The organism is Streptomyces mauvecolor (genome assembly GCF_039532965.1).
In the GTDB taxonomy this organism is placed as follows: Bacteria; Actinomycetota; Actinomycetes; order Streptomycetales; family Streptomycetaceae; genus Streptomyces; species Streptomyces violascens.
The window spans coordinates 1-51,367 of record NZ_BAAASQ010000055.1 but is presented as its reverse complement, the minus strand read 5'-3'; the positions used below and the strand labels follow the sequence as shown (position 1 = coordinate 51,367).

The window sequence follows — 51,367 nt, the reverse complement described above, 5'->3', positions numbered from 1 at the left end:
CCCCCTCACCCCGGCTCAGCCACCCCCACCACCGGCAACAGCCGCGAAGGCGTCCCCCGGTGCAGAAGCAGCAGCGGGTTCAGATAGAGGTCGCCCCTCAGCAGACCCCAGTGCAGGCAGCCCTCCGGGCAGTGCGAGGGGGTGTCCGCGGCGGTGGCGACCACCTGGCCGGCCGCCACCTCCGCGCCCTCACCCACCAGAGCCCGTACCGGCTCGTACGTCGTTCTGAGGGGTGGGGACGTCGTGCCCGGCAGGGTGATGGTCAGGACTCCCTGGCCTGCCACCTGGCCGGCGAAGGTGACCCGGCCCGCGGCGGCCGCGCGCACCGGGGTGCCCGGGGGTGCGGCCAGGTCGACGCCCCGGTGGCCGGGGCCGTAGGGCGTGGCGGGCGGGGCCCACGGATGGATGACAGCCGGCGGGATCACCGGCCAGGTTGCGGCGACGGTCAGGGCGGCCAGCAGGAATGCGCGGTACATGCGGATCAGGGTCCCGGGAGCGGTCGGTCCGGGGGGATCTTGACCGGTTGCTGTGGAGTACTCGCTGGTTGTGGACAGCGCCGTCACCCGGCACTGTGCGGGTCCCGTACACTTCTTGTGGCGATCCGGGTGACCGGATCGACTTCGCACGCCCCGCCGGCGGTCTCACCACCATCGCCGGCCGCGCCTCTCGGTCCTTACCCACGCAGGGTTCAGGGCACGGCGCACCGGGGCGTCAGGCGCGGCAGCCGACCGGCAGCCGCGGTAACCGAGTACCTCAAGGAGTACGGCCATGGCCGTCGTCACGATGCGGGAGCTGCTGGAGAGCGGCGTCCACTTCGGTCACCAGACCCGTCGTTGGAACCCGAAGATGAAGCGCTTCATCTTCACGGAGCGCAACGGCATCTACATCATCGACCTGCTCCAGTCGCTGTCGTACATCGACCGCGCCTACGAGTTCGTCAAGGAGACCGTCGCGCACGGCGGCTCCATCATGTTCGTCGGCACCAAGAAGCAGGCGCAGGAAGCGATCGCCGAGCAGGCGACGCGCGTGGGCATGCCCTACGTCAACCAGCGCTGGCTCGGCGGCATGCTGACCAACTTCTCCACCGTCTACAAGCGTCTGCAGCGCCTCAAGGAGCTCGAGCAGATCGACTTCGAGGACGTCGCGGCCTCGGGTCTCACCAAGAAGGAGCTCCTGGTCCTCTCGCGCGAGAAGGCCAAGCTGGAGAAGACCCTCGGTGGTATCCGCGAGATGTCGAAGGTTCCCAGCGCCGTCTGGATCGTCGACACCAAGAAGGAGCACATCGCCGTCGGTGAGGCGCGCAAGCTCCACATCCCGGTCGTCGCGATCCTCGACACGAACTGTGACCCCGACGAGGTCGACTACAAGATCCCGGGCAACGACGACGCGATCCGTTCCGTCACCCTGCTCACCCGCGTGATCGCCGACGCCGTCGCCGAGGGCCTCATCGCCCGCTCCGGCGCTGCGACCGGCGACTCGAAGCCGGGCGACAAGGCGGCCGGCGAGCCGCTCGCCGAGTGGGAGCGCGACCTGCTCGAGGGTGAGAAGAAGGCCGACGACGCCGAGGCCGAGAAGCCGGCCGAGGCTGCTGCCGAGACCGCTGAGGCCCCGGCCGCCGAGGCCACCGAGGCTCCGGCCGCGGACGCCGAGCAGGCCTGACCCTTTTCAGGGACCCACAGGTTCGGTAGTTGACGGGGGGGGCCACAAGCCCCCGCCGTCGACCCGTAGCCCCGCAGATCTTCGTAGATCTTTCTAGACTCCGAGAGAGAAACACAGACTCATGGCGAACTACACCGCCGCTGACGTCAAGAAGCTCCGTGAGCTCACCGGCGCCGGCATGATGGACTGCAAGAAGGCCCTCGACGAGGCCGACGGCAACGTCGACAAGGCCGTCGAGGCCCTGCGCATCAAGGGTCAGAAGGGCGTCGCCAAGCGCGAGGGCCGTTCTGCCGAGAACGGCGCCGTCGTCTCCCTCATCTCCGAGGACAAGACCTCCGGCGTCCTCGTCGAGCTGAAGTGCGAGACGGACTTCGTCGCCAAGGGTGACAAGTTCCAGGCCGTCGCCGCCAAGCTGGCCGAGCACGTCGCCGCCACCTCCCCGGCCGACATCGCCGCGCTGCTCGCCTCCGAGATCGAGGCCGGCAAGACCGTCCAGGCGTTCGTCGACGAGGCCAACGCCAACCTCGGCGAGAAGATCGTCCTGGACCGCTTCGCGCAGTTCACGGGCGGTTACGTGGCCGCGTACATGCACCGCACGATGCCCGACCTGCCGCCGCAGATCGGTGTCCTCGTCGAGTTCGACCAGGAGAACGCCGAGGTCGCCAAGGGCGTCGCTCAGCACATCGCCGCCTTCGCGCCGAAGTACCTCACCCGTGAGGACGTTCCGGCCGAGGTCGTCGAGACCGAGCGTCGTGTCGCCGAGGAGACCACCCGCGCCGAGGGCAAGCCCGAGGCCGCGCTCCCGAAGATCGTCGAGGGTCGCGTCAACGGCTTCTTCAAGGACGCCACGCTGCTGGGCCAGCCGTACGCGCTGGACAACAAGAAGTCCGTCGAGCAGGTTCTGAAGGAGGCCGGTGTCACCCTGAAGCGCTTCTCGCGCATCAAGGTCGGCATCTGAGTCTGTTCAGCGTTCGACACTAGACCCCGCTAGGGTCTGAGGCAGTCGTCGGCCGCACACGCGACGGACGACCGCAGATCTGACGAGGAGGCCATTGCCGCTAGGGACCACGAGTACCCACCGGCAATGGCCTTCTTCGTATGTGCACGAGGAGATCCCCATGAATCAGGGCGCGGACGCCGCCAAGGCCGATCACTCGGCCGACCACAAGCGCGATGACGGCAAGGTGGCCGGGCGCTTCATGCTGAAGCTTTCCGGTGAGGCGTTCGCCGGCGGTGGGGGGCTCGGTGTCGACCCCGACGTCGTGCACAACATCGCCCGCGAGATCGCCGCAGTCGTCAGGGACGGCGCACAGATCGCCGTCGTCATCGGCGGAGGCAACTTCTTCCGGGGCGCCGAGCTCCAGCAGCGCGGCATGGACCGGGCCCGCTCCGACTACATGGGCATGCTCGGTACGGTCATGAACTGCCTCGCCCTCCAGGACTTCCTGGAGAAGGAGGGCATCGACTCGCGCGTCCAGACCGCCATCACGATGGGCCAGGTCGCCGAGCCGTACATCCCGCTGCGAGCCGTACGCCACCTGGAGAAGGGCCGCGTCGTCATCTTCGGCGCGGGCATGGGCATGCCGTACTTCTCCACCGACACCACCGCCGCCCAGCGCGCCCTGGAGATCGACGCCGAGGCCATGCTGATGGGCAAGAACGGGGTGGACGGCGTCTACGACTCCGACCCCCGCATCAACCCCGACGCGGTGAAGTTCGACGCGCTGGAGTACGGCGAGGTCATCACCCGGGACCTGAAGGTCGCCGACATGACCGCGATCACCCTGTGCCGCGACAACAACCTCCCGATCCTCGTCTTCGAGCTCCTGACGGCGGGCAACATCGCGCGCGCCGTCAAGGGTGAGAAGATCGGCACTCTCGTGAGCGACCAGGGCACCCGGGCCTGACCGGGGGATGGACAATCCCCTGCCGGTCGGACACCGTGCAGGGAAAGACGCTGGTTATCCAGGGCCCGAGGCTCAGGTCGCACTGAGAACTCCCGGCCCACCCAAGACATGCAGGAGCAAGTGGTGATCGAAGAAACCCTCCTCGAGGCCGAGGAGAAGATGGAGAAGGCCGTCGTGGTCGCCAAGGAGGACTTCGCCGCGATTCGCACCGGGCGTGCGCACCCGGCGATGTTCAACAAGATCGTGGCCGACTACTACGGTGCGCTGACGCCGATCAACCAGCTCGCCTCGTTCTCCGTCCCGGAGCCGCGCATGGCGGTCGTGACCCCGTTCGACAAGAGCGCGCTGCGCAACATCGAGCAGGCCATCCGCGACTCGGACCTCGGCGTCAACCCGAGCAACGACGGCAGCATCATCCGCGTGAACTTCCCGGAGCTGACCGAGGAGCGCCGCAAGGACTACATCAAGGTCGCGCGCACCAAGGCCGAGGACTCCAAGGTGTCGATCCGCGCCGTGCGCCGCAAGGCCAAGGACGCCCTCGACAAGCTCGTCAAGGACAAGGAGTCCGGCGAGGACGAGGTCCGCCGCGCGGAGAAGGAGCTCGACGACACCACCGCCAAGTACGTGGCGCAGGTCGACGAGCTGCTCAAGCACAAGGAAGCCGAGCTCCTCGAGGTCTGATGAACGACTCTTCCTGGGGGGCTCCGCCGAGCCCCGAATACTGGGGAACCCCCGAGGGGCCTTCCCAGGGGGCGTTCCCGGCGGGGCCTGCATACGATGCGTATGACGCCCCGCCCGTGTCGAGGACGCAGCAGATGCCCGTCCTGCCCGACGCGGGCAGCGGCGCCGAAGACCGCGAACGTGACCTGGGGGCCGCTCTGCCGGGCGGCCCTGACTTCCGCGACGAGACGCCGCAGGAGCCCATGGCAAGCCCTCCGCCCGTGCCCCCCGTGCCTGCCCAGCCGGAGAAGAAGAAGGCGGGCCGCGATCTGCGGGCCGCGATAGGGGTCGGCGTGGGGCTCGGCGTGGTCATCCTCGCGTCGCTCTTCATCGTGAAGGCCGTCTTCGTGGGGGTCATCGCGGTCGCGGTGGTCGTCGGGCTGTGGGAGCTGACCAGCCGCCTCGAGGAACGCAAGCAGATCAAGGCGCCGCTGGTGCCGCTCGCGGTCGGCGGCGCGGCGATGGTCGTCGCCGGGTACGTCAGCGGTGCCGAGGGCGCCTGGGTCGCGATGGCCCTGACCTCGCTCGCGGTGCTCGTGTGGCGGATGACGGAGCCGCCCGAGAACTATCTGCGGGACGTCACGGCGGGTGTCTTCGCGGCGTTCTACGTGCCGTTCCTCGCCACGTTCGTCGCGATGCTGCTCACCGCGGACGACGGGCCGTGGCGGGTCTTCGTCTTCCTGCTGCTGACCGTGGTCAGCGACACGGGCGCGTACGCCGTCGGCTGGCGCTTCGGCAAGCACAAGCTGGCGCCGCGCATCAGCCCCGGAAAGACCCGCGAGGGCCTGTTCGGCGCGGTGTCGTTCGCGATGGTGGCGGGCGCGCTGTGCATGCAGTTCCTCATCGACGACGGCACGTGGTGGCAGGGCCTGCTGCTCGGCCTCGCCGTCGCGTGCAGCGCCACGCTCGGCGACCTCGGCGAGTCGATGATCAAGCGGGACCTCGGCATCAAGGACATGGGAACGCTGCTCCCGGGCCATGGCGGCATCATGGACCGGCTGGACTCCCTGCTGCCCACCGCGCCGGTGGTGTGGTTGCTGCTGGTGTTGTTCGTGGGCTCCGGCTGACAGAGGCCACGGCGCCACGCGGCGTCAGCCGCACATCGTCACGGCATGGACCGGCTGGACTCCCTGCTGCCGACGGCTCCGGTGGTGTGGTTGCTGCTCGCGGTGTTCGTCGGCACGGGCTGACCGGGCGCCGGTTACCCTTGAAGGGCGCGTCGCTCGCGAGCGACGCGCCCTTTTCGGCCCCCGGTCTTCGGGGGTGATCCTGTGAGGTCTCCTGGCTTCGGCTCCGTATCGTCGCCTGCTCCGCGTCAGCGGAGGTCGCCCGGCCTCGTCGTACTGAGGAGATACCGCTCATGGCACGCCCCGTCCCGGGAGAACTCACCTTCGTCGCCCCCCGCGGAGCCAAGAAGCCCCCGCGGCACCTCGCCGACCTCTCGCCCGCCGAGCGCAAGGAAGCCGTCGCCGCCATCGGCGAGAAGCCGTTCCGCGCCAAGCAGCTCTCGCAGCACTACTTCGCGCGGTACGCCCACGACCCGGCGGAGTGGACCGACATCCCGCTCGCCGCGCGCGGCCGGCTCCAGGAGGAGCTGCTTCCCGACCTGATGTCGGTCGTCCGCCACATCTCCTGCGACGACGACACGACCCGCAAGACGCTGTGGAAGCTGCACGACGGGACGCTCGTCGAGTCCGTCCTGATGCGCTACCCGGACCGGGTGACGATGTGCATCTCCTCGCAGGCCGGCTGCGGCATGAACTGCCCGTTCTGCGCCACCGGCCAGGCGGGCCTGGACCGCAACCTGTCGACCGCCGAGATCGTGCACCAGATCGTCGACGGCATGCGGGCGCTGCGCGACGGCGAGGTCCCGGGGGGACCTGCCCGGCTGTCCAACATCGTCTTCATGGGCATGGGCGAGCCGCTCGCCAACTACAAGCGCGTGGTCGGCGCGATCCGCCGGCTCACCGACCCCGAGCCGGACGGCCTGGGCCTGTCCCAGCGCGGCATCACCGTCTCCACCGTGGGCCTGGTGCCCGCCATGCACCGCTTCGCCGACGAGGGCTTCAAGTGCCGTCTCGCGGTGAGCCTGCACGCCCCCGACGACGAGCTCCGCGACACCCTCGTCCCGGTCAACACCCGGTGGAAGGTCCGCGAGGTCCTCGACGCCGCGTGGGAGTACGCCGAGAAGTCCGGGCGCCGCATCTCCATCGAGTACGCCCTGATCCGCGACATCAACGACCAGGCGTGGCGTGGCGACCTGCTCGGCCGGCTCCTCAAGGGCAAGCGGGTGCACGTCAACCTCATCCCGCTGAACCCCACGCCGGGATCCAAGTGGACGGCCTCGCGGCCCGAGGACGAGAAGGCGTTCGTCGAGGCCATCGCGGCCCACGGCGTGCCCGTGACCGTCCGCGACACCCGCGGCCAGGAGATCGACGGAGCCTGCGGCCAGCTCGCCGCGTCCGAGCGGTAGTCCACAGGGCAAAACGGCCGGGGCCCTGTCAGAGGCCCCGTGTAACCTGGCTGGAAACATCTGCATATTCCGACAGGGGAGCGCCACAGCGCTGAGAGTGCGGTACCCGCAAGGGACACGGACCGCAGACCCTCTGAACCTTGCCCCGGTCATTCGGGGTAGGAAGTTCGGCGATTACTCAAGCTGTTGCGCCCTGCCCGCACGACCTGGCGTCGTGCGGGCAGGGCCGCGTCTCTTCCTGGTCATCTCCAGGAGGAATGAAGAAATGCCCAGTACCAAGAGGCTCGCGGCCGGCGCGATCGCCGCCGCCCTCGGCGTCACCACCCTCGCGGCCTGCGGCGGTTCGGACGGCAAGAAGGCGTCCGGCGAGGTCGGCGGATCCGGCAGCAAGACCGTGACGCTGGTCAGCCACGACTCGTTCAACGCCTCCGACCCGGTGCTCAAGGCGTTCACCGCGCAGACCGGCTACACCGTCAAGGTCCTCAAGAGCGGGGACGCCGGGGCCGCGCTCAACCAGGAGATCCTCACCAAGGGCTCCCCGCGCGGCGACGTGTTCTTCGGCGTCGACAACACGCTGCTCTCGCGCGCCCTCGACAACGGCATCTTCACCCCGTACGAGGCCAAGGGCCTGGACCGGGTGCCCGCCGACGTCCAGCTCGACAAGGACAAGCACCGGGTCACGCCCGTCGACACCGGCGACATCTGCGTCAACTACGACAAGAAGTACTTCGCGGACAAGAAGCTCGCCCCGCCGCAGAGCTTCGACGACCTGATCAAGCCCGAGTACAAGGACCTCCTCGTCACCGAGAACGTGGCGACGTCCTCGCCCGGGCTCGGCTTCCTGCTCGGCTCGGTCGCCACGTACGGGGACACGGGCTGGCAGGACTACTGGAAGAAGCTGAAGGCCAACGGCGTCAAGGTCGTCGACGGCTGGGAGCAGGCCTACAACACGGACTTCTCCGGCTCGGCCGGCGGCAAGAAGGCCAAGGGCGACCGTCCGCTCGTCGTCTCCTACGCCTCCAGCCCGCCCGCCGAGGTGATCTACGCCGACCCGAAGCCCACCGAGGCGCCCACCGGCGTCGCCACCGGCACCTGCTTCCGCCAGACCGAGTTCGCGGGCCTGCTCAAGGGCGCCAAGAACGAGGCCGGCGGCAAGGCGCTCCTGGACTTCCTGATCTCCAAGAAGTTCCAGGAGGACATGCCGCTCCAGATGTTCGTGGACCCGGTCGCCAAGGACGCGGCGGTCCCGCCGGAGTTCACCAAGTTCGGCGCGAAGATCACGAACTCGGCGACCGTCGCCCCCGACAAGATCGCCAAGAACCGTGACCAGTGGGTCAAGACGTGGTCCTCGCTCGTCCTGAAGTAGGCCCGAAACTGCGGCGGAACGCGGTGCGGCTGGGCCTGATGGCCCTGCCCGCCGTGTTCTTCGCCGTGTTCTTCGCCTGGCCCGTGGCCGCCATCGTCGGCCGCGGGCTCAAGACGGACGGCGCCTGGCAGTTCGGCCGGATCGGCGAGGTCCTCAGGGACCCGGACATCGGGCACGTCCTGTGGTTCACGACCTGGCAGGCGCTCGCCTCCACCGCGCTCACCCTGCTGATCGCGCTGCCCGGCGCGTACGTCTTCGCGCGCCTCGACTTCCCCGGCAAACAGCTCCTGCGGGCCGTCGTCACCGTGCCCTTCGTGCTGCCGACCGTCGTCGTGGGCACCGCGTTCCTGGCGCTGCTCGGCCGCGGCGGGCTGCTCGACCAGCTGTGGGGGGTGCGCCTGGACACCACCGTGTGGGCGATCCTGCTCGCGCACGTCTTCTTCAACTACGCGGTGGTCGTACGCACCGTCGGCGGCCTGTGGTCGCAGCTCGACCCCCGCCAGGAGGAGGCCGCCCGGGTCCTCGGCGCCTCCCGGTTCGCGGCCTGGCGCAAGGTGACGCTGCCCGCGCTCGGCCCCGCGGTCGCCGCTGCGGCCCTCATGGTCTTCCTCTTCACCTTCACCTCGTTCGGCGTCGTCCAGATCCTCGGCGGCCCCACCTTCTCCACTCTCGAAGTGGAGATCTACCGGCAGACCGCCGAACTCCTCGACCTGCCGACCGCGGCCGTCCTGACGATGGTGCAGTTCGTGGCGGTCGGCGCGATCCTCGCCGTGCACGCCCGTACGGTGCGCCGCCGCGAGACCGCGCTCAAACTGGTCGACCCCGCCCAGACCGCACGGCGCCCGCGCGGCGCCGGCCAGTGGACGCTGCTCGCATCCGTCCTCGCCGTCGTAGCACTGCTGATCCTCCTCCCCGTCGGCGTGCTGATCGAGCGCTCCCTGGACACACCCGACGGCTACGGCCTCGGCTACTACCGGGCGCTCCAGGCCGCCGGGGACAACGGCAGCTTCCTCGTGCCGCCCATCGAGGCGATCGGGAACTCGCTCCAGTACGCCCTCGCCGCAACCGCCATCGCGCTCCTCGTCGGCGGGCTCGCGGCCGCTGCCCTGACCCGGCGCGGCAGCGGCCGCCTGGTCCGGAGCTTCGACGCCCTCCTGATGCTGCCGCTCGGAGTGTCCGCCGTGACCGTCGGCTTCGGGTTCCTGATCACCCTCGACGAGCCGCCGCTCGACCTCAGGACCTCCTGGATCCTGGTCCCGCTCGCGCAGGCGCTGGTGGGCACCCCCTTCGTCGTACGGATCATGCTGCCGGTGCTGCGTGCGGTGGACGGGCGGCTGCGCGAGGCGGCGGCCGTGCTCGGGGCGTCCCCGCTGCGGGCCTGGCGCGAGGTGGATCTGCCGCTGGTGCGGCGGGCGCTCCTGGTCGCGGCGGGCTTCGCGTTCGCGGTCTCGCTCGGAGAGTTCGGGGCGACCGTGTTCATCGCCCGGCCCGACCATCCGACGCTGCCCGTCGCCGTGGCCCGCCTCCTCGGCCGGGCCGGCGACCTCAACTACGGCCAGGCGATGGCCCTCAGCACGATTCTGATGGTGGTGTGCGCGGTGTCGCTGCTCGTCCTGGAACGCATCCGGACCGACCGGAGCGGGGAGTTCTGATGCTGAAGCTCGACGGTGTGACCGTACGGTTCGGACAGCGGGCCGCGCTCGACGCGGTCGACCTGGAGGTCGCCGACCACGAGACGGTGTGCGTGCTCGGGCCGAGCGGCAGCGGAAAATCGACGCTGCTGCGGGTGGTGGCCGGGCTCCAACCCCTCGACAGCGGGCGGGTGCTGCTGGGCGGCGCCGACCAGGCCGGGGTGCCCGTGCACAAGCGCGGCCTCGGCCTGATGTTCCAGGACCACCAGCTCTTCCCGCAGCGCGATGTCGCCGGGAACGTGGCGTTCGGGCTGCGCATGCGGGGGGCCTCGCGGGCCGAACAGGCAGGCAGGGTGACCGAGTTGCTCGACCTGGTCGGGCTGCCGGGCGCGGGCAGGCGGGCCGTCGCGGCCCTGTCCGGCGGCGAACAGCAGCGCGTCGCGCTCGCGAGAGCGCTGGCGCCGTCCCCCCGCCTCCTGATGCTGGACGAGCCGCTGGGCCAGCTGGACCGTACGCTGCGCGAGCGCCTGGTGCTGGAACTCCGTTCCTTGTTCGCCCAGTTGGGCACGACCGTCCTGGCCGTCACGCACGACCAGGGCGAGGCGTTCGCGCTGGCCGACCGGGTCGTGGTGATGCGGGACGGCCGCATCGCGCAGACCGGCACGCCGCTGGAGGTCTGGCAGCACCCGGCCTCCGAATTCGTGGCCCGCTTCCTGGGCTTCGAGAACGTGGTCCCGGCGACGGTGTCGGGGGAGGTCGCGGACACGGCCTGGGGAAAGGTCCCGGTCCCGGCCGGCTCGCCCCAGGGCCCGGTACGGGTCCTGGTCCGCCCGGCCGGCGTCCGGCTCGTGGGGGAGCGGGACGGGGTGCCGTGCGAGGTGGTGGGGCGGACGTTCCGGGGCAACCATGTGGCGCTCCGGCTGCGGCCGGGCGGGGGGCCGTTGCTGGAGGCGGAGTGCGGGTTGGAGGGGGCGCCGGCGGTGGGGGCGGCGGTGGGGGTCGCCTTCGGGGCGGGGGGAGTGGTGGTGCTGGGGGAGGAGTAGGGGGTTTCTTCCCCGCCCCGCCCCGCTGTGCAGCGGCACTGTCAGGGGCGCGGGGAACTGCGCGGGCAAGCACGCACAGCGCGAGGTCGAAGGCGGGGTTGAGGGGCGCGGCGAACCGCGTGCACAGCCGCGCGCGGGCCGCGGTTGAAGGGGGCGTGCGGGCAGCGCCTAGCATGGGCGGCGTGGCCGACCAAGAAGCCGGGTTTCCCGCAGGGAGCGACACCGAGATCGAATCGCTCGCCGAGTTCGACGCGGCGGCGGCGCACGCCACGCTGGCCGGGTTCAGGGTGCAGTCGGTGGACCTGACGACCCGCACGCCCGTGCTGCTGCGCACCGACACCGCCGGCGCCGTATTCCTCGGCTGCGCCATGGAGCCGGACGCGGCCGCCAAGGTCAGGGCCGACGGCGCCCTCGTCTTCCCGCCCGTCCCGCACCTGCCCTTCGACCCTTACCGAGGCACGCTCTACTCCCCCGCCGAGCTCTTCGAAGGGCTCGGCGCGGGCTACGAGCGGACCCCGGACGCGCTCTCGTACGCCTGGTTCCAGCGGACCAAGGCGGACGGCGACATCTTCTCCTCGATGCTGCGCTCCATCCACGACGACGCGATCTCCGACGCCCTGGACGAGCTGCTCGTCGGGGCACGGGTGGTGGGCGTGATGGGCGGCCATGCGATGGGCCGCGGCACGGCCGAGTACGAGGGTGCGGCGGTGCTCGGGCGCACGCTGGCCCGCGCCGGGTTCACCGTGGCGACGGGCGGCGGCCCGGGCGCGATGGAGGCCGCGAACCTGGGCGCGTACGCGGCGCCCTTCGAGGACGCGATGCTGGGCTCGGCCCTCGAACTCCTCGCCGAGGAGCCGTCGTTCAGGCCGTCCGTGTCGGCATGGGCGCGCGCCGCCTTCGAGGTCCGTGCGAAGTGGCCGCGCGGCGGCGCCTCCGTGGGCATCCCGACCTGGTTCTACGGCCACGAGCCGCCGAACGCCTTCGCGGGCGCGATCGCCAAGTACTTCGCCAACGCCACCCGCGAGGACGGCCTGCTCGCCCGCTCCAACGCTGGGGTCGTCTTCCTGCCGGGCGCGGCCGGCACCGTACAGGAGATCTTCGACAACGCGACGCCGAACTACTACGAGTCGCGGGGCACCCCGACGCCGATGGTCCTGGTCGACCGTGCGCACTGGACCGAGCGCCTGCCCACCTGGCCGCTGCTCGAAGCGCTGGCCGAGGACCGGCCGATGGCGGGCCGGATCGCCCTGGTCGACTCGGTGTCCGAGGCCCCCGAGGCGCTGGCCCGCATGTCCCGCTAGCGCTCGGCGAGGTGGCCGGCGAGGGTGTCGAAGAAGTGTGCCCAGCCGCCCTTGGCCTGCTCGTACTGCTCGGCCGTGAGGTTGCCGCCGCGCTGGGTGAAGACCATCTCGGTCTTGTCGCCGTGGTCGGCGAAGGTGACGGTGACGATCTCGCCCTCGATACCGGCGGGCGCGGACGCGTCCTTGAGCGTGAAGACGAGCCGCTCCGGTTCGACGACCTCCTTGTAGACGCCGCCGAACGGCATCTCGCCGTGGCCGGGGACGAGCATGACGAGACTCCAGGCACCGCCGGGGCGCACGTCCAGGGAGATCCGGTCGAGCGGGATCTCGGCCGCGCCGCCGTACCAGGCGGCGAAGTGCTCGGGGGTGGTCCAGGCCCGGAAGACCAGGGCGCGGGGCGCGTCGAAGACGCGGGTGATCTCGATGCCGTCGCTCACGTTCTCACTCATCGTTCCTCTGTCCTTTCTGGAGCTCCCGCAGGTGTTCCGCGAGAGCGTCGAAGCTGCCTTCCCAGAACCGCCGGTAGCGCTCCAGCCAGTCGGTGGCGTCCGCGAGGGGCGCCGCATCGAGTCGGCAGGGCCGCCACTGGGCGGAGCGGCCGCGGGTGATCAGACCGGCCTTTTCCAGCACCTTCAGGTGCCGGGAGACGGCCGGGAGGCTCATCTCGAACGGCTCGGCGAGCTCGCCGACCGTGGCCTCCCCCTCCGCGAGCCGGGCGAGGATCGCGCGGCGCGTGGGGTCGGCCAGGGCGGCGAAGACGACGCTGAGCCGGTCGGTCGCATCCGCCATGCTGCTTAACCACCTCGTTAATTAACCAGTGCGTTAAATATAGCACCGGAGGTGGGCGGTGCAAGAGGTTCGCCTCCCCAGGCAACTCTCAAGGGGCGGTAAACGTCTGGTAAAGCGGAGTGGGGCGAACGGGTTGCCCCCGCCAGGAACGGAGTCACTCGTGCTGCTCGGTCTGCTGACCGCCATCGCCGCCTCGGTCTGTTACGGCACGGGCTCGGTCCTGCAAGCCGTCGGGTCCCGCAAGTCCGCCCGCCGCGACGCTGCCGCGAGCGACCGGACGCAGCACGGCGGACCCAGCCTCTCCTCCACCGCGAAGGCGGCGACGACCTGGGAGTTCATAGTCGGGACCATTCTCGACTTCGTCGGGTTCGGCCTCGGCGCGCTGGCGGCCCGTCTGCTCCCCCTCTTCCTCTCCCAGACGGTGATCAGCGCGAACCTGGTCATCACGGCGGTCCTCAGCGTGAAGCTCCTGGGCATCCGCCTGAGCCGCGCGGAGTGGACGTCGATCGGCGTGGTCTGCTCGGCCCTGGTCCTGCTCGCGACGGCGGCGGGCCACGAGGGCAGCGGGCACACGGAGATGTCGACACACTGGTGGCTCCTGGCAGTTGCCCTGGTGCTGATGGCCGGAGGCACGGTGGTGGTACGTCTTCTGGGCGCCCGGGCCGCGATCCTGGCGGGCCTCCTGTCCGGCCTGGGCTTCGGTGCGCTCGGCGTCGGCGTCCGCGTCCTGAACGGCATCGACCCCTTCGACGCCGGCGCCCTCCTCGGCGACCCGGCGCTGTACGCGATCCTCGTGGCCGGTGTCGGCGGCATGTACCTGCACACGGTGGCCCTGCAGATCGGCTCGGTGAACGGGGCGACGGCGGCGCTGGTGGTCGGCGAGACGGTGCTGCCGGGGGCGATCGGGGTGCTGTGGCTGGGGGACGCGTCCCGGGCGGGCCTGGCGTGGATGGCCGTCCTGGGGTTTGTCCTGGCGGTGGCCGGGGCGGTGGCGGTGGCGTGGTTCGGCTCGCCGGACGCGCACGGGGTGGAGGGCCCCGCCCCGGCGAAGGAGCTCACGCCGGTGGGGTGAGGGGGCGTCGGGGGTGCGGGCCCCGGGGGCCGTGAGGCTCTGGGTGTGTGAGGTTCGGCGGAGCCCCGGCGGTGTCCGTCCCGCTACCGCAGCGGCAGGGCCGCCAGCTCGGCGATGGCCACCGTCAGCGGGGTGAAGACCACCAGCAGGGCCAGGGCCCGCAACGACGCGGCGGCCCGGAGCAGCGCCGCAGGGGTGCCGAGCTCCACGAGCGCCTGGGTCGTCTCGGCGCGGGCGTGGCGGGATTCCAGCGCCGCGGTCAGCAGCGTGGCCACCGGGCAGCTGATCACCAGGGCCGCGCCGAGCCCGGTCAGCGGGCCGAAGGGGTGCGGCCCGGCCCGGTACCCGTACAGCGTGGCCGCCGCGATCCCCCCGGAGGCCACCGCGCACACCACCCCCAGCGGCCGCCCGATGCGACGGGCCTCCGCCATCAGGACCCGGCCCGCGAGGAGGCGGGCCGCACCCGGGCGGGCCAGCTGGAGCAGCCGCCCGCTGAAGTGGGCCAGCGCCGGACCCGCCAGCGCGAGGCCGATCGCGGTCAGCGCCCAGCCGCCGAGCACCCCGGCCGGGCTGCCCTCCGGGTGACCCGGCATCGGGAGCGCGGAACCCGGCCGGCCCCGGTTCACGTACGTCTGGAACGCGAGGCCCGCCGCGACGAGCGCGAAGCCCCACGGCAGCCCGCTCGGCGCCGGCACGGGCTCCTCGGGGTGCACCGGGTCGCTCACGTCGCCGGGGCGCAGGGTGCGCGGGCGCAGTGCGAGGCCGGCCGCCACCGACGCGGTGACCGGCAGGATGGCGAGCAGGGTCAGGGCGCCCGCCAGCGGCATCGGCTGGTCCGCGGCGAGCAGCCCGGCGGCCTCCCCGTCGAAGGGGAGCCCGGTGATGTCGCCGCGCAGGTGGAGGTAGACCAGGAGCGCCACCGCCGAGCCCAGCGTGCACGACACCGCCGTGGACACCGCCGCGATCGCGGCGAGCCGGGCCGGGCCCAGGCCCACCGCCGAGAGCCCCGCGCGCGGCCGGGTGCTCGGGTCGGTGCGGGCGACCGCGACCGCGAAGTGCGCCGTGGCCGCCAGCGGAACCGCGCACCACAGCAGCCGCAGCACCGAGGCGCCGGGATGGCCGACCGCGTACCCGAGCGTGCACAGCAGGAGGAAGCCGACCCCGGCGGACGCGGCGGACACCAGCAGACGGCGCAGCAGGACCAGGGGATGGGTGCCGCGGGCTAGACGGAGAGCGAGCACGCCGCGACACCCTCCGCATCCGAAGTGCCTTTGTTTCCAATGGAGTTGACCCGGCAGCCGTCGATGAGGACCACCGTGCGGTCGGCGAGCCCCGCGACGTCGGTGTCGTGGGTGGCGAGGACCGTGGTGATCCGGTGTGAGCGGGCCGCGGTGAGCAGGGTGCGCAACACCTGCGCCCGGTCGGTGCGGTGCAGGGTCGCGGTCGGCTCGTCGGCGAACAGCACGGCGGGCTCGGTGACCAGGGCGCGGGCGATCACCACGCGCTGGCGCTGTGCCTGGAGCAGGGCGTGCGGGCGTTTCTTGGCGCACATGTCGATGTCGAGCCGCTCCAGCCACTCCAGGGCGGCCTTCTTCGCGGCGCGGTGCCCGATGCCGCGCAACAGCAGGGGCAGGGCCGCGTTCTCCCACGCGTTCAGCTCGGGCACCAGGGCGGGCTCCGGGTCGATCCAGCCGAACCGGTCGCGCCGCAGCTGCTCGCGGGCGACGGCGCCCAGGGTGTGCACCGGCCCGCTGTTGAACCACACCTCGCCCTCGTTCGGCACGAGGGAGCCCGACAGACAGCGCAGCAGGGTCGTCTTGCCGCTGCCGCGCGGGCCGCCGATGGCCAGGATCTCGCCCTCGCGGACCCCGACGCTGACGCCGGTCAGGGCGGGCGAGCCGCCGTGGGAATGGTGCAGGGAACGCGCCCACAACACGTCGTTGTCCGGCGGAGCCACCATGGTGCATACCTCGGTTCAGATCAGAATTCCTGCTCCCCGTACGGGGGAACGAAGGCAGGGCCGATCGGTCACTGGGCACGCTAGGGAGTGGGGCGTGGCTGTCCGGACAGCACGCGGCCCGGTCCCGCCCATCTCACTCGATGGGCGCAACCGGGCCGGTGCGGACGGCGTACGGACCTACAGCTTGGTCCAGGCCTCCGTCAGGACCTCGCGCAGGACGCCCTCGATCTCGTCGAAGGTGCCCTGGTCGGAGATCAGCGGCGGGGCGAGCTGGACGACCGGGTCGCCGCGGTCGTCGGCCCGGCAGTACAGGCCGTTGTCGTAGAGCGCCTTCGACAGGAAGCCGTACAGGACGCGCTCGGTCTCCTCGTCGTTGAAGGTCTCCTTGGTGGCCTTGTCCTTCACGAGCTCGATGCCGTAGAAGAAGCCGTTGCCGCGGACGTCGCCGACGATCGGCAGGTCGTGCAGCTTCTTGAGGGTGTCGAAGAAGGCGCCCTCGTTGTCGAGCACGTGCTGGTTGAGACCCTCCTTCTCGAAGATGTCGAGGTTGGCCAGGCCCACCGCGGCGGAGACCGGGTGGCCGCCGAAGGTGTATCCGTGCAGGAAGGTGTTGTCGCCCTTGTAGAACGGCTCGGCGATCTTGTCGGAGACGATGCAGGCGCCGATCGGGGAGTAGCCCGAGGTCATGCCCTTGGCGCAGGTGATCATGTCCGGGACGTAGCCGAACTTGTCGCAGGCGAACATCGTGCCCAGGCGGCCGAAGGCGCAGATGACCTCGTCGGAGACGAGCAGCACGTCGTACTTGTCGCAGATCTCGCGCACGCGCTGGAAGTAGCCGGGCGGCGGCGGGAAGCAGCCGCCCGCGTTCTGCACCGGCTCCAGGAAGACGGCGGCCACGGTGTCGGGGCCCTCGAAGAGGATCTCCTGCTCGATCTGGTCGGCGGCCCAGCGGCCGAAGGCCTCGGGGTCGTCGCCGTGGATCGGGGCGCGGTAGATGTTGGTGTTGGGCACCTTGTGCGCGCCGGGGACCAGCGGCTCGAAGGGCGCCTTCAGGGCGGGCAGACCGGTGATGGACAGGGCGCCCTGCGGGGTGCCGTGGTAGGCGACCGCACGCGAGATGACCTTGTACTTCGTGTGGTTGCCGGTGAGCTTGTGGTACTGCTTCGCCAGCTTCCACGCGGTCTCGACGGCCTCGCCGCCACCGGTGGTGAAGAAGACCTTGTTGAGGTCGCCCGGCGCGTAGTTCGCGAGGCGCTCGGCGAGCTCGACGGCCTTGGGGTGGGCGTAGGACCAGACCGGGAAGAAGGCCAGTTCCTGCGCCTGCTTGTAGGCGGTCTCGGCGAGCTCGTGACGGCCGTGGCCGGCGTTGACGACGAACAGGCCCGACAGGCCGTCCAGGTACTTCTTGCCCTTGTCGTCGTAGATGTAGGTGCCCTCGCCACGGACGATGGTGGGAACGGGCGCGTTCTCGTACGACGACATGCGGGTGAAGTGCATCCACAGGTGGTCGTAGGCGGTCTGGCTGAGGTCCTTGCTCACGGCTATCGGGTTCCCCACATATAGGTCTGCTTCTTCAGCTTGAGATAGACGAAGCTCTCGGTGGAGCGCACGCCGGGGAGCGCGCGGATCCTCTTGTTGATCACTTCGAGAAGGTGGTCGTCGTCCTCGCAGACGACCTCCACCATCAGGTCGAAGGAGCCCGCGGTCATCACCACGTACTCGCACTCGGCCATGGCCGTCAGTGCCTCCGCCACGGGGTCGAGGTCGCCCTCGACGCGGATGCCGACCATCGCCTGGCGCCGGAACCCCACGGTGAGCGGGTCGGTCACGGCGACGATCTGCATCACGCCCTGGTCCAGAAGTTTCTGGACCCGCTGGCGCACGGCCGCCTCCGACAGGCCGACGGCCTTGCCGATCGCGGCGTACGGGCGGCGCCCGTCCTCCTGGAGCTGCTCGATGATCGCCAGGGAGACGGCATCGATCGACGTCCCATTGGTGCGACGCGCAGCGTCTCCTTGAGGGGCGGTGGTCGGGAGACGGGAGGGACCGTTCCCGATCCTGGGTTCTGTGCTTCGGCTGGCCACGGAGCCACTGTGCACCCCGACTCGTCCGTCCCGCAACCCCAGAGCGATGAAATTCGTTGTTCTGTGACCTCCCGGGAACTGAATCCGAAGTTCCCGGGCGTCAGGTCTGTCGAAAGCGTCACCTCACCGACTAGGGTGGGCTGTCTCACCCATCGGACATCGGACCGGGAGGCCAGCGAAGTGACCACCGAACTGCGTCGTTTGCGCAACTACATCGACGGAGAGTTCCGCGATGCTGCCGACGGGCGGACCATCGAGGTGGTCAACCCGGCCACGGGCCAGGCCTACGCGACCTCGCCGCTCTCCGGCCAGGACGACGTGGACGCCGCCATGGCGGCCGCCGCCGCGGCGTTCCCGGCCTGGCGCGACACCACCCCCGCCGAGCGCCAGAAGGTCCTGCTCAAGATCGCGGACGCCTTCGAGGAGCGCGCCGAGGAGCTGATCGCCGCCGAGTCGGAGAACACCGGCAAGCCGATCGAGCTCACCCGCACCGAAGAAGTGCCGCCCATGGTGGACCAGATCCGCTTCTTCGCGGGCGCGGCCCGGCTGCTCGAAGGCCGCAGCGCCGGCGAGTACATGGAGGGCATGACCTCGATCGTCCGCCGTGAGCCGGTCGGCGTCTGCGCGCAGGTCGCGCCGTGGAACTACCCGATGATGATGGCCGTCTGGAAGTTCGCCCCGGCACTCGCCGCGGGCAACACCGTCGTCCTCAAGCCGTCGGACACCACCCCGGCCTCGACCGTGCTGATCGCCGAGATCATCGGCGCGATCGTCCCCAAGGGCGTCTTCAACGTCATCTGCGGCGACCGCGACACCGGCCGCGCGATGGTCGAGCACAAGACCCCGGCGATGGCCTCCATCACCGGTTCCGTACGGGCCGGCATGCAGGTCGCCGAGTCCGCCTCCAAGGACGTCAAGCGCGTCCACCTGGAGCTCGGCGGCAAGGCCCCGGTCGTCGTCTTCGAGGACGCCGACATCGCCAAGGCCGTCGAGGACATCGCGGTCGCCGGCTACTTCAACGCCGGCCAGGACTGCACGGCCGCGACCCGCGTGCTCGTCCACGAGTCGATCCACGACGACTTCGTGACCGCGCTCGCCAAGGCCGCCTCCGACACCAAGACCGGGCAGCCGGACGACGCGGACGTCCTGTTCGGCCCGCTCAACAACGCCAACCAGCTCAAGCAGGTCTCGGGCTTCATCGACCGCCTCCCCGCGCACGCCAAGGTCGAGGCGGGCGGCCACCGGGTCGGCGAGCAGGGCTACTTCTACGCCCCGACCGTCGTCTCGGGCCTCAAGCAGGACGACGAGATCATCCAGAACGAGGTGTTCGGGCCGGTCATCACCGTCCAGTCCTTCACCGACGAGGCCCAGGCCCTGGAGTACGCGAACGGCGTCGAGTACGCGCTCGCCTCCTCGGTGTGGACCAAGGACCACGCCCGCGCCATGCGCATGTCCAAGAACCTCGACTTCGGCTGCGTGTGGATCAACACCCACATCCCGCTGGTCGCCGAGATGCCGCACGGCGGCTTCAAGAAGTCCGGCTACGGCAAGGACCTCTCGGCGTACGGCTTCGAGGACTACACCCGCATCAAGCACGTGATGACGTCCATCGAGGGCTGAACCACGGCCTGAACGCGCGGAAGGGGCGGGGGAGTTGATCCCCTGCCCCTTCTGCGTGTTCACGCGCCCCCGACAGGGTGTCTGGCCTGGGGCGTACGGCTGTACGCAGCGTCCATTGAACCCGCTCGGCGGGGCGGGCATCCTGCCGGAATGCGACCGACCGCGATCCCCGCCACCAGCCCGTTCTCCCGCCGCAGACTCCTTCGCGCTCTCGGCGGCGGCGCAGCCCTTGCCGCGCTGGCCGGCTGCGGGGTCCCCGCGGCGTACGTCGAACCGGGCGACCGGGCCGGGCGCGACCGCTCGGCGGCCGACAAGTCCCTCACCTTCGCGAACTGGCCGCTCTACATAGACGTCGACGACAACGACGCCTCCAGGCGCCCCACCCTGGACGCCTTCACCCAGAGCACCGGGATCTCCGTCACATACACCGAGGAGATCAACGACAACGACGAGTTCTTCGGGAAGATCAGCCCGGCCCTGATGAACCACCAGGAGACGGGCCGGGACCTGATGGTGATCAGCGACTGGATGGCGGCCCGCTTCGTTCGGCTCGGCTGGGTGCAGGAGATGGACCGCGCCAGACAGCCCAACGTCACCCGCTACCTCGACCCCCAGCTGCGCACCCCCGCCTTCGACAACGGGCGCCTGCACAGCGTCCCGTGGCAGTCCGGGATCACCGGCATCGCGTACAACAAGAAGAAGCTCGGCCGCGAGATCCAGCACGTCAGCGACCTGTGGGACCCGCGGCTCGCGGGCAAGGTGACGCTGTTCTCCGGGCTCGACGAGTCCTTCGCGCTCCTGATGCAGGGCAACGGCGTCGACATCACGAAGTGGACCGCGGCCGACTTCCACCGGATGTGCGACCAGGTCGAGAAGCTGGTCGCCAAGAAGCAGATCCGCCGCTTCACCGGCAACGACTACACCAGCGACCTCAACAAGGGCGACGTCCTCGCCTGCCAGGCCTACAGCGGCGATGTGTTCCAGCTGAAGGCGGACAACCCCGACATCGAGTTCGTGGTGCCCGAGGAGGGCGCGGAGCTCTGGGCCGAGTCGATGATGATCCCCAACCTGGCCCGCCACAAGGCGAACGCGGAGGCCCTGGTCGACTACTACTACGACCCCGAGGTGGCCGCCGAACTGGCCGCCTCGGTCAACTACGTCTGCCCGGTCCCCGCCGCCCGCGACGTCCTCGCCTCCTCCAAGGACAAGGACGAGGCCGAACTCGCCGAGGACCCGCTGATCTTCCCCGACGACGCGATGCGCAAGCGGCTCGCGATCGCCCGTGACATCACGTCGGAGGAACGGGTGGAGTTCGCGAAGCGGTGGAACGCGATCGTGGGGCTGTAGTGGGGCGACCCTAGTTTTGAACACGTTCAACAGGGGCGTACGCTTGCGATCATGAGCGAGCGAAACGCCCTGTTGCGGCGTACCCGCGTGTGGTTGGTCGTCTTCATCGTCTGCCTCGTGCTGAGCGGGCTGACGGCCTTTCCCCTGGTCCATGAACTGCACTGGGCGCAGTCCCTGGTGCGGAACACGCCCCTGGGCGACTGGCTGCCGGGGCTCGGTGCCTGGATCGACCGGGTGCGGGACGGGCTTGATTCGGCGGATGCCGCGTACCCGTTCCTGCTGTACGGGACGGACTGGCTGGCCTTCGCCCACCTCGTCATCGCGGTCGCCTTCTACGGGCCGCTGCGTGATCCCGTCCGCAATGTCTGGGTCGTCGAGTTCGGGATGATCGCCTGTGCGGGGATCGTCCCGCTCGCGCTGATCTGCGGGCCCGTCAGGGGGATTCCCTTCTGGTGGTCGGTGATCGACATGTCCTTCGGGGTGTTCGGCGTGATCCCGCTGTACGTGGTGCGGCGCAAGATCAAGGCGCTGGAGGCGATGGGGGCGGGGGAACCGGTGGCGGTGCCGGTCGCGGTGTGAGGCGGGCGGTCAGGCGCGGTCCGGGGCGCCGAAGGCGGCGATCATGACGTGCATGGCCGTGGGGTTCATGTCCGAGCCCTTCGCGTCCGTGGAGTTGACGCTGTAGACCAGGGTCCGCGAGAGCGCCCCGGTGGGCGACACCGTCGCCGCGATCACCGAGTTGTAGCCCCAGCGCCCACCCGTCTTGCCCCACACGTCGTGACCGCCGAGCCGCATCGTCGACAGACCCGCGCTGTACGCGGCCGGCTTGCCCGTCTTCATGTCGCGCACCGACGCGCCGGGCAGGGTGAACATCTCCTTCAGCTGCGGGCCGCGCACCACCTGGCCGGTGAACAGGGCGCGCGTGAAGCGCTCCAGGTCGGCCGTGGTCGAGATCAGATCGCCCGCCGCGAAGGTGTCCCCGGCGCCCCACACCGTCACGTCCCGCAGCTCGGTCGAGCCGTCCGGCTTCGTGAACACCTGGTAGCCGTGGTTGTGCGGGCCGCGGACGGCGGGATCGGCGCCGGGCACATAGGTGTTGGTGAGGTGCAGTGGCCGCAGGATGCGGGTGGCGAGCTGATGGGCGTACGTGTCGCCCGTGACCCGCTCGATCAGGAGACCGGCCACCGTGTAGCCGATGTTGTCGTAATGCTGCATCGTGCCCGGCGGGAAGTCCCGCTTCTGCCCGGTCGCCGCACGCACGACGTCCGCCGGGTGGCTGCTCTCGAAGCGGTGCGCGTACAGGTATTCCAGGGAGTCGTCGGGCGAGCCGACGGAGGGGATGCCGCTGGTGTGGTTCAGAAGCTGACGGACTGTCACCGTGCTGTATGCGGCGGGGATCAGGTCGGGCAGGTAGGCGCGCGCCGGGCGGTTCAGGTCGACTCGGCCCTCGCCCGCGAGTTGCAGCACCATGGCCGCGGTGAAGACCTTGGTGACCGACCCCGCCCGGAACCGCGCGTCCGGGTCCGCCGGGGTGCCGCTCGCCAGATCGTGCACCCCCGCGCTGCCGAGCCAGCTGCCGTCGGTGCCGCCGATTCTCACCAGCGCGGCGGTCGCGTCGGCCCCTGGCTTCCCGGCGCCCGCGATGGCTGCGCGCAGGGCGGCGGTGTCGAGGGTGCCGGCGGTCCGGTCGGCGGCGGCCCGGCCCGGGGCAGGTGCCGGGGAGGCGGCGAGGGCCGGGCCCGCCGATATCCCCAGGACCAGGGTGGTGGCCATGAGCGCGGTGCGGATACGGGGGCGGGTGTTCATGGTGGGTCTCCGTGATCAGGTGGGGTTGTGCCGATGGATTCCATCCTGCTGATCACGGGGTCGGCGCGGATCGCCGTGGCGGGGGGTTCTCACGGCCGCGACTCCTCGCCCGTGCGGGGGAGCCGGGTGCGCAACCGTCCCCCCGGCGGGGGAGGTGCCCCTCGCACGGCGGCGCCGCTCAAGCGCTCAGGACGCAGCCCCCGCCGAGATCAGGCCCGTCTCGTACGCGCAGATCACCGCCTGGACGCGGTCGCGCAGGCCCAGCTTCGCCAGCACGTTGCCCACGTGCGTCTTCACCGTGTGCTCGGAGACCGTCAGTTCGGCCGCGATCTCGGCGTTGGACAGGCCCCGGCCGAGCAGCAGCAGGGTTTCGCGTTCGCGGGCGGTCAGCGCGTCGAGGCGAGCGGAGGGGGCAGGGGCCGCGGGCCTCGATGTGTACTCGGCGATCAACCGCCGTGCCACCGAGGGTGCGAGCAGCGCCTCCCCGGCCGCGACCACTCGTACCGCGTGCACCAGATCGTCCCGCCGGACGTCCTTGAGGAGGAAGCCGCTCGCCCCGGCGTGCAGCGCCTCGTACACGTACTCGTCCGAGTCGAAGGTGGTCAGCATCACCGTGCGACAGGCGCTCGCCGCGCTGATCGCACGGCAGGCCTCGATGCCGTCCAGGTGCGGCATGCGGATGTCGAGCAGTGCCACGTCGGGCGCCAGCCGGCGTACGGCGTCGACGGCCCCGGCGCCGTCTCCCACCTCCGCGACCACCTCGATGTCCGGCTGCACGTCCAGGATCAGGGCGAAACCGCTGCGCACCAGTTCCTGGTCGTCGGCCACCACCACACGGATCGTCATCCCCCCACCTCCGCCGAGGAGGCTGTCGAGGGGGTGGGAGGCAGCGGGATGACGGCCCTGACCTCGAAGCCCCGGCCGTCCGGGCCCGGGCCCGCCGATGCCGTGCCGCCGTGTGCCGCCGCCCGTTCCCGGATGCCGATCAGGCCGTGCCCGGTACCGGGGCCCGGCGTGGCGCCGGGAGCGGGTGCGGTGCCGGGGCCGCCTCCGTCGTCCCGGACCGTGATGGTCAACTCCCTTGCGGAGTAGGAGAGTTGTACGGCAATGGCCGAAGCCGCCGCGTGCTTCACCGCGTTCGTCAGGGCCTCCTGCACGATCCGGTACACGGTCGTCCCGGCGGCCGGGGGGAGCGGGCGGGCCGCGCCTTTCGTCTCGTACGCGACCGAGGGGCCGCCGCCCAGGGAGACCCGCTCGACCAGCGCGGGCAGCGCTGCCATGCCCGGCTGCGGCTCACGCGGGGCATCCGGGGCGGTCTCCTGCCGGAGCACTCCCAGCATCCGGCGCAGCTGCACCATCGCGTCCCGGCCCGTCTCCGAGATCGCCTCGAACGCCGCCTCCGCCCGTGCGGGCGCCGCGCGCACCGCGACCGGGCCCGCCTCCGCCTGCACGATCATGATGCTGACGGCGTGGGAGAGGATGTCGTGCATCTCCCGGGCGATCCGGGCCCGTTCGCGCGCCGCGGCCTGCTCGGCCTCGATGCGGTTGGCCCGCTCCAGCTGCGCCGCGCGGTCCTCGACGGCCGCGGTGTAGGCCTGCCGGGTGTGGGTCAGCCGGCCGAGCGCATACGCGGCACCGAAGACGAAGAAGGAGAACATCAACTCCTTGGCGTCCTGGGTGTTGAGTGCCACCGAGGGCGCGATGAGCACCGCGACAAGGACGGCGACGGAGATCCGTTGGCGCACCGGGGACAGCGCGGCCACCGAGTAGAGGGCGACGAGCCCCGGGTAGGGCAGCGGCTGGCCCGGCCCGTCCAGGGTCAGCTTGTACACGGCTCCCGCCGCCAGGACCGCGAGCGTCACCGCGACCGGGGCGCGGCGCCGCCACACCAGGGGCAGCACGGCCAGCGAGGTCAGGGCGTAGTCCGCCCAGGTGGCCGGGCGCAGCCCGTCGGGCCGCTCCACGACGAACGGGATCGACATCGCCACCTGCACCAGCAGGGCGAGCCCGATGTCGACCGCCCAGCCGTTCGCCGCCCGCAGCCGTGCCGCCAGGCGTTCCGTACCCACCCCGTGTCCCCCTTCGAAACGCGGCCGTTCACCGCCCGGACAGGATGCCGTGCAGTGCGTCCACGCGGTTGGTGGTGATCGAATCCACCCCGTGCGCGATGAGCCGGCGCTGGGTGCGCGCGGTGTCCGCGGTCCACGCCGAGACGAGCATCCCGTCCCGGTGGACCCGCTCCACCAGCTCCGGACCGACAATCCCGAAGCGGTAGTTGAGCCAGTGCGGCCTGATGGCGTCGATCAGCGCGGGCCGGGGCGGGGCGGGCTTCGTCCAGGTCAGCGCGATCTCGGCGTTCGGGTCGGAGGCGCGTACCCGCAGCATGGTGACCGGCCCCGCGCAGTAGTAGACGCGCTCGCCCGCACCGCACTCGCGGACCGTGTTCACCACCTTGCGCACCGACTCCTCGGTGGCGCCCGGCAGATCGAGCATCACCCGGTGCGCGCCGACCGCGATCAGCGCCTGGCGCAGGGTGGGGACCCCGCCGCCGGTCACCTCCCGCACCTCCTCGTACGGCAGCTCGGCCACCGGGCGGTCGAAGTCCCACAGCCGCTTCAGCGTCTCGTCGTGCAGCAGCACGGGCACGCCGTCCCGGGTCGTGCGGACGTCGATCTCGACCGCGTCCGCGCCCCGCTCCAGGGCCGAGGCGATGGAGGGGAGCGTGTTCTCGCGGACGCGGTACGGGTCGCCGCGGTGGGCCACGGCTGTCACGGTGCGCATGGGGCCATTGTCCTGAGCGGCGCCGGGGTCAGCCAGCCGGCGCCGGGTCCGAGGAGGTCAGCGGGCCAGCCACTTCGCCGTGTAGTCGTCGATCTCGCCGGCCAGCCGGGTCTTGCCCGCCGGGTCCAGGAAGGACGCCTCGACGGCGTTCTTGGCGAGGTCCGCGAGGCCCCGCTCGTCCAGGTCGAGAAGGCGGGCGGCGACCGCGTACTCGTTGTTGAGGTCGCTGCCGAACATCGGCGGGTCGTCGCTGTTGATCGTGACGGGCACGCCCGCGGCCACCATCTCCTTGACGGGGTGCCGGTCCAGGTCGGGCACCACCCGGGTCGCCAGGTTGGACGTCGGGCAGACCTCCAGGGCGATCCGGTGGTCGGCGAGGTGCTTGAGGAGCGCCGGGTCCTGGGTGGCGCTCGTACCGTGGCCGATGCGCTCGGCGCGCAGCTCGATCAGCGCGTCCCAGATCGACTGCGGCCCGGTGGACTCTCCCGAGTGCGGTACGGAGTGGAGGCCTGCGGCGATGGCGCGGTCGAAGTACGGCTTGAACTGCGGCCGGGGCACCCCGATCTCGGGGCCGCCCAGGCCGAAGGAGACCAGGCCCTCGGGGCGCACCCCGTCCTCGGTGGCGAGCCGGGTCGTCTCGGCGGCGGCCTCCAGGCCGGCCTCGCCCGGAATGTCGAAGCACCAGCGAAGGACCGTGCCGAACTCGGTCTCGGCTGCCTTGCGGGCGTCCTCGATCGCGTCCATGAACGCGTGCTCGTCGATGCCGCGGCGGGTGGAGGAGAACGGCGTGATGGTCAGCTCGGCGTAGCGGATGTTCTGCCGGGCCATGTCCCGGGCCACCTCATAGGTGAGAAGGCGCACATCCTCCGGGGTGCGGATCAGGTCGACGACCGAGAGATAGACCTCGATGAAGTGCGCGAAGTCCGTGAACGTGAAGTAGTCGGCGAGCGCCTCGGGGTCGGTGGGAACCTTCGAGTCCGCGTGGCGGGCGGCCAGTTCGGCCACGATGCGCGGCGAGGCGGAGCCGACGTGGTGCACGTGGAGCTCGGCCTTGGGCAGCCCCGCGATGAAGGGGTGCAGGTCGGTCATGGGGTCCTCCATGGGTCTGCCGCGAGGGTCCTCGCGCGGTCGGCGGCGAACGGCCTCCGGACGTCGGGGATCATGGTAGGCCGGGCGGTCCCGCCCTGGACCCGGGGCCGTAGCATGACGGAACCACGATGGGGGAGGCCCATGTCAGACAACACCCAGCAGCCGTCGGGAGGCCAGGAGCCCCGCGACCCCTGGGCGCCGCCGGAGCACAAGGTCCCGCTGGACAAGCCGCCGGTGCACGACCAGCAGACGGTCATCTCGATGCCGGGTGCCGACGGCCAGAGCGCTGCCCCGGCGCAGGGAGCCCCCGGCGCTGTCCCGCCCCAGGGTCCCTTCCCGGGTGCGCCCGCACAGCAGGTGCCTGGACAGCAGGCTTCCGCCCCCGGCTTCGGCGGCCCGACGCCGCCGCCCGCGCCGCCCGGCCAGGCGGTGCCCGGAAGCTACGGCTACCCCAGCTACCCGCAGCAGCCCGCCCAGGCCTACCCCGCATACCCGGGCGCGGGCCAGCCCGCCTACGGCTACCCCGGCTGGACCGGGATGCCCACCCCGCAGAACGGGTTCGGCATCGCCGCGATGGTGCTCGGCATCGCCGCGTGTGTGCTCATGCTGTGCACCGTCGGTGTCGCCGGCATCGTGCTCGGCGCGCTCGCGCTGATCTTCGGACTGCTCGGCAAGGGCAAGGCCCGCCGCGGTGAGGCCAACAACCGGGGCCAGGCCTTGGCGGGCATCATCACGGGCATCGTCGGCATGGTGCTGGGCGCCGCGATACTCACCCTGGTGATCGTGGCCAACTCGATGGACCATTCCCGCTACGACGACGACTACTACTCGAACTCCCTGTCGACGTCCGTGTCCGGCCGCTGAGGAACGTCTCAGGCACCGCGCTCCGGTGAAGGGCGCCCACCGCGGCCCCCTTCACCGGAGCGGGATCAGGTGCGCAGGACGTCAGCGCAGCCGCTCCCGCGCCTCCGTCAGCGCGAAGCCCAGCAGGTTCAGGCCACGCCACCGCGCGGGGTCGTCCGCCTCCGGCGCGTCCGCCGCCAGGCCGATGCCCCAGATCCGGTCCAGCGGGCTCGCCTCGACGAGCACCCGGTTCCCGGTGCCGAGCAAGTAGGCCCGCAGCGCCTCGTCCTGGCCGAACTTGTGCAGGCTGCCGGCCAGGACTATCCCGTACCGCTCCCGCCGCCACACCGCCTCGTCGAAGCCGCGCACCAGGCGACCGGCCTTCTTGGCCAGCGCCGGGTTCGCCGCCGTGAGCGCGGCGCGCTCCGCCTCCGGGTCGCCGAACAGCCGGGCCTTCGACGCCATCATCCAGTGCTCGGCCGTCGCGTACTCGACACCGTCGACCACGAAGCGTGACGGCCACCACTGGCTGAAACAGCTCGGGCCGAGCGAGCCGTCACGCTGGGGCCGGTGTCCCCAGAAATGCAGATACTTGATCCGGTCACCCTTTTTGACCTGCGCGATCAGCTGGTCGAGCGGTGTGCGGTCCCCCGTGATTTCTTCCATGCACGCGAGTCTGGCAGGCGCCACTGACACTACGTCGGGCCATGACCGCCCCGACACGACACATGGTCGACAGATTCCGTCGCGTAACCAAAAGGCAACAACGGAATCACTTGTTGGCCAGATGTGCCTCTGCCAGGATCGTCACTCAAATCGAGCTGAAGCTACGAAGAACGTGGGCGACATGGACACCGACAGCGGCAACGGCAATCGCACCCCGGCACAACCCCGCTTCCCGGCGCGGGACCGCTTCGCGGCCGGTGCCCAGCACATCGGCGGGCGGCTGCGCCCCGGCACCTCCGGACGCCGCCAGGCGGTCGTCGACCCGGCGACGGGGGAGACGGTGTACGACTACGAGCTCGCGGGTCCCGCCGATGTCGACGCGGCGGTCGCCGCGGCCAGGGACGCCTTCCCCGGCTGGTCCGGAGCCACCCCCGGCGAGCGCTCGGACGCCCTGCACCGCCTCGCGGAGGTCCTCGCCGAGCGTGCCGAGGAGTTCGCGCAGGCCGAGTCCCTCCAGTGCGGCAAGCCGATCAAGCTGAGCCGCGAGTTCGACGTGCCCGGCACCGTCGACAACACCGCGTTCTTCGCGGGCGCGGCCCGGCACCTGGAAGGCAGGTCGGCCGGGGAGTACTCGGGGGACCACACCTCGTACGTACGCCGTGAGCCCATCGGGGTCGTCGGGTCCATCGCGCCCTGGAACTACCCGCTCCAGATGGCCGCCTGGAAGATCCTCCCGGCGATCGCGGCGGGCAACACCATCGTCCTCAAGCCCGCCGAGACCACCCCGCTGACCTCGCTCCTGTTCGCCGAGGCCGCCAAGGAGGCCGGCATTCCGGACGGTGTCGTCAACATCGTCAGCGGCGCCGGAAAGGACGCGGGCGAGCACCTGGTCGGGCACGGGGACGTCGTGATGACCTCCTTCACCGGCTCGACCGGGGTCGGCAAGCGGGTCGCCGAGATCGCCACCAGGACCGTCAAGCGGCTCCACCTCGAACTCGGCGGCAAGGCCCCCTTCGTGGTCTTCGACGACGCGGACCTGGAGGCCGCCGTGCACGGCGCGGTCGCCGCATCCCTCATCAACTCGGGCCAGGACTGCACCGCCGCCACCCGCGCCTACGTCCAGCGTCCCCTGTACGAGGCCTTCGTCGAGCAGACCGCGGCCCTCATGGAGACCGTCCGGATCGGCGACCCGTTCAGCGAGGGCACCGACCTCGGCCCGCTGATCTCGCACGTCCACCGCGACCGCGTCGCCGGATTCGTCGAACGCGCCAGGGCCTATGCCCGCATCGTCACCGGCGGCGAAGCCCCCAAGAACGACGGCGCCTACTACCGGCCCACCCTCGTCGCCGACGCGCCCCAGGACAGCGAGGTCGTCCAGGCCGAGATCTTCGGCCCGGTCCTGGTGGTGCTGCCCTTCGACACCGACGACGAGGGCATCGCGCTCGCCAACGACACCCCCTACGGACTCGCGGCCTCCGCCTGGAGCCGCGACGTGTACCGCACCGGCCGGGCCACCCGCGAGATCAAGGCGGGCTGCGTGTGGATCAACGACCACATTCCGATCATCAGCGAGATGCCGCACGGCGGCTACAAGGCGAGTGGCTACGGAAAGGACATGTCGGCGTATTCCTTCGAGGAGTACACGCAGGTCAAGCATGTGATGTACGACAACACAGCGGTCGCCAGGAAGGACTGGCACCGCACGATCTTCGGGGACCGATAGCAGAGGCGGCCCGACCAGGCCACCGAACCCACCCGAAAGGGCATAAAGGCATGGAGCAGTACGAGCCGGACACCCTGTCGGCGGCCCAACTGGCCGCCATCCGGCGCAGCATGACCAACGGCCGGGGCGCCCTGACCCGCCGTTCCCTGCTGCGCGCCTCGGGCGTCGGCGCGCTCACCGTCGGCGGTCTGGCCGGCCTGAGCGCGTGCGGCATCCCGGCGGCCAAGAAGGAGAACGGCGCCGGACCGTCCAACGCGGACCACTCCGACCGGGAGAAGCAGATCAACTTCTCCAACTGGACGCAGTACATGGACATCAGCGACGACAAGAAGCACCATCCGACGCTGGACGAGTTCACCCGCCGCACCGGGATCCAGGTCAAGTACACCGAGGACATCAACGACAACGTCGAGTTCTTCGGCAAGATCAAGCCGCAGCTCGCGGCCGGCCAGGACACCGGCCGTGACCTCGTCGTCCTCACCGACTGGCTCGCCGCCCGGCTCATCCGGCTCGGCTGGGCGCAGCAGCTCGACCCCGCCCATCTGCCGCATGCGTACGCCAATCTGGCGCCCCAGTTCCGGATGCCCGACTGGGATCCGGGCCGCGCCTACTCCTACCCGTGGACCGGCATCCCGACCGTCATCGCGTACAACGCCAAGGCGACCGGCGGCAAGAAGGTCGACTCCGTCACCCAGCTGCTCGACGACCCGAGCCTCAAGGGCCGGGTCGGCTTCCTCTCCGAGATGCGCGACACCATCGGCATGACCCTGCTCGACCTCGGCAAGGACCCGGCGAAGTTCACCGACGCCGACTTCGACGCCGCGATCGGACGACTCCAGAAGGGCGTCGACACCAAGCAGATCCGCCGCTTCACCGGCAACGACTACACCGGCGACCTGGTGAAGGGCGACCTCGCTGCCTGTATCGCCTGGGGCGGCGACGTCACCCAGCTGCGCTCCGACAACCCGGACATCAAGTACGCGATCCCGGCGGCCGGTTACATGACCTCCAGCGACAACCTGCTCGTCCCGGCGAAGGCCCGGCACCAGAGCAACGCCGAGAAGCTGATCGACTACTACTACGAGCTCCCGGTGGCCGCCAAGCTCGCCGCGTTCATCAACTACCAGTGCCCGGTCGACGGGGTCCGCGACGAACTCGCCAAGATCGACCCGGCGCTCGCGCAGAACGAGCTCATCCTGCCGGACCGGGCGATGACCGCGAAGTCCCACGCCTTCCGCTCGCTCAGCGAGGCCGAGGAGACGGCGTACGAGCAGAAGTTCTCCAAGCTCATCGGATCCTGAGCCGCCCACCCCCTGATCAGAGTCCCCCTTCCCTCTCAACACCCTGGGACCCCACCCATGACAGACAGCACCGCCGGCGGCGACGTCCGCCTCACCGGGATCAGCAAGACGTACGGCTCCTTCACCGCCGTCCACCCGCTCGAACTGACCGTCCCCGAGGGCTCGTTCTTCGCCCTGCTCGGCGCGTCCGGCTGCGGCAAGACCACCACGCTCCGCATGATCGCCGGGCTTGAGGAGCCGACCACGGGCACGGTCTTCCTCGGCGACAAGGACGTCACCGACCTGCCGCCGTACAAGCGGCCGGTGAACACCGTCTTCCAGTCGTACGCCCTCTTCCCGCACCTGAACGTCTCGGAGAACATCGCCTTCGGGCTGCGCCGCCGGGGCATCAAGTCGGTGAAGAAGCAGGTCGACGACATGCTGGAGCTCGTGCAGCTCGGCGACTTCGCGCACCGCAAGCCGCACCAGCTCTCCGGTGGCCAGCAGCAGCGCGTCGCCGTCGCCCGCGCGCTGATCAACCACCCCCAGGTGCTGCTCCTCGACGAGCCGCTCGGCGCCCTCGACCTCAAGCTGCGCCGCCAGATGCAGCTGGAGCTCAAGCGCATCCAGACCGAGGTCGGCATCACCTTCGTGCACGTCACCCACGACCAGGAGGAGGCCATGACGATGGCCGACACGGTCGCGGTGATGAACGGCGGCCGTGTCGAACAGCTCGGCGCCCCGGCCGACCTGTACGAGAACCCGAAGACCACGTTCGTCGCGAACTTCCTCGGCACCTCCAACCTCATCGAAGCCGAGGTCGCCGAATCGAGCGGCGACGACCTCGTGGTCACCGCCGGCGGCGCCAAGCTGAGGCTGCCCGGCGGCCGATGTTCGGCCCCCACGAGCAGCGGCGGCAAGCTCCTCGTCGGCGTACGCCCCGAGAAGATCTCGCTCGTCCACCGCGACGACGAGGGCACGATCGCGGAGGGCCGCAACCGCGTGAGCGGCCGCATCGTCGACTCGTCCTTCATCGGCGTCTCCACCCAGTACATGGTGGACTCCCCGGCGGGCAACGGCCTTTCCGTGTACGAGCAGAACGTCGACCGGCGCGCGGGACTCCTCCCCGGCGCCGAGGTCGTCCTGCACTGGAACCCGGCGCACACCTTCGGCCTCGACGCGGCGCAGGCCATCGACGCGGGCGTCGAGAAGGTCGAGGACGCCGCGTGACCGCCCTGGCCGAAGCGGCCCCTTCTCAACAAGGCGACCTCCCGGTGCGCAAGGGCTCCACCCGCAAGCGCCTCGTCCCGTACTGGCTGCTGCTGCCCGGCATCCTCTGGCTGATCGTGTTCTTCGCGCTGCCGATGGTGTACCAGGCCTCGACTTCCGTACAGACAGGCTCACTCGAGAAGGGCTTCCAGGTCACCTGGCACTTCCAGACGTACTGGGACGCCTTCAAGGAGTACTACCCGCAGTTCGTCCGCTCCCTGCTCTACGCGGGAACCGCGACCCTGCTGTGTCTGCTGCTCGGCTATCCGCTGGCCTATCTGATCGCCTTCAAGGCGGGCCGCTGGCGCAACATCGTCCTGGTCCTGGTCATCGCGCCGTTCTTCACCAGCTTCCTGATCCGCACGCTGGCCTGGAAGACGATCCTGGCCGACGGCGGACCGGTGGTGCACGCGCTGAGCTCGCTGCACGTCCTGGACGTCACCAGCTGGCTGGGCTGGACCGAGGGCAACCGGGTCCTGGCCACGCCCATGGCGGTGGTGTGCGGACTCACGTACAACTTCCTGCCGTTCATGATCCTGCCGCTCTACACCTCCCTGGAGCGCATCGACTCCCGGCTGCACGAGGCGGCCGGCGACCTGTACGCGACGCCCGCCACCACCTTCCGCAAGGTGACGTTCCCGCTGTCGATGCCCGGCGTCGTCTCCGGCACCCTGCTCACCTTCATCCCGGCCAGCGGCGACTACGTGAACGCCGAACTGCTCGGCTCCACCGACCAGAAGATGGTCGGCAACGTCATCCAGTCGCAGTTCCTGCGGGTTCTCGACTATCCGACGGCCGCCGCCCTCTCCTTCATCCTGATGGCGATCGTCCTGGTCATGGTCACCGTCTACATCCGCCGAGCCGGGACGGAGGACCTGGTCTGATGCCCGTTCTCAAGTGGCTGCGCCGCAACCTCGTGGTCATCGCGGGGCTCGCGACGCTCGCGTATCTGATCCTGCCCAACGTCGTCGTGATGGTGTTCTCGTTCAACAAGCCGAACGGGCGCTTCAACTACTCCTGGACGCGGTTCTCGACCGATGCCTGGCAGGACCCCTGCGGGGTCGCCGACATGTGCGGCTCGCTCTCGCTGTCGCTCCAGATCGCCCTCTGGGCGACGATCGGCTCGACCGTACTCGGCGCGATGATCGCGTTCGCCCTGGTCCGTTACCGGTTCCGGGCGCGCGGCGCGATCAACTCGCTGATCTTCCTGCCGATGGCGATGCCCGAGGTCGTGATGGCCGCGTCCCTGCTCACGCTCTTCCTCAACATGGGCGCGCAGCTGGGCTTCTGGACGATCCTCATCGCCCACATCATGTTCTGCCTCAGCTTCGTCGTCACCGCCGTCAAGGCCCGTGTGATGTCCATGGACCCGAGGCTCGAAGAGGCCGCGCGCGATCTCTACGCCGGTCCCGTGCAGACGTTCCTGCGGGTGACGCTGCCGATCGCGTCGCCGGGCATCGCGGCGGGCGCCCTGCTCGCCTTCGCGCTGTCCTTCGACGACTTCATCATCACCAACTTCAACGCGGGCTCCACCGTGACCTTCCCCATGTTCGTCTGGGGCTCGGCGCAGCGCGGCACGCCCGTGCAGATCAACGTCATCGGGACGGCCATGTTCATCATTGCCGTCGTGGTGGTCACCGCCGGACAATTCATTGCGAACCGGCGCAAGAACAGCGCGAAAGCGTAACCGAACGCAGTTCCTGAGGGAGTTGGAATCATGGCCGTGACCCGAGCCATGAAGAGTGCAGCACGACAGTCCCTGGCGGGCGCGAAGCCCGTCCCCTTCTGGCTGGAGGACCCCGGCCGCCCCGAGGCGCTGCCCGCCCTCACCGGCGACGAGAAGTGCGGTCTGCTCGTCGTCGGCGGCGGCTACAGCGGGCTGTGGACCGCGCTCGTCGCCAAGGAGCGCGAGCCCGGCCGCGACGTCGTCCTCATCGAGGGCAAGGAGATCGGCTGGGCCGCCTCCGGCCGCAACGGCGGCTTCTGCGCCGCCTCCCTCACCCACGGCCTCGGCAACGGGCTCGCCCGCTGGCCGGACGAGCTGGCCCGGCTCGAAGAGCTGGGAGCTGCGAACCTCGACGCCATCGAGGCCGCCGTCGCCCGCTACAAGATCGACTGCGATTTCGAGCGGACCGGCGAGATCGACGTCGCCACCGAGCCCCACCAGCTCGAAGAGCTGCACGAGATGTACGAGGAGGCGACGAACCTCGGCTTCGGCGGGCTCGAACTCCTCGACGAGGAGGCGCTGCGGGCCGAGGTCGACTCGCCCACCTTCCTCGGCGGGCTCTGGGACCGCGACGGCGTCGCCATGCTCCACCCGGCGAAGCTCGCCTGGGGCCTGAAGCAGGGCTGCCTCGATCTCGGCGTACGGATCTACGAGCACACCCCGGGCCTCTCGCTGGCCCGGGTCGGCACCGGCATGGGCGTGCGCACCCCGTACGGCAAGATCCGCGCGGAGCACGTGGCGCTCGGCACCAATGTGTTCCCCTCGCTGGTCAAGCGCCTTCGGCCGTACACGGTGCCGGTGTACGACTACGCGCTGATGACCGAGCCGCTGAACGCCGCCCAGCTCGCCTCCATCGGCTGGCACCGGCGCCAGGGGCTCGGGGACTCGGCCAACCAGTTCCACTACTTCCGGCTCTCCGCCGACAACCGCATCCTGTGGGGCGGCTACGACGCGATCTACCAGTACGGCGGGAAGGTGCGCACCGAGTACGACGACCGGCCCGAGACCTACGCCAAGCTCGCCGAGCAGTTCTTCCACTGCTTCCCGCAGCTGGAGGGGCTGCGCTTCAGCCACGCCTGGGGCGGCGCGATCGACACCTGCTCGCGCTTCTCGGCGTTCTTCGGCACCGCCCACGCCGGCCGGGTCGCGTACGCCGCCGGATACACGGGCCTCGGGGTCGGGGCGACCCGGTTCGGCGCCGAGGTGATGCTCGACCTCCTGGCGGGCGAGCGCACCGAGCGCACCGAGCTGGAAATGGTGCGTACCAAGCCGCTGCCCTTCCCGCCGGAGCCGGTGGCGTGGGCGGGCATCGGCATCACCAAGTGGTCGCTTGCGCGAGCCGACGAGAACGGCGGCCGGCGCAACCTGTGGCTCAAGGCGATGGACCGGGTCGGCCTCGGCTTCGACAGCTGACGCGGTGTGAGTGCTTGATCGTTCCGTGCGCCCCCGGTCACGCCGGGGGCGCACTTCTTTCGTTCGTGGTGTGACCCAGTTCACTACGATGAGGTGCCCGAAGTCGCGTCATAGCCCGGCCCGTCGGCCCTCTCGCCCGTGGACGCACTGGCTGTGCCCAGTGGAGTGGGACCGGACGGAGGACGCAATGACTGCCTCGGGGTCGAAGACCGCGGTGGAATGGCTGGCGTCGGTGGCGCCGGATCCCGACGCCTGCCGGTGGGAGTGGGAGCGGAACCCCCTCGGGGTCGCCCTCCTCCCGGCCGGCCGGCGCTGGGACGTACTGATCCTGCCGGGCGAGCTCGGAGGTCACACGCTCGACGTGCTGACCCGGCTCGTGGACCGGCCGGGTCCCGTGCTCGCCGACTTCGGCGACGAGCGCATCGGCTTCTTCGTGCCGCCGGGCACCGTCGCGCGATGGCTCGGCACGGGGGTGCGCGGGGCGGGCGCGGGCACCTGGATCGTGGTGCCGTACCCGGGCCGGGCGACCGGTGGGGTGCGCTGGCTGGTGCCGCCCGACGGCTCGGGCACCCTCACCGACCCGACCCTCCTGGAGCTGGCGATGCACGAGGCCGCGGCTCACATCGCACGGGACGGGGGCAAGGGGGACTGACCGGGGCGGCTCGGTGCCAGAGGTCTTGACAACCCGATTGGTCTGGACCATGTTGTGCGGGCTTCGTGTCTCAATATCCCCTTGCCGGGAGGCAGTTGTGGACCGCACCAGACATCCGGCCCTACGGTCGTCCCTCTTCGCCGCCCTCACGGCGGCCACCCTCGCCGCGGCCGGACTCGTCGCCGTGGCGCCGCCCGCGCACGCCGCCGACACCGACCTCATGCGCAACGGCGGCTTCGAATCCGGACTCGACGGCTGGAGCTGCACCGTGAACAGCGGCGCCCCCGTCTCCTCGCCCGTGCACAGCGGCACCGGCGCCCTGAAGGCGACCCCGGCCGGCAGCGACAACGCCCAGTGCTCCCAGGCGGTCGCCGTCCAGCCCAACTCCACGTACACGCTGACCAGTTGGGTGCAGGGCAGCTACGTCTACCTGGGCGCCTCTGGCACCGGAACCACCGACGTGTCGACCTGGACGCAGTCCGCGCCGTCCTGGCAGCAGCTGACGACCACCTTCAAGACCGGCGCGAGCACCACCGCGGTGACCGTCTACACGCACGGCTGGTACGGCACCGCCGCATACGAGGCCGACGACGTGACCCTGACCGGTCCCGGCGGCGCCCCCGTCCAGATACCGGCCGCCCCCACCGGGCTCACCGCCTCCGGCGCCACCTCCTCCAGCATCGGCCTGACCTGGTCCCCGGCCACCGGCGCCACCGGCTACACCGTGTACCGCGACGGCGCCAAGGCTGCCTCGGTGAGCGGGACTTCGGCCACCGTCACCGGCCTGGCTCCCAGCACCTCGTACGCCTTCCAGGTCACCGCGACCAACTCCGCGGGGGAGTCCCCGAAGTCGGCCACCGTCACCGCGGCCACCACGGGCGGCACCACCCCGCCGCCCTCCGGCCACGCGCTCGTCGGGTATCTGCACGCGTCCTTCGCCAACGGCGCGGGCTACACGCGCATGGCGGACGTGCCCGACGACTGGAACTTCATCGACCTCGCCTTCGGCGAACCGACCTCGGCGACCTCGGGCGACATCCGCTTCAACCTGTGCCCGGTCACCGAATGCCCGACCGTGGAGTCGCTCGCCGACTTCAAGGCCGCCATCAAGGCCAAGCAGGCCGCGGGCAAGAAGGTGCTGATCTCGATCGGTGGCCAGAACGGCCAGGTCCAGCTCACCACGACCGCCGCCCGCGACACCTTCGTCTCGTCCGTCTCGAAGATCATCGACGACTACGGGCTGGACGGCCTCGACATCGACTTCGAGGGCCACTCGCTCTCGCTGAACACCGGCGACACGGACTTCCGCACCCCCACGACTCCCGCCGTCGTCAACCTCATTGACGCCCTGAAGGCCCTGAAGGCCAAGTACGGCTCGAAGTTCGTCCTGACGATGGCCCCGGAGACGTTCTTCGTGCAGCTCGGGTACCAGTACTACGGCTCCGGCCCCTGGGGCGGGCAGGATCCGCGCTGCGGCGCCTACCTCCCGGTCATTTATGCGCTGCGCGATTCGCTCACCCTGCTGCACGTCCAGGACTACAACTCGGGCTCGATCATGGGCCTCGACAACCAGTACCACTCGATGGGCGGCGCGGACTTCCACATCGCCATGACCGACATGCTGCTCACCGGCTTCCCCGTGGCGGGCGACACCTCGAAGATGTTCCCCGCGCTGCGCCCCGACCAGGTCGCCATCGGCCTGCCCGCCTCCACTCAGGCGGGCAACGGCTGGACCAGCCCCGCCGAGGTCACCAAGACCCTGGACTGCCTGACGAAGAAGGCGAACTGCGGCGCGTACCAGACCCACGGAACCTGGCCGGGCCTGCGCGGCCTCATGACCTGGTCGATCAACTGGGACCGCTTCAACGGCGGGGAGTTCTCGAAGAACTTCGACGCATACCCGTGGAGCTGACCACCAGAAGAGCCCCGCACAGGCAGCAGCTGGCGAGCACGTCCAGGGGCCAGTGGTAGCCGTGCAGGACCAGACCGATGCCCGTCGCCACGGTGAGCGCCCCCGCGGCGGCGGGCATCAGCCATCCGCGGCGTACGCACGGGGACAACAGGAGCGCGGCCCCGCCGTACGCCACCATCGCGGTCGCCGTATGGCCCGAGGGGTAGTAGCCGGTGGCGGCCTCCAGCGGGCCCGGCCGGGCGATCCAGTCCTTCAGCGGCACGATCAGGAGTGGTACGAGCGCCATCGTCACGGCGGCGATCAGCGCCTGTCGGCGCAGCCCGCGCCACAGGGCGTACCCGATGGCGGCGGCGAGGACGGGGAGCGCGACCGGCATGCTGCCGAGGTCGGCGAGGGTTTCGGCGAGCCAGGACGGGCCGTGGCCGGTCACCGCCCGGTCGAGGCGCTCGTCCAGACGGCGCAGCGGGCCGCCGGACGCGACCTGCCAGGTGATGACCGCGAACACGCAGAGCAGCGTGGCGAAGAGGAAAGCCGGCCGCCCCGGAACAGGGGGGGAGGTTCCGGGGCGGCCGCCTTGACCGGCGTACCGCGCGCCCCGGGGGGTATGGGGCGGACGGCCATCCGATCGGTGAGGAGTTCCGGAGCCGGAGGCTCCAGTGGTGTGCGCGAGGGCACGACCAGGGCAAGGCTGGGGATGCTCCGCCCTGGAATCGCCCGCAGTCCCCTGCGGGCGGGGTGTTTCTCTCATCTGCAGAAACCGTACGGCAGACAGCGGGGGACCGACAGCGGGAACTCCATCCCGCCATTGGCCCCCCACACGTTCTTCACAGGCGGTGCTGACTACTCAGCGTCACGCGCCGGTGAAGGCCTGCTCGATGATGTCGAGGCCCTCGTTCAGCAGGTCCTCGCCGATGACCAGCGGGGGCAGGAAGCGCAGGACGTTGCCGTACGTGCCGCAGGTCAGGACGAGCAGTCCCTCCGCGTGGCAGGCCTTGGCGAGCGCGCCCGCGGCCTCCGGGTTCGGCGTCTTCGAGGCGCGGTCCTTGACCAGCTCGATGGCGATCATGGCGCCGCGGCCGCGGATGTCGCCGATGATGTCGTACTTCTCGGCCATGGCCGCCAGGCGGGCCTTCATGACCTCCTCGATGCGCTTGGCCTTGCCGTTGAGGTCGAGCTCCTTCATCGTCTCGATCGCGCCGAGGGCGGCGGCACAGGCCACCGGGTTGCCGCCGTAGGTGCCGCCGAGGCCGCCCGCGTGCGCGGAGTCCATGATCTCGGCGCGGCCCGTCACGGCGGCGAGCGGCATGCCGCCCGCGATGCCCTTGGCGGTGGTGATGAGGTCCGGGACGATGCCCTCGTCCTCACAGGCGAACCACTGGCCGGTGCGGCAGAAGCCGGACTGGATCTCGTCCGCGACGAAGACGATCCCGTTGTCCTTGGCGAACTGGCTGATGGCGGGCAGGAAGCCCTTGGCCGGCTCGATGAAGCCGCCCTCGCCGAGCACCGGCTCGATGATGATCGCGGCGACGTTGTCCGCGCCGATCTGCTTGTTGATCATGTCGATGGCCTGCGCGGACGCCTCGGCACCGGCGTTCTCCGGACCGGTCAGCCAGCGGTAGCCGTACGCCACCGGCACCCGGTAGACCTCGGGCGCGAACGGGCCGAAGCCGTTCTTGTACGGCATGTTCTTGCTCGTCAGCGCCATCGTCAGGTTGGTACGGCCGTGGTAGCCGTGGTCGAAGACGACGACGGCCTGGCGCTTGGTGTACGCACGGGCGATCTTGACGGCGTTCTCGACGGCCTCGGCGCCCGAGTTGAACAGCGCGGACTTCTTGGCGTGGTCGCCCGGGGTCAGCTCGGCGAGCTGCTCGGCGACGGCGACGTAGCCCTCGTACGGCGTGACCATGAAGCAGGTGTGCGTGAAGTCCTGCAGCTGGGCGCTCGCGCGGCGCACCACGGCCTCGGCGGAGGCGCCGACCGACGTCACCGCGATGCCGGAGCCGAAGTCGATCAGGCGGTTGCCGTCGACGTCCTCGATGATGCCGCCGCCCGCGCGCGCGGTGAACACGGGCAGCGTGGAGCCCACACCGGCGGCGACGGCCGCGAGACGGCGGGCCTGAAGCTCCTGCGACTTCGGGCCGGGGATGGCGGTGACGACGCGGCGCTCCTGCGGGATCGCGCTCATGAGGGGCTCCTGGAGATTTTCGTGGGGATTCGGACGCTTCCTTGGCTTTCTTGGCAGGCTAAGGCGCACGAACAGGCCGTGGCATGCGCCGTTCGGTAGTGGTGGGGGTGTGTCCCTTGTCCTTGGCGGACAGTTCCCCCGCGTGGGTGCGCGGTGCCCGGCAGCGGTGAACCGTCGTGCCCTGCCACTAGATTGAGCCTCGCACCGCTCGGAACGGACCTGGCTGGTCAGGGGGCAAGGGGTCGATGGACACCGAAGGCACGCACGACGCACGCGGCACCCGTTCGGGGGCGGTCCCGCGCCCCGTAGTGCCGCCCCCGCGCCCGCCGCTCCCGCCCCGCCCCACCGAAGCGCCCGCGGCCGGGCCCGCCCTCGGCGACTGGCTGCGCACCCCGCGTGCCCCGGCCGAACCGGGCCTGTGGCGCTTCGGCCACAAGCCACGGCCGGACGCGGACCCGGACCGGGTGCCCGACCGGGCGCTCCTCGTCGGCGCCCTGGTGGCGCTGCTCGCGGCCACCCTGGTCTGGTCGCTGTGGACCAACGGATACATCCCGCACAGCCGAGTGCTGCTTGAGCTGTTCACGCCCGCCGAGTGGTGGCGCTACCCGCGGCCGCCGGAGGCGATCACCGCCATCGAGGTCTACAACAGCCTCTTCGCCGCACTGCTGATCTATGTGTTCGGCCGGATGGGCAACTGGCTGGAGGTCTTCCGGCGGTACGCGGTCGACTGCCCGCAGCCCGAGCGGACCCTGCGCACGGGCCTCGTCGGCGCGATCGCGGTGTGGCTCGTGATCGGGACCAGCCTGTTCCCCTTCTTCTTCACCATCTGGAGCCTGTTCCCGCTGTCCTGGACGACCGGCGACGGCGACCGGGCGGTGGCCACGTTCGTGAACTACGGGCTGTACGTGCTGGTCGGCGGCGCGGTGCTCTGGCCCTTCGCCAAGGCCGGCGACTGGCTCGGCCACTTCCGCAAGGGCAAGGCCGCCTCCCCGGCGCAGACTCCCGCCGCATCCCCCGCGGTCTCCCCCGCCGACTGGCCCCAGCTGCGGTCCGCGGGCCAGGACGCCGCCGCCGACCGGCTGGTGGCCGAGGAGCGGGCCGGGCGGATGAACGACGTCGACTGCGTACGGATCCGGCGGGCCTGGGCGAGTGTGAAGGCGGACCCGTCCCGGCTCGGCGCGTTCGCCGAGGCGGTCGCGGGCCAGGGCGCGCGGGCCTGTCTGCACCCCTCGGGCGATCGCGATCTGCCCGCCCGCGCGGCCACCCACGACCTCCTCACCTCGCAGGTACGGCTCGGCCGCTACCCCGACGCGGAGCGCACCCCGGCCGCCCGCAGGGGTGCGGGGGCGGCCGTCGACCCGGCCGCGCTCGGCTCGTCGCTGCTCGCGGTCGGACCGTTCGGCTCGGGCAAGACCCGGCACCTGGTGCGGCCCGTGGTGGAGTCGCTCGCGCTCCAGGCGCTGGCCGGGAAGGCCGCCGTCGTGGCGGTGTGCGCGGCGGGCACCCCGCTCGGCCCCGACGACGGCTACGACGTGGTGATCAAGCCCGGCGACGCCTCCTCCGCGTACGACCTCGACCTGTACGGCGGCACCGCCGACCCCGACGAGGCCGCCGCCCTGCTCGCCGAGGCCCTCGCCGGGGACATCCCCGAGGTCGACGCGCGGCGGGCCGCGACCGCCCTGGCCCAGCTGCTCGGCCCCTATCGCACGGCCCACGGACGCTTCCCCGCCGTGCCCGTCCTGCGCGAGCTGCTCGACGGATCGCCCGGCGCCATGGAAGAGCTCCGGTCGAGCCTCGACGCCGAGGCGCACCGCGCCTACCACCGCGAACTCGACGCCAGGGAGCGGCAGTTGGGTACCCCGGGCGACCCGGGGCTCGCGCTCGCCGCGCGCGTCGCGGTGCTCGACCGCCCCGCCTTCGAGGGGTTCTTCGACACCACGGGCGAGACCCGGCCGTTCTCGCTGCGCTCCCTCGAACACCCGCTGCGGGTCCGCGTCGACGTGCCCGAACGCGGCCACCCGGAGGCGGCGCACCTGCTGACCCGGCTGATCCTCGCCCAGTTCACCGCCGGGGCGGCCGCCCGCCGGGACCGCTCGCTCTTCGCCTTCCTCGCCGTCGACGACGCGACACACGCCGTGACCGCCGAGTCCGTACGGTCCCTGCAACGGCTGCGGAACTGCAACGCCGGGGTGCTGCTCACCCTGCGGGCACTCGGCGACGTACCGGAGCAGCTGCACACCTCGCTGCTCGGCTCGGTCGGCTGCCACATGGCGTTCTCCGGGATCACCACCTGGGACGGGCGGCTCTTCGCGCAGGCGTGGGGCACCGAGTGGGTGGAGACCACCGAGGTCGCCAAGCACACCGTCTTCGCGGACCAGCCACTCACCCGGGCGGTCCACGCGCTGCGCAAACTCGTCACCGGCAAGGCCGTCACCACCGACGCCGTCACCGTGCGCAAGGTCGAGCGGGAGCGCTGGTCGGCGTCCGAGCTCGCCCACCAGGTGCCGGCCGGGCACGCGGTGCTCTCGCTGACCACCGTGCAGGGAGAGCACGCGCCGCCACTCCTGGTGGACCTGCGGGCGTGAGACCGGTACCGGTCGGTTGAACGGCTCGGCGGAACCTGGCCGAGCTGGCAAAATGGAGTTGCCCGTTCATACGGGACGTAGCAATCACTTACTGTCGCTACTTCCTGTGTTCCCGACTCCCTGCCGCGAAGGTAACCCCGTCCCATGCCGCCCACGCTCGCCTCGCTCGTCCAGCACTCGGCGCTCAAGCTCACCGTGCGCGCGGGGGAGGACCACCTGGACCGCCCGGTGCGCTGGGCCCACGTCAGCGAACTCGCCGACCCCGTCCCGTACATGGAGGGCGGCGAACTGCTGCTCACCACCGCGATGACGCTGGACGCCGACGACCCCCAGGCCATGCGCAGGTACGTGCGCAGGCTGGCCAGGGCCGGGGTGGTCGGGCTCGGCTTCGCGATCGGGGTCAACTACGACACGGTGCCTCAGGCGCTGCTCGCGGCGGCCCGCGAGGAGGACCTCCCGCTCGTGGAGGTGCCCCGGCGCACCCCGTTCCTGGCCATCTCCAAGGCGGTCTCGGCGGCCATCTCGGCCGACCAGTACCGTGCGGTCACCGCCGGCTTCGAGGCGCAGCGCGAGCTGACGAAGGCGGCGCTGTCCGAAGGGCCGGCCGTCCTCATCGCCAAGCTCGCCGCGCACGTCGACGGCTGGGCCGCGCTGTACGACACCTCCGGCGCGGTCGTGGCGGCCGCCCCCGAGTGGGCCGCGCGGCGCGCCGCCCGGCTCGCCCCGGACGTGGCCCGGCTGCGCGAGCGCGCGGCTCCGGCGAGCGCGGTCGTCGGCGCCGACGACGCCTCCGGCGACCGGGTCGAGCTCCAGTCGCTCGGCACGGGGCGGCGGGTGCGCGGCGCGCTGGCCGTGGGTACGGGGGCGCCGCTCGGCACCGCCGAGCGCTACGCGGTGCACTCGGCGGTAGCTCTGCTGACCTTGACGACGGAGCGCTCACGCTCGCTCCAGTCCGCCGAGCAGCGCCTGGGCGCGGCCGTTCTGCGCATGCTGCTCTCCGGGCAGCAGGACCACGCCCGCGCGGTGGCGGGCGACCTCTACGGAGGGCTCCTGGACGCGCCGTTCCGGCTGGTCATCGCCGAGCCCGCGGGGGAGGGCGACCCCGCCGGGCTCGGCGCGCTCGCCGAGACGATGGAGTCGGCCGCCGCGCGCTGTGGCGAGGCGGTGCTCGTGGTGCCGGAGGGGGCGCGGCTGGTCGTCCTCGCGGCGGACGGCGGCGAGGCCGTCGCGGCCTGCAAGGCCCACGAGGCCGCCGAGGGCGAGGAACTCGTCATAGGCCTCTCCGCGCCGGCCGGGCCGATCGCGGCGGCGTCCGCGTACAAGCAGGCGGAGCAGGCGCTGTCGGTGGCGCGGCGCCGGGGTCAACTGCTCGTGGAACACGAGCAGTTGGTGGCCGGGTCGGTGTTGCCGCTCCTGGCGGACGACGCGGTGCGGGCCTTCGCGGACGGAATGCTCCGCGCCCTGTACGAGCACGATGCGACGGGCCGTGGCGACTTGGTGGCCTCCCTGCGGGCGTGGCTGTCGCGGCACGGCCAGTGGGACGCGGCGGCGGCGGACCTCGGGGTGCACCGGCACACCCTCCGCTACCGGATGCGGAGGGTGGAGGAGATCCTGGGCCGCTCCCTGGACGACCCGGACGTCCGCATGGAGCTGTGGCTGGCCCTGAAGGCCACGTCGGCCCCGGAGGCCTGACCTTTCCCCACCCCGCCCCTTCCCTGGAACCTCCGGTGGTGAAGGTGCTGCTGGGGCGGAGCCCCAGGGTGCTGCGGTCCGGCGGGATGACAAAGCGGCGTACACCGGGGTCCGATCACTCCACCCCGGACAAACGCGCACCCCCGCCCCCCGGCCTACCGTGAGGGCATGACTTCTACCACCGCCTTCTGGCTCGCCGGCCGCGAGGCCACCGGCGACGACCGCTTCGATGTCACTTCGCCCTGGGACGGCCGTCACGTCGCCTCGGTCAGCGTGCCCACCGACGCCCAGGTCGAGGAGGCCGTGGCCGCGGCGCACGCCGTCGTGGAGGAGTTCGCGGCGACCCCGGCGCACGTACGGGCCGCCGCCCTCGACCACGTGTCGAAGCGGCTCACCGAGCGCACCGAGGAGATCGCCCAGCTGATCTCCGCCGAGAACGGCAAGCCGATCAAGTGGGCCCGCGGCGAGGTCGGCCGCGCGGTCTCCGTGTTCCGCTTCGCGGCCGAGGAGGCCCGCCGCTTCAACGGCGGCGAGGCCCAGCGCCTGGACACCGACGGCGGCGGCGTGGGCCGCCTCGCCCTGACCCGCCGCTTCCCCAAGGGTGTCGTCCTCGGCATCGCACCGTTCAACTTCCCGCTGAACCTGTGCGCCCACAAGGTCGCCCCGGCCATCGCGGTCGGCGCCCCGATCATTCTGAAGCCCGCCCCCGCGACCCCGCTCTCGGGGCTCATCCTCGGTGAGCTGCTCGCCGAGACCGAGCTGCCGGCCGGCTCGTGGAGCATCCTGCCGGTCGCCAACGACAAGATGCCGGCGCTGGTGCAGGACGACCGCCTCCCGGTCATCTCCTTCACCGGTTCCGACAAGGTCGGCTACGCGATCATGGACTCGGTGCCGCGCAAGCACTGCACCCTGGAGCTCGGCGGCAACGGCGCGGCCGTCGTTCTCGCCGACTGGGCCTCCGAGGCGGACCTGGACTGGGCGGCGACCCGTATCGCCACCTTCTCCAACTACCAGGGCGGCCAGTCCTGCATCTCGGTGCAGCGGGTCATCGCGGACGCCGCCGTCCACGACCGGCTGCTGCCGAAGATCGTCGCCGCCGTCGAGGCGCAGGTCACCGGCGACCCGTCCGACGCAACCACCGACGTCGGCCCGCTGGTCAGCGAGGACGCCGCCAAGCGCGTCGAGTCCTGGGTCGACGAGGCCGTCTCGGCCGGTGCGAAGCTGCTCGCCGGCGGCAAGCGCGACGGCGCCTCCTACGCGCCGACCGTGCTCACCGAGGTCCCGGCCGGCACCACGCTGGCCTGCGAGGAGGTCTTCGGACCCGTCCTGACCGTACAGAAGGTGGACGGCGAGGCCGAGGCGTTCGCCGCGGTCAACTCCTCCAAGTACGGCCTCCAGGCCGGGGTGTTCACGCACGACCTCCAGACCGCCTTCCGCGCCCACCGCGCCCTGGAGGTCGGCGGCGTGATCATCGGCGACGTGCCCTCCTACCGTGCCGACCAGATGCCGTACGGCGGCGCCAAGGCCTCCGGCGTCGGCCGCGAGGGCGTCCGCTACGCGATGGACGACTACACCTACGAGCGCGTCCTCGTCCTGACGGGCCTCGCCCTCTAGGAACGCGGCGCCGCCGGCAGGANGGGGCGGGGGGCGGCCCCCCGGGGGGGGGGGCCCCCCCCCGCCGTCGTACGTCCGGGCGGGCGCGAGGGGTGGTCCAAGTGCCGGGAATCGGGTACATACGGACGAGTAGCACCACCCGGTAACGGGCAGCCGCCCGCACCCGTCAGCCCGCGGCGAGGAGAACCCCTCATGACCGCACCACAGCACACGCCCAAGGTCTCCGAGCGCGAGGCGCGCCAGGTAGCCGAGGCCGCCCGCGAGCAGGACTGGCGCAAGCCCAGCTTCGCGAAGGAACTCTTCCTCGGCCGGCTGCGCCTCGATCTGATCCACCCTCATCCGCTGCCCGCCCCCGACGACGTGGAGCGCGGCGAGGCCTTCCTCGCCAAGATGCGCGACTTCTGCGAGACCCGTGTGGACGGCCGCCTCATCGAGCGCGAGTCGCGGATCCCCGACGAGGTCGTGAACGGGCTCAAGGAGCTCGGCGCCTTCGGGATGAAGATCGACACGAAGTACGGCGGCCAGGGGCTGACCCAGGTCTACTACAACAAGGCGCTCACCCTGGCCGGTTCGGCGAGCCCCGCCATAGGCGCACTGCTCTCCGCGCACCAGTCGATCGGCGTGCCCCAGCCGCTGAAGCTGTTCGGCACCCAGGAGCAGAAGGACACCTTCCTGCCCCGCTGCGCCCGTACCGACATCTCCGCCTTCCTGCTCACCGAGCCCGACGTGGGCTCCGACCCGGCCCGCCTCGCCACCTCGGCGGTGCCCGACGGCGACGAGTACGTCCTGGACGGCGTGAAGCTCTGGACGACCAACGGCGTCGTCGCGGACCTCCTCGTCGTGATGGCCCGGGTGCCCAGGTCCGAGGGCCACAAGGGCGGGATCACCGCCTTCGTCGTCGAGGCGGACTCGCCGGGTGTCACCGTCGAGAACCGCAACGCCTTCATGGGCCTGCGCGGCATCGAGAACGGCGTCACCCGCTTCCACCAGGTCCGCGTCCCGGCCGCCAACCGGATCGGCCCCGAGGGCTCCGGCCTCAAGATCGCCCTGACCACGCTCAACACCGGCCGCCTCTCGCTGCCCGCCATGTGCGTCGGCGGCGGCAAGTGGTGCCTGAAGATCGCCCGCGAATGGGCCGGCGTACGCGAGCAGTGGGGCCGGCCGGTCGCCCGGCACGAGGCGGTCGGCGCGAAGATCTCCTTCATCGCAGCGACCACGTTCGCCCTCGAAGCGATGACGGACCTCTCCTCGCAGATGGCCGACGAGGACCGCAACGACATCCGCATCGAGGCCGCCCTCGCCAAGCTGTACGGGTCCGAGATGGGCTGGCTGATGACGGACGAGCTGGTCCAGATCCGCGGCGGCCGCGGCTTCGAGACCGCGGACTCGCTCGCGGCCCGCGGCGAGCGGGCCGTCCCCGCCGAGCAGATGCTCCGCGACATGCGGATCAACCGGATCTTCGAGGGCTCGACGGAGATCATGCACCTGCTGATCGCCCGCGAGGCGGTCGACGCCCACCTGTCCGTCGCGGGCGACCTGATCGACCCCGACAAGTCCCTCCAGGACAAGGCCAGGGCGGGCGCGAACGCGGCCGGGTTCTACGCCAAGTGGCTGCCCAAGCTGGTCGCGGGACCCGGTCAACTCCCGCGCTCCTACAGCGAGTTCGGGCCACTCGCCCAGCACCTGCGCTACGCCGAGCGCTCCGCGCGCAAGCTCGCCCGCTCGACGTTCTACGCGATGTCGCGCTGGCAGGGCCGCATGGAGACCAAGCAGGGCTTCCTCGGCCGGATCGTCGACATCGGGGCCGAGCTGTTCGCGATGAGCGCGGCCTGCGTACGGGCCGAGCACCTGCGGGCCACCGGCGAGAACGGCCGCGAGGCGGTCCAGCTCGCCGACACCTTCTGCCGCCAGTCCCGCATCCGAGTGGAGGAGCTCTTCACCCGGTTGTGGAGCAACACCGACGACCTCGACCGCAAGATCGTCGACGAGGTGCTCGCCGGCTCCTACACCTGGCTGGAGGAGGGCGTCCTCGACCCCTCCGACAACGGCCCCTGGATCGCGGACGCGACCCCGGGCCCGGCCAAGCGCGACAACGTCCACCGCCCCATCCGCTGATCCCTTACCGAATTTCAAGGCCGGAGCGACAGGGTCCGCTCCGGCCCGCGGCCCGCGGGCGCCGCCCCGACAGCGGGGTACGGGACGGCGCCCGCGCACTCATCCCGGTCTTATTGGCAGGAGCGCTGTCCGGGCGCACAGCCGATGCGGCAACAATGGGGGGCATGAGCGACAGCCCAGCCCCCCTCGCCGACCCCCACATCGCCTTCGATCCAGCCGTTGGCCGACGCGATGTGGTGGTCCTCGGATCCACCGGGTCCATCGGTACCCAGGCCATCGACCTGGTCCTGCGCAACCCCGACCGCTTCCGCGTGACCGCGCTCTCCGCGGCCGGCGGCCGGGTCGAGCTGCTCGCCGAGCAGGCCCGGCGGCTGCGGGTCGCCGCTGTCGCGGTGGCGCGCGAGGACGCCGTGCCCGCGCTGCGCGAGGCGCTGGCGGCGCAGTACGGCACCGAGCCGCTCCCCGAGATCCTGGCGGGCCCCGACGCGGCCACCGAGCTCGCGGCCTCCCCCTGCCACACCGTCCTGAACGGGATCACCGGCTCCATCGGGCTCGCCCCGACGCTGGCCGCGCTCGAAGCCGGCCGCACGCTCGCCCTCGCCAACAAGGAGTCGCTGATCGTCGGCGGCCCGCTGGTCAAGGCGATCGCAAAGCCCGGCCAGATCATCCCCGTCGACTCCGAGCACGCCGCGCTCTTCCAGGCGCTGGCCGCCGGCAAGCGCGCCGACGTGCGCAAGCTCGTCGTGACCGCGTCCGGCGGGCCCTTCCGGGGACGTACCAGGAGCGAACTCGCCGACGTCACCCCGGCCGACGCGCTCGCCCACCCCACCTGGGCGATGGGCCCCGTCATCACGGTCAACTCGGCCACCCTGGTCAACAAGGGCCTGGAGGTGATCGAGGCCCACCTGCTCTACGACATCCCCTTCTCGCGCATCGAGGTCGTCGTCCACCCCCAGTCCTACGTGCACTCCATGGTCGAGTTCACCGACGGCTCGACGCTGGCGCAGGCGACCCCGCCGGACATGCGCGGGCCGATCGCGATCGGGCTCGGCTGGCCCGAGCGGGTCCCGGGCGCGGCGCCCGCGTTCGACTGGTCCAAGGCCTCGACCTGGGAGTTCTTCCCGCTCGACAACGACGCGTTCCCGTCCGTGGGACTCGCCCGGCACGTTGGGGAGCTGGGCGGGACGGCTCCGGCGGTGTTCAATGCCGCGAACGAGGAATGCGTGGACGCGTTCCTGGCCGGGCGGCTCCCCTTCAGCGGGATCATGGAGACGGTGACGGAGGTCGTCGCCGAACACGGAACGCCCCGGGCGGGAACTTCCCTCACGGTCTCGGACGTCCTGGAAGCGGAGACCTGGGCACGCGCCCGGGCCCGGGAACTCGCGGTGAAGGCAACAGCGGAGGCACGCGCATGACGATCCTGTTGACGGTCCTCGGCATAGCGCTCTTCGCCGTGGGGCTGCTCATCTCCATCGCGTGGCACGAGCTCGGCCATCTCTCCACGGCCAAGCTCTTCGGCATCCGCGTGCCCCAGTACATGGTCGGCTTCGGCCCCACGATCTGGTCGCGCAAGAAGGGCGACACCGAGTACGGGATCAAGGCCATCCCGGCCGGCGGCTACATCCGCATGATCGGCATGTTCCCGCCCGGTGCGGACGGCCGCATCGAGGCACGCTCGACCTCGCCGTTCCGCGGCATGATCGAGGACGCCAGGGCCGCGGCCTTCGAGGAGCTCCAGCCCGGCGACGAGGACCGGCTGTTCTACACGCGCAAGCCCTGGAAGCGCGTCATCGTCATGTTCGCGGGCCCGTTCATGAACCTGATCCTCGCGGTGGCGATCTTCCTCACCGTGCTCATGGGCTTCGGCATGGCGACCCAGACCACCCAGGTCGCAGGCGTCCAGAAGTGCGTGATCGCGCAGAGCGAGAAGCGCGAGACCTGCAAGCCGAGCGACGCGGTCTCGCCCGCCGAGGCCGCCGGCATGAAGACCGGCGACAAGATCGTCGCCTTCGACGGCAAGCCCGTGAAGGACTGGTCCGACCTCTCGGACCGCATCCGCGAGACCATCGGCCCGGCCACGATCACCGTGGAGCGCGGCGGCCAACAGGTCGTCCTGCACGCCACGCTGGCCAAGAACATGGTGGCCAAGAAGGACTCGGACGGCCAGGTCGTCCCCGACCAGTACGTCCCGGCCGGCTACCTCGGCTTCGCCGCCAAGACCGAGATCCAGCCGCTCAGCTTCGGCGCGTCCGTGAACCGCATGGGCGACATGGTCGAGAACGGCGTCCACTCGATCATCGCCCTGCCGGGCAAGATCCCGGACCTGTGGAACGCGGCCTTCGACGGCGGCGAGCGCAAGGCCGACTCCCCGGTCGGCGTGGTGGGCGCGGCCCGCCTCAGCGGCGAGGTGCTCAACCTGGACGCCCCGACGCAGAACATCATCGCGACGTTCCTGTTCCTGCTCGCGGGCTTCAACCTCTCGCTGTTCCTGTTCAACATGCTGCCGCTGCTTCCGCTGGACGGCGGCCACATCGCGGGCGCCCTGTGGGAGTCGCTGCGCCGCAACCTGGCCCGCGTCCTCAAGCGCCCCGACCCGGGCCCGTTCGACGTGGCGAAGCTGATGCCGGTGGCGTACGTGGTGGCCGGAATCTTCATCTGCTTCACGCTGCTCGTGCTGGTGGCGGACGTGGTGAACCCCGTGAAGATCACCTAGCCGGTCGCGGGGGAGAGGCCTGCCGTACGCGGACAGGGGCGGCCCGGGTGCACAGCGTGCCCGGGCCGCCCCTTCGCGTGAACTCTGGGGGCACCCTGTCCTCGGGACCCTCGGAGTGACGTAACCTCGAAGGCTGGAGCCCGCCGATCTCGGGACCTTGATCCACACCTTGGGGTTGCACAGCAGATGACTGCGATTTCACTGGGAATGCCGTCCGTACCGACCAGGCTGGCCGAGCGTCGCAAGAGCCGTCAGATCCAGGTCGGTTCCGTGGCGGTCGGCGGGGACGCACCCGTCTCGGTGCAGTCCATGACCACGACGAGGACGTCGG

Annotated in this window: 44 protein-coding genes and 1 pseudogene; 30 read left to right on the top strand and 15 right to left on the bottom strand. The window is 71.0% G+C overall.

Annotated elements, in window-relative coordinates; translation table 11 throughout:
- Positions 1–5 precede the first annotated feature (5 nt).
- Positions 6–476, bottom strand: a complete 471-nt coding sequence (locus tag ABD346_RS37425) for a peptidoglycan DD-metalloendopeptidase family protein (protein WP_344380780.1) — start codon at positions 474–476, stop codon at positions 6–8.
- Positions 477–768: 292 nt separating this feature from the next.
- On the opposite strand from ABD346_RS37425, the gene rpsB reads away from it, so the two are divergent.
- The 10 genes from rpsB to ABD346_RS37375 all read left to right on the top strand — a co-directional run bounded on the left by rpsB (position 769) and on the right by ABD346_RS37375 (position 12,100).
- The gene (rpsB, locus tag ABD346_RS37420) at positions 769–1,659 is read left to right on the top strand and encodes a 30S ribosomal protein S2 (RefSeq protein WP_344380779.1); all 891 of its coding nucleotides are present in this window, start codon (positions 769–771) and stop codon (positions 1,657–1,659) included.
- Positions 1,660–1,780: 121 nt separating this feature from the next.
- Complete coding sequence (gene tsf / locus ABD346_RS37415; RefSeq protein WP_344380778.1) at positions 1,781–2,617, top strand: translation elongation factor Ts; 837 nt, start codon at positions 1,781–1,783, stop codon at positions 2,615–2,617.
- A 160-nt stretch (positions 2,618–2,777) separates the two neighbouring features.
- Positions 2,778–3,566 (top strand): UMP kinase, encoded by a 789-nt coding sequence (gene pyrH / locus ABD346_RS37410; protein WP_189968195.1) that lies wholly within the window; start codon positions 2,778–2,780, stop codon positions 3,564–3,566.
- A 123-nt stretch (positions 3,567–3,689) separates the two neighbouring features.
- Positions 3,690–4,247, top strand: coding sequence for a ribosome recycling factor (gene frr, locus ABD346_RS37405; protein ID WP_120727660.1), 558 nt, complete (start codon positions 3,690–3,692; stop codon positions 4,245–4,247).
- Positions 4,247–5,353, top strand: a complete 1,107-nt coding sequence (locus ABD346_RS37400) for a phosphatidate cytidylyltransferase (protein WP_344380777.1) — start codon at positions 4,247–4,249, stop codon at positions 5,351–5,353. Before frr ends, ABD346_RS37400 begins: the two co-directional genes overlap by 1 nt.
- 293 nt (positions 5,354–5,646) lie before the next feature.
- Complete coding sequence (gene rlmN, locus ABD346_RS37395; RefSeq protein WP_189968199.1) at positions 5,647–6,759, top strand: dual-specificity RNA methyltransferase RlmN; 1,113 nt, start codon at positions 5,647–5,649, stop codon at positions 6,757–6,759.
- Between the two features lie 265 nt (positions 6,760–7,024).
- Positions 7,025–8,125, top strand: coding sequence for a thiamine ABC transporter substrate-binding protein (locus ABD346_RS37390; RefSeq protein WP_344380776.1), 1,101 nt, complete (start codon positions 7,025–7,027; stop codon positions 8,123–8,125).
- A gap of 38 nt (positions 8,126–8,163) precedes the next feature.
- A complete protein-coding gene (locus tag ABD346_RS37385) occupies positions 8,164–9,777 on the top strand; it encodes an ABC transporter permease (RefSeq protein ID WP_344380783.1) in 1,614 nt (537 codons plus the stop codon).
- The gene (locus ABD346_RS37380) at positions 9,777–10,799 is read left to right on the top strand and encodes an ABC transporter ATP-binding protein (RefSeq protein WP_344380775.1); all 1,023 of its coding nucleotides are present in this window, start codon (positions 9,777–9,779) and stop codon (positions 10,797–10,799) included. The genes ABD346_RS37385 and ABD346_RS37380 overlap by 1 nt, the downstream gene beginning before the upstream one ends.
- A gap of 173 nt (positions 10,800–10,972) precedes the next feature.
- Positions 10,973–12,100, top strand: a complete 1,128-nt coding sequence (locus tag ABD346_RS37375; RefSeq protein ID WP_381227581.1) for an LOG family protein — start codon at positions 10,973–10,975, stop codon at positions 12,098–12,100.
- Here the strand turns inward: ABD346_RS37375 and ABD346_RS37370 are convergent.
- Positions 12,097–12,549, bottom strand: coding sequence for an SRPBCC family protein (locus ABD346_RS37370; protein ID WP_344380773.1), 453 nt, complete (start codon positions 12,547–12,549; stop codon positions 12,097–12,099). The two genes, ABD346_RS37375 and ABD346_RS37370, sit on opposite strands and share 4 nt — an antisense overlap.
- A complete protein-coding gene (locus ABD346_RS37365; protein WP_344380772.1) occupies positions 12,542–12,889 on the bottom strand; it encodes an ArsR/SmtB family transcription factor in 348 nt (115 codons plus the stop codon). Before ABD346_RS37365 ends, ABD346_RS37370 begins: the two co-directional genes overlap by 8 nt.
- A 160-nt stretch (positions 12,890–13,049) precedes the next feature.
- On the opposite strand from ABD346_RS37365, the gene ABD346_RS37360 reads away from it, so the two are divergent.
- On the top strand, positions 13,050–13,961 hold the full coding sequence (locus ABD346_RS37360; protein WP_344380771.1) for a DMT family protein: 912 nt from the start codon (positions 13,050–13,052) through the stop codon (positions 13,959–13,961).
- Positions 13,962–14,044: 83 nt separating this feature from the next.
- On the opposite strand, the gene ABD346_RS37355 is transcribed toward ABD346_RS37360, so the two are convergent.
- The 4 genes from ABD346_RS37355 to ABD346_RS37340 form a co-directional block, all read right to left on the bottom strand.
- On the bottom strand, positions 14,045–15,202 hold the full coding sequence (locus tag ABD346_RS37355; RefSeq protein WP_344380770.1) for a hypothetical protein: 1,158 nt from the start codon (positions 15,200–15,202) through the stop codon (positions 14,045–14,047).
- A complete protein-coding gene (locus tag ABD346_RS37350) occupies positions 15,184–15,921 on the bottom strand; it encodes an ABC transporter ATP-binding protein (protein WP_344380769.1) in 738 nt (245 codons plus the stop codon). The genes ABD346_RS37355 and ABD346_RS37350 overlap by 19 nt, the downstream gene beginning before the upstream one ends.
- 177 nt (positions 15,922–16,098) lie before the next feature.
- A complete protein-coding gene (locus ABD346_RS37345) occupies positions 16,099–17,478 on the bottom strand; it encodes an aspartate aminotransferase family protein (RefSeq protein ID WP_344380768.1) in 1,380 nt (459 codons plus the stop codon).
- A complete protein-coding gene (locus ABD346_RS37340; RefSeq protein WP_373301013.1) occupies positions 17,463–18,005 on the bottom strand; it encodes an Lrp/AsnC family transcriptional regulator in 543 nt (180 codons plus the stop codon). Before ABD346_RS37340 ends, ABD346_RS37345 begins: the two co-directional genes overlap by 16 nt.
- A gap of 180 nt (positions 18,006–18,185) precedes the next feature.
- Here ABD346_RS37340 and ABD346_RS37335 point away from each other — a divergent pair, with 180 nt between their 5' ends.
- The 3 genes from ABD346_RS37335 to ABD346_RS37325 all read left to right on the top strand — a co-directional run bounded on the left by ABD346_RS37335 (position 18,186) and on the right by ABD346_RS37325 (position 21,551).
- Positions 18,186–19,625 (top strand): gamma-aminobutyraldehyde dehydrogenase, encoded by a 1,440-nt coding sequence (locus ABD346_RS37335; protein ID WP_344380767.1) that lies wholly within the window; start codon positions 18,186–18,188, stop codon positions 19,623–19,625.
- A 150-nt stretch (positions 19,626–19,775) separates the two neighbouring features.
- Positions 19,776–20,972: a polyamine ABC transporter substrate-binding protein gene (locus ABD346_RS37330; RefSeq protein ID WP_344380766.1), complete on the top strand. Its 1,197-nt coding sequence runs from the start codon at positions 19,776–19,778 to the stop codon at positions 20,970–20,972.
- 51 nt (positions 20,973–21,023) lie between these two features.
- On the top strand, positions 21,024–21,551 hold the full coding sequence (locus ABD346_RS37325) for a hypothetical protein (protein WP_344380765.1): 528 nt from the start codon (positions 21,024–21,026) through the stop codon (positions 21,549–21,551).
- A 9-nt stretch (positions 21,552–21,560) separates the two neighbouring features.
- Here ABD346_RS37325 and ABD346_RS37320 read toward each other — a convergent pair whose 3' ends face one another.
- From ABD346_RS37320 to ABD346_RS37300, 5 genes are all read right to left on the bottom strand, one after another.
- A complete protein-coding gene (locus ABD346_RS37320) occupies positions 21,561–22,778 on the bottom strand; it encodes a serine hydrolase domain-containing protein (RefSeq protein ID WP_344380764.1) in 1,218 nt (405 codons plus the stop codon).
- A gap of 186 nt (positions 22,779–22,964) precedes the next feature.
- Entirely contained in the window at positions 22,965–23,624 is a 660-nt protein-coding gene (locus tag ABD346_RS37315) for a response regulator (RefSeq protein ID WP_344380763.1), read from the bottom strand.
- On the bottom strand, positions 23,621–24,847 hold the full coding sequence (locus tag ABD346_RS37310; protein ID WP_425583055.1) for a sensor histidine kinase: 1,227 nt from the start codon (positions 24,845–24,847) through the stop codon (positions 23,621–23,623). Before ABD346_RS37310 ends, ABD346_RS37315 begins: the two co-directional genes overlap by 4 nt.
- Before the next feature lie 28 nt (positions 24,848–24,875).
- Positions 24,876–25,559: a glycerophosphodiester phosphodiesterase gene (locus tag ABD346_RS37305; protein WP_344380762.1), complete on the bottom strand. Its 684-nt coding sequence runs from the start codon at positions 25,557–25,559 to the stop codon at positions 24,876–24,878.
- Positions 25,560–25,616: 57 nt separating this feature from the next.
- Complete coding sequence (locus tag ABD346_RS37300) at positions 25,617–26,660, bottom strand: adenosine deaminase (RefSeq protein WP_381227568.1); 1,044 nt, start codon at positions 26,658–26,660, stop codon at positions 25,617–25,619.
- Positions 26,661–26,789: 129 nt separating this feature from the next.
- Between ABD346_RS37300 and ABD346_RS37295 the strand changes: the two genes are divergently transcribed.
- Positions 26,790–27,512, top strand: coding sequence for a DUF4190 domain-containing protein (locus ABD346_RS37295; protein ID WP_344380760.1), 723 nt, complete (start codon positions 26,790–26,792; stop codon positions 27,510–27,512).
- Between the two features lie 81 nt (positions 27,513–27,593).
- Here the strand turns inward: ABD346_RS37295 and ybiA are convergent, their stop codons facing one another.
- Complete coding sequence (gene ybiA, locus ABD346_RS37290; protein WP_344380759.1) at positions 27,594–28,157, bottom strand: riboflavin biosynthesis intermediates N-glycosidase; 564 nt, start codon at positions 28,155–28,157, stop codon at positions 27,594–27,596.
- Between the two features lie 181 nt (positions 28,158–28,338).
- Here ybiA and ABD346_RS37285 point away from each other — a divergent pair, with 181 nt between their 5' ends.
- From ABD346_RS37285 to ABD346_RS37250, 8 genes are all read left to right on the top strand, one after another.
- Positions 28,339–29,880, top strand: coding sequence for a gamma-aminobutyraldehyde dehydrogenase (locus tag ABD346_RS37285; RefSeq protein WP_344380758.1), 1,542 nt, complete (start codon positions 28,339–28,341; stop codon positions 29,878–29,880).
- A gap of 50 nt (positions 29,881–29,930) precedes the next feature.
- Complete coding sequence (locus tag ABD346_RS37280; protein ID WP_344380757.1) at positions 29,931–31,181, top strand: polyamine ABC transporter substrate-binding protein; 1,251 nt, start codon at positions 29,931–29,933, stop codon at positions 31,179–31,181.
- Between the two features lie 57 nt (positions 31,182–31,238).
- Positions 31,239–32,390: an ABC transporter ATP-binding protein gene (locus ABD346_RS37275; RefSeq protein ID WP_344380756.1), complete on the top strand. Its 1,152-nt coding sequence runs from the start codon at positions 31,239–31,241 to the stop codon at positions 32,388–32,390.
- Positions 32,387–33,313, top strand: a complete 927-nt coding sequence (locus tag ABD346_RS37270) for an ABC transporter permease (protein WP_381227564.1) — start codon at positions 32,387–32,389, stop codon at positions 33,311–33,313. The genes ABD346_RS37275 and ABD346_RS37270 overlap by 4 nt, the downstream gene beginning before the upstream one ends.
- Complete coding sequence (locus ABD346_RS37265; protein WP_344380755.1) at positions 33,313–34,116, top strand: ABC transporter permease; 804 nt, start codon at positions 33,313–33,315, stop codon at positions 34,114–34,116. Before ABD346_RS37270 ends, ABD346_RS37265 begins: the two co-directional genes overlap by 1 nt.
- A gap of 30 nt (positions 34,117–34,146) precedes the next feature.
- Positions 34,147–35,568 (top strand): NAD(P)/FAD-dependent oxidoreductase, encoded by a 1,422-nt coding sequence (locus ABD346_RS37260; RefSeq protein WP_344380754.1) that lies wholly within the window; start codon positions 34,147–34,149, stop codon positions 35,566–35,568.
- A gap of 187 nt (positions 35,569–35,755) precedes the next feature.
- Positions 35,756–36,220: a hypothetical protein gene (locus ABD346_RS37255; protein ID WP_344380753.1), complete on the top strand. Its 465-nt coding sequence runs from the start codon at positions 35,756–35,758 to the stop codon at positions 36,218–36,220.
- Between the two features lie 97 nt (positions 36,221–36,317).
- A complete protein-coding gene (locus ABD346_RS37250; protein WP_344380752.1) occupies positions 36,318–38,132 on the top strand; it encodes a chitinase in 1,815 nt (604 codons plus the stop codon).
- On the opposite strand, the gene ABD346_RS37245 is transcribed toward ABD346_RS37250, so the two are convergent.
- Both ABD346_RS37245 and gabT read right to left on the bottom strand, forming a co-directional pair.
- The gene (locus ABD346_RS37245) at positions 38,083–38,880 is read right to left on the bottom strand and encodes a phosphatase PAP2 family protein (RefSeq protein ID WP_344380751.1); all 798 of its coding nucleotides are present in this window, start codon (positions 38,878–38,880) and stop codon (positions 38,083–38,085) included. The two genes, ABD346_RS37250 and ABD346_RS37245, sit on opposite strands and share 50 nt — an antisense overlap.
- 102 nt (positions 38,881–38,982) lie before the next feature.
- Complete coding sequence (gene gabT / locus ABD346_RS37240) at positions 38,983–40,317, bottom strand: 4-aminobutyrate--2-oxoglutarate transaminase (protein ID WP_344380750.1); 1,335 nt, start codon at positions 40,315–40,317, stop codon at positions 38,983–38,985.
- A 245-nt stretch (positions 40,318–40,562) separates the two neighbouring features.
- Between gabT and ABD346_RS37235 the strand changes: the two genes are divergently transcribed.
- The 7 genes and pseudogenes from ABD346_RS37235 to ABD346_RS37205 all read left to right on the top strand — a co-directional run.
- Positions 40,563–42,902 carry an ATP/GTP-binding protein gene (locus ABD346_RS37235; RefSeq protein WP_344380749.1) on the top strand — a complete coding sequence of 780 codons (2,340 nt, stop codon included), beginning with the start codon at positions 40,563–40,565 and terminating at the stop codon, positions 42,900–42,902.
- Between the two features lie 144 nt (positions 42,903–43,046).
- Positions 43,047–44,594: a PucR family transcriptional regulator gene (locus tag ABD346_RS37230; RefSeq protein ID WP_344380748.1), complete on the top strand. Its 1,548-nt coding sequence runs from the start codon at positions 43,047–43,049 to the stop codon at positions 44,592–44,594.
- Positions 44,595–44,762: 168 nt separating this feature from the next.
- Entirely contained in the window at positions 44,763–46,208 is a 1,446-nt protein-coding gene (locus tag ABD346_RS37225; RefSeq protein WP_344380747.1) for an aldehyde dehydrogenase family protein, read from the top strand.
- A 192-nt stretch (positions 46,209–46,400) separates the two neighbouring features.
- The gene (locus ABD346_RS37220) at positions 46,401–48,323 is read left to right on the top strand and encodes an acyl-CoA dehydrogenase family protein (protein ID WP_344380746.1); all 1,923 of its coding nucleotides are present in this window, start codon (positions 46,401–46,403) and stop codon (positions 48,321–48,323) included.
- A gap of 164 nt (positions 48,324–48,487) precedes the next feature.
- Complete coding sequence (gene dxr, locus ABD346_RS37215) at positions 48,488–49,738, top strand: 1-deoxy-D-xylulose-5-phosphate reductoisomerase (protein WP_344380745.1); 1,251 nt, start codon at positions 48,488–48,490, stop codon at positions 49,736–49,738.
- Positions 49,735–51,036 carry a M50 family metallopeptidase gene (locus ABD346_RS37210; RefSeq protein WP_344380744.1) on the top strand — a complete coding sequence of 434 codons (1,302 nt, stop codon included), beginning with the start codon at positions 49,735–49,737 and terminating at the stop codon, positions 51,034–51,036. Before dxr ends, ABD346_RS37210 begins: the two co-directional genes overlap by 4 nt.
- Before the next feature lie 186 nt (positions 51,037–51,222).
- Positions 51,223–51,367: pseudogene (locus ABD346_RS37205) on the top strand (flavodoxin-dependent (E)-4-hydroxy-3-methylbut-2-enyl-diphosphate synthase); the annotation flags it as partial.

Excerpts from the sequence above, each read along its gene's own strand:
- ABD346_RS37350 (WP_344380769.1), bottom strand. The coding sequence starts at position 15,921 with ATGGTGGCTCCGCCGGACAACGACGTGTTGTGGGCGCGTTCCCTGCAC.
- ABD346_RS37365 (WP_344380772.1), bottom strand. The coding sequence starts at position 12,889 with ATGGCGGATGCGACCGACCGGCTCAGCGTCGTCTTCGCCGCCCTGGCC.
- ABD346_RS37375 (WP_381227581.1), top strand. The coding sequence starts at position 10,973 with ATGGGCGGCGTGGCCGACCAAGAAGCCGGGTTTCCCGCAGGGAGCGAC.
- ABD346_RS37330 (WP_344380766.1), top strand. The coding sequence starts at position 19,776 with ATGCGACCGACCGCGATCCCCGCCACCAGCCCGTTCTCCCGCCGCAGA.
- ABD346_RS37210 (WP_344380744.1), top strand. The coding sequence starts at position 49,735 with ATGACGATCCTGTTGACGGTCCTCGGCATAGCGCTCTTCGCCGTGGGG.
- ABD346_RS37245 (WP_344380751.1), bottom strand. The coding sequence starts at position 38,880 with ATGAGAGAAACACCCCGCCCGCAGGGGACTGCGGGCGATTCCAGGGCG.
- rlmN (WP_189968199.1), top strand. The coding sequence starts at position 5,647 with ATGGCACGCCCCGTCCCGGGAGAACTCACCTTCGTCGCCCCCCGCGGA.
- gabT (WP_344380750.1), bottom strand. The coding sequence starts at position 40,317 with ATGAGCGCGATCCCGCAGGAGCGCCGCGTCGTCACCGCCATCCCCGGC.
- ABD346_RS37280 (WP_344380757.1), top strand. The coding sequence starts at position 29,931 with ATGGAGCAGTACGAGCCGGACACCCTGTCGGCGGCCCAACTGGCCGCC.
- tsf (WP_344380778.1), top strand. The coding sequence starts at position 1,781 with ATGGCGAACTACACCGCCGCTGACGTCAAGAAGCTCCGTGAGCTCACC.
- ybiA (WP_344380759.1), bottom strand. The coding sequence starts at position 28,157 with ATGGAAGAAATCACGGGGGACCGCACACCGCTCGACCAGCTGATCGCG.
- ABD346_RS37225 (WP_344380747.1), top strand. The coding sequence starts at position 44,763 with ATGACTTCTACCACCGCCTTCTGGCTCGCCGGCCGCGAGGCCACCGGC.
- ABD346_RS37400 (WP_344380777.1), top strand. The coding sequence starts at position 4,247 with ATGAACGACTCTTCCTGGGGGGCTCCGCCGAGCCCCGAATACTGGGGA.
- ABD346_RS37305 (WP_344380762.1), bottom strand. The coding sequence starts at position 25,559 with ATGCGCACCGTGACAGCCGTGGCCCACCGCGGCGACCCGTACCGCGTC.
- ABD346_RS37320 (WP_344380764.1), bottom strand. The coding sequence starts at position 22,778 with ATGAACACCCGCCCCCGTATCCGCACCGCGCTCATGGCCACCACCCTG.
- ABD346_RS37230 (WP_344380748.1), top strand. The coding sequence starts at position 43,047 with ATGCCGCCCACGCTCGCCTCGCTCGTCCAGCACTCGGCGCTCAAGCTC.
- ABD346_RS37275 (WP_344380756.1), top strand. The coding sequence starts at position 31,239 with ATGACAGACAGCACCGCCGGCGGCGACGTCCGCCTCACCGGGATCAGC.
- ABD346_RS37325 (WP_344380765.1), top strand. The coding sequence starts at position 21,024 with ATGAGCGAGCGAAACGCCCTGTTGCGGCGTACCCGCGTGTGGTTGGTC.
- ABD346_RS37315 (WP_344380763.1), bottom strand. The coding sequence starts at position 23,624 with ATGACGATCCGTGTGGTGGTGGCCGACGACCAGGAACTGGTGCGCAGC.
- ABD346_RS37220 (WP_344380746.1), top strand. The coding sequence starts at position 46,401 with ATGACCGCACCACAGCACACGCCCAAGGTCTCCGAGCGCGAGGCGCGC.
- ABD346_RS37385 (WP_344380783.1), top strand. The coding sequence starts at position 8,164 with ATGGCCCTGCCCGCCGTGTTCTTCGCCGTGTTCTTCGCCTGGCCCGTG.
- ABD346_RS37265 (WP_344380755.1), top strand. The coding sequence starts at position 33,313 with ATGCCCGTTCTCAAGTGGCTGCGCCGCAACCTCGTGGTCATCGCGGGG.
- ABD346_RS37285 (WP_344380758.1), top strand. The coding sequence starts at position 28,339 with ATGGACACCGACAGCGGCAACGGCAATCGCACCCCGGCACAACCCCGC.
- ABD346_RS37295 (WP_344380760.1), top strand. The coding sequence starts at position 26,790 with ATGTCAGACAACACCCAGCAGCCGTCGGGAGGCCAGGAGCCCCGCGAC.
- pyrH (WP_189968195.1), top strand. The coding sequence starts at position 2,778 with ATGAATCAGGGCGCGGACGCCGCCAAGGCCGATCACTCGGCCGACCAC.
- ABD346_RS37260 (WP_344380754.1), top strand. The coding sequence starts at position 34,147 with ATGGCCGTGACCCGAGCCATGAAGAGTGCAGCACGACAGTCCCTGGCG.
- ABD346_RS37380 (WP_344380775.1), top strand. The coding sequence starts at position 9,777 with ATGCTGAAGCTCGACGGTGTGACCGTACGGTTCGGACAGCGGGCCGCG.
- ABD346_RS37370 (WP_344380773.1), bottom strand. The coding sequence starts at position 12,549 with ATGAGTGAGAACGTGAGCGACGGCATCGAGATCACCCGCGTCTTCGAC.
- rpsB (WP_344380779.1), top strand. The coding sequence starts at position 769 with ATGGCCGTCGTCACGATGCGGGAGCTGCTGGAGAGCGGCGTCCACTTC.
- ABD346_RS37425 (WP_344380780.1), bottom strand. The coding sequence starts at position 476 with ATGTACCGCGCATTCCTGCTGGCCGCCCTGACCGTCGCCGCAACCTGG.
- ABD346_RS37300 (WP_381227568.1), bottom strand. The coding sequence starts at position 26,660 with ATGGAGGACCCCATGACCGACCTGCACCCCTTCATCGCGGGGCTGCCC.
- ABD346_RS37390 (WP_344380776.1), top strand. The coding sequence starts at position 7,025 with ATGCCCAGTACCAAGAGGCTCGCGGCCGGCGCGATCGCCGCCGCCCTC.
- ABD346_RS37235 (WP_344380749.1), top strand. The coding sequence starts at position 40,563 with ATGGACACCGAAGGCACGCACGACGCACGCGGCACCCGTTCGGGGGCG.
- ABD346_RS37255 (WP_344380753.1), top strand. The coding sequence starts at position 35,756 with ATGACTGCCTCGGGGTCGAAGACCGCGGTGGAATGGCTGGCGTCGGTG.
- dxr (WP_344380745.1), top strand. The coding sequence starts at position 48,488 with ATGAGCGACAGCCCAGCCCCCCTCGCCGACCCCCACATCGCCTTCGAT.